This window comes from Ensifer sp. Root954, from assembly GCF_001429005.1.
In the GTDB taxonomy this organism is placed as follows: domain Bacteria; phylum Pseudomonadota; class Alphaproteobacteria; order Rhizobiales; family Rhizobiaceae; genus Ensifer; species Ensifer adhaerens.
Genome location: NZ_LMJM01000027.1, coordinates 158015 through 204447 on the forward strand (window position 1 = coordinate 158015; position 46433 = coordinate 204447).

The window sequence follows — 46433 nt, forward strand, 5'->3', positions numbered from 1 at the left end:
GAAGACGCAAAAAGCGCTTGTCGCTCAAAAAAGGCTTGTGCCAACCGCGGCAGCGACCGTGGCCGCCAGCGCCAGCAGCAGAAATGCGGCGCCGATGACGGTCGCTATTGTCCGTCGGCGCCGTGCGCCGCTCCAATCGTAGCTCATGTTTCGCTCCGATGACGATCCAGTCGAGGCGGCAAGATGTGCGATTCTTCTTAACAAAGTGGAAACCATGCCCGGCGCGGAGCCGCCGTCGGCAGGAGGCTATCGGCGGCGGCCGTGTTGCCGGCACCTTGCTGGTGGCCCCGTCAGTGCCGTATCGCGAGGAGCTCAGGGGAGTTGTCGCAACGCAGGCGCTTGTCGCTGCAGCGCTGATCGTTGTGACGCCGTGCGATCCGTGGTAGCTCGTCGCGCAGTTGTACGAATCCCGACGATGGGTTCGGTTACCCTGCCGTTGATTTCGGAGCGTTTTTTCGCAGTTCCGAGGATCGGGCGCGATCGGCTGACCAAGCGGCGTGCGCCTTCGGCCCACACACGTCAAGATGGAAGGAAGCGGGGGGTATCCATGCGCTGCCTGGTGATCAATCTCGACCGTTCCCCTGAGCGACTGATCCACATCGGTAGCCAGTTTTCCACCTTCGGCCTGAATTTTGAGCGCGTGGCTGCCGTTGACGGGCGAGAGCTCGATGACGCCGTGTTCGCGATGCAGCCGGTGTCGAAGCAGTGGAAGAGGATGAACAAGGCTGAAATCGCCTGCTTCATGAGCCATCGGAAGTGCTGGGCCATTATCGCGGAAGGGAGCGATGCCTATGGCGCGGTGATCGAGGACGATGTCTTCTTTTCCCCGAGCGCAACCCAGGCGCTGTCGTCATCGGATTGGATCCCGGCCGAGGTGGGCCTGCTGAAGATCGAAACTTTCCGGCAGAAGGTGTTTCTCAGCCGTGCCCGTGTGCTCGCCGATGCCGGGCGCACGATCCATGCATTGCGGGGATGCCATGTCGGCACGGGCGGCTATGTCATCTCTCGGGACTATGCAAAAAGACTGCTTGAGCTTTCGGAAGGGGCGTTTCCATGCCCTGTCGATCATTTCATGTTCGACGATGAGGTGCCGCGGCCGGACGACTGCCGCATTCATCAGCTCTATCCGGCCGTCTGCATCCAGGGCATGCTTCTCGACAGCGCCGACCCGGCGCACGGAAGCACGATCCGCAAGCCGGCCGGAGCAGCGGCTCGCGTGAAGCTGAAGCTCAAGATACATCAGAAGCTCTGGCGCGAGTGCAAGCGACTGTCACTGCAGGTGGCGGCGTTGCCGCCGTTCCTCGTGCGCAGCATTCGCTACCGCTGGACGACCGTTCCCTTTGGGTGACGGGTCGCGTTGCTGAGGCCTCCTCGTTGCCTCTCATTGCCGTAGGTGTCTAAAGCTCGCTTTCTTCGGCGTCGCGTTATATAAGCCCGGCAACACTAGATAATACCTGCTGGCGGCATGCGCGAATTTTCGGCGCTGCCCTTGCCGCGGCCATTGAACAAGAGACACACGAAAGATGACTGAGACCGCAGGAAAAGCTGCGCGCACTAAGGCGTATTTCAACGCACCGGTCTTCGCCGTTGCGCCCATGATCGACTGGACGGACAGGCACTATCGGTTTTTCGCGCGGCAGCTATCGAAGCACGCGCTGCTCTATACGGAAATGATCGTCGCCGAGGCGATCCTGCGGGGGGACAGGCAGAGGCTGCTCGGCTTTGACGTATCCGAGCATCCGGTGGCGCTGCAGCTCGGCGGTAACGATCCGGCGAAGATGGCGGAGGCGGCACGGATTGCCGAAGGCTTCGGCTGTGACGAGATCAACATGAATGTCGGCTGCCCGTCGGACCGGGTGCAATCCGGCACGTTTGGCGCCTGTCTGATGCAGGAGCCGCAAACGGTTGCCGCCTGCGTTGCGGCGATGAAGGCGGCGGTAAAAATCCCGGTTACGGTCAAGTGCCGTATCGGTGTGGACGACCAGGATCCGGAAGTGGCGTTGCGCACGCTCGTCGCGCAGGTGATCGATGCCGGCGCTGACGCCGTCTGGGTGCATGCCCGCAAAGCCTGGCTACAGGGCCTGAGCCCCAAGGAGAACCGCGAGGTCCCGCCGCTCGACTATGGCCTCGTGTATCGGCTGAAGCAGGAAAATCCCAATCTTTTCATCGGTATCAACGGCGGTCTTCAGACCCTGAATCAGGCGCTTGAGCAGCTTCCGCATCTGGACGGCGTCATGCTCGGCCGTGCTGCCTATCACGACAGCGCCATGCTGACAGCGGCCGATCGCCATTTCCCGCATCCGCTGACTGGCGCCAAGCCAATCGTCGAAGACGGAGCCACCTTCTCAGAGCGCGGCCATCGTCTCGATCTTGATTTCTGGGCGGAGGTCCGTGACGCCATGGCCGATTACGCCGCCGCGCATATCGCCAATGGCGGCCGGCTGATCCACGTGACCCGCCACATGGTCGGCCTGTTCCAGGGCTGGGCGGGTGCGCGACGCTATCGCCAGATCCTGTCCTCCGATGCGACCCGCCAGGGCGCGGGGCCGGACGTAATCCACGCGGCCTTCGACGCGGTCTTCGAGGCGACGGCGGCCAAGCAGGCGGCGGAGTAGGCGGTCATCGAGTGTGCGGGCGCCCGCGGGGCGTTCGAGGGTAAGTGCCGCAGACCTCTCCGTTTGTCGTCCTCGAGTTCGCCTGAGCGCTCATTGGGCCGCGCGTCCGGCGCAGGCTTTGCTGCGTCGAGAGAAGATGGCGCCTCTGGTTCTGGATGCTCGGGTCGAGCCCGAGCATGGGGGCTGGAGCTGCTTCTGGAGACCCGCTGCCTATAAGGCCGGGTTAGGAGCTGATCCGTGGGGGCTGAGGCGCCCCCCAAACGAAAACGGCGCCCCTTGCGGAGCGCCGTTTCCAAATGAATGTCCGACTGGACGATCCGGCTTAGGCAGCCTGGATGTTGACGGCCTTCGGGCCCTTGCCCATGCGATCCGGCTCGGTGTCGAAGGTGACCTGCTGGCCGTCCTTGAGCGTAGCGAGGCCAGCGGCCTGAACGGCGGAGATGTGTACGAACACGTCCTTCGCGCCGCCATCCGGCGTGATGAAGCCGAAGCCCTTGTCCTGGTTGAAGAATTTTACGATGCCCTTGGTGGCCATGGAAGAAGTCCTTTTCCTTCAGTCAATTTGCGTTGCCCGCGCCCCCTGGGGGATGTGGGCATCTCGTCTTCCGCTTGCAAGCGGAAAGGCGTCGAGTGGTCACGATATCGGGGAAAAGACGTCTACGGTGCCGCTGCCGGCGGTCCCGACACAAGGCCGGGCGCAGTTGAAAGTCCAGTCTCCGGGATAGAAATCGCCCGAACGGGGCAAGAAGTGACAGGATTTGCAGAAAAAGGCAAGCGCCTTGTGCGCCGCGGGAAGCCGTCCAGCCTCTGTCTTTGCAGGGCTTTGGCCCGTTCTCGACCGTCGCTTTCCGGGCAGGGAGAAAAATCGGGGACGGCCGGTTTCCGGACACAATTTCGTCCCGACCGCGACCGAACGTGCGCGCCACCAACGGGCGTTTGCGTTTTGGGGGCGGACTGCCGGGGGGAAGGCTTGCGCCTCTCCATAACACTTGCGCATCCCCGGGATAACGCGCAGGTTTTACCGAAGGTTGGTTCCGTCTTGGCCGCCGATGGCGTAGCCAGTGGCGCAGACGGGCGGCCGCGAGGACGGACGAAGTATCGCCGTGCGGACGAGGTGTCGCCGTGCGGACGAAGTATCGCCGGGGCTGAATTGGTGAGAGTGCGCCGGCCAGGTCTTGCTGGTGGCGAGAGTGACATACGGAGAGGGACAGCGTGATCGACCCTTACGAACTGCTTGGACTGGAACGCGACGCCGACAATCAGGCGATCCGCAACGCCTATCGCAAGGCGGCGAAATCCGCGCATCCGGATTCCGGCGGCGATCCCGAACAGTTCGCGCGACTGCAGGTGGCCTATGAGCTGCTCAAGGATCCGGTGCGCCGCAAGGTCTATGACGACACCGGTTACGATCCGCAGTTGGCCGACGCGCGCGATCTCAAGGGCCTGATGATGCTCGAAACGCTGGTCAACGAGTTCATCCTCGACGAGCGCGAGCCCGGCAGCTTCGATCCCGTCGCCGCCATGCGCCGCAAGCTTTCGGACGATATCGTCAAGAGCCGGTTCCACATCCTTGAGCTCGAGCGCCACCGGGCCCGCGTGCGCAAGCACCTCGACCGCCTCGGCCGCCGGCCGGAGACCGACGTGCTCGGCTCGATGCTGCGCGCCCGCTCGCGCTCGATCGCCGAGGCGATCAAGAGCACCGACGAGCAGATCAAGACGATCGAGCAGGCCTATGAAATGCTGGAGGGGTATTCCTACGAGCTTGAGGCGCTGGAGGTGAAGGCGCACGCGGCGGAGTAGGCGGCGCCGTCTCGACTTTGCCTGTGGTAAGTACGCCGGGACGACGACGACACCCGTGATCCGGACACCTGGCTGTCGGCCGGCGCGATCGCCGGCGTTGATATCACCGGCGTTCGCCTTTGTGGCACCGCTGTCCAGTCGCCTCCATCGGTGCCATAGTCTTCGTCTGTGTCCTATAGCCGGGACCTCTGCCATCGTCTGGAGCGAAGGAGAGTGGCATGAGCCGCTCACACATGCGTGCAGCCGTTCTCCTGCTGGCGACCATGCTCGCCGCCTATCTCGCGGTCAGCTATTTTCTCGTCCCGGAACTCTGGGTCTTCCATGATTCCAGGCGCAGGGCTCCGCTCAATCCCATGGTAACGTCCACGGAGCAGGGCATTCCCGGCGACCCGATCAATGTCGGGCTGGTCGGCTCCAAGGAGCAGATCATCCGCGCCTTCGCCGCGGCCGGATGGGACGCCGCCGACAAGGTGACGCTCAGGTCCTCGGTCGATATCGGCCTCAGCGTCGTGCTCGACCGGCCAGATCTCGACGCGCCCGTCAGTCCGCTGTTCTATGAGGGGCGCAAGCAGGACCTGGCCTTCGAGAAGCCGGTCGGCCACAGCGCCGACCAGCGCAACCATGTGCGCTTTTGGCAGACGACCAAGCCTGTGGAGGGCAGCGGCCCGCTCTGGCTCGGTTCGGCCAGCTTCGACCGCGGCGTCGGCCTCAGCCACGATACCGGCCAGATCACCCACCACATCGGCCCCGATCTCGATGCCGAACGCAATCTGGTCATCGACGACCTCGACAAGGCCGGGCAGGTGGCATCGACCTATGAGATCCCCGGCATCGGCGCCACCACATCGGGCCGCAACGGCGGCGGCGATCCTTACTTCACCGACGGCAAGACCTTGGTCGGAGTTCTCAAGCCGGCAGGCGAAGGGGGCGGTGCGGAGGCCGCGAAATGAGTGCCTACCGCCGCCCGCGGAGCAAGGACGCGGCAGGCGCAGAACGCGGCGATGGATCAAAGGCTTAAAGCGCAAATCTGAAAGATTGTGGCGCGGGGCGGCACAGCGGACGGCGCGCGCCCCGTCACCTACGCGTTACGGACGCCCCATGAACAGCGACAACGATGCAAAATCGTTGTGCAGGTGGCCGGCGTCGATGGCACGGCGGAAGATCGCCTCGTAGCCGTCGGTGATCGTCCGGTCGATGCCGCGGGCGGCCATCAGCTCGACCAGATGGTGGAAGGCGCCATAGTGCGGCGAGACCGAGGAAAGCGTCTCGTCGTCGGCCGCATAGCGCCCGGCGGCGCTGCGCTTGATCAGGTCGGCGACGAGGCCATCGATGACAGGCGCCGTCGCCGACCATTGTTTGCCAAGCGTTTCGAGATCGATCGCCTCGGCGCGGCAGACGGCGATCGATTGCAGCGCGCCGAACAGCGCCCCCCACATCAGGGCGAGCACCGCGCTGTCGAGCGCGTTGGCAAGGCCCGGATCAGCGCCGATATGCTGCACATTGCCGCCGAGCGCGCCGAGCACTGCGCGGCTTTCCTCAAACGCCGCGGCCGGGCCGGAGATGAGCAGCGTGCCCGCTTCGGTGCCGATGAAATCGGGCGTCGCCAGGATTGCGCCGTCGAGGTAGCGGATGCCATGCCGCCCGGCCCAAGCCTGCACCTCGCGGGCGCCGTCGGGCGTGCCGGAGCTCAGCTCGATGATCAGCTTGCCCTTGAGGGTGCCCGTGACGTCAGGGTCGCGCAGCAGGCTCTGCGTCGCCTGGTAGTCGCTGACATTGACGATGACGATGTCGGAGGCTGCGACGGCGTTGCGTACGCTGGCCGCCATTTCGGCTCCGGCTGCGGCGAGCGGTGCGGCCTTTGCCGGCGTACGGTTCCACACCGTCGTCGGGTGCCCGGCCTTGAGCAGCGCATGCGCCAATGCCGACCCCATCCGCCCCATTCCCAAAACGCTGATTGCAGGTTGCATATCCAGTCTCCATATCCTTGGTGCGGGATCGGCGCTCGCTACGCGCATCCCGCTTCGATTGTTCGAGGCGACGCATTTGTCGTCGCGGCTGAGACGTAAGACGGGACCATCGGGTCGCAATACGCACCCGCGGGTAAGTGGTTACCCCGGCGTAAGGGAGGATGACGTGACGGATGCGATGGAAAACTGCGGTTTCATGACCGCGCTGCGGGCGATCGAGGGCAAGTGGAAGGTCGATATCCTCTGCGAACTCGGCAAGGCGGCGCGCCGCTTCGGCCGCCTGCGTCAGGCGATGCCCGCCATCAGCGAGAAGATGCTGGCGCAGCAACTGCGCGAACTGGAAGCCGATGGCCTCGTCAGCCGCACCACCTATCCGGAAACGCCGCCAAAGGTGGTCTATTCGCTGACCAAACGCGGTGCCGCGCTGAACGTGGCGGCGGATGCGCTCTGCAAGTGGGGCGAGGAGTTTGGCGACGACGCAGGGCAGGTCGAGGCGAGGGCGGTTGCGGTGGGCTGACCGCCGCGACGTCGGCGTGGCCGTGGGCGGGCTCACTTTCGAGCGGCATTGGCGCCACGATGCCGCCCGCCACAGCCCCGATGTGTTGTCCGGGCCGTTGGAGCCGCGATCTTGGCGGCTGCAGCCCCGTCCATCTCTGCTCGTCACAGGGATCCCGTACCAATGCGGCCGCACGGCGGAAAACTGCGGCGGCTCGTTCCGGCAAACTTTTTGGCAGTAGGCCTTTCTCGCCGCAGATGCGGCGCTGCTGGACTCCTGTGACGGGCACAGGAATGAGGGCGGTCGGGTAATCCCGGCACTTCTTTGGCCAAGGTGGTTCGCTGCGAGCCGATTTCATGAGAGCGTCGCCGGTGACCGTCGTTACGCCCATGCAGCCACGATCTCTGCGGCTGCATCATCTCCACCCTCATCTCTGTGCCTGTCACAGAGATCCAGCCGCCGCGCGTCGGCGCGGCAGGAGATACCGACCCAGCGCACACAGGCGCTTTGGCTTGCCGACGCATCCCTCGCGCCGCAGATGTGGCGCGAGGAGGGTCCAAAACAAGCGCCGGGTTGAGGGCGGTGAGGCTGTGGTCGTCGCGGAGAACCGCTACTTCACCACCACATGGCGCTTCTTGCCGAGCGAGAGCCGCAGCGGGCGCCCGTCGACGGTCAGCAGTCCGTCGCCATCCTCGACGACCTCGCCGTCGATGCGGACGCCGCGGCCTGAGATCGCCCGCCGCGCTTCGCTCTTCGATGCCGCCAGCCCGGCCCGGACGAGAAGGTCGATCAGCATCACGCCGGCAGTGCGCTCGGCGTCGTCGAGTTCGACTGTGGGCAAGCCCGCGGCGGCTTCGCCTTGCCCGAAAGCCTGCCGCGCCGTCCGCTGCGCATGATCGGCCGCTTGCCGCCCATGCACCAGTGCCGTCGCCTCGTTGGCAAGCCGCTCCTTCACCGCATTCAGTTCCGCCCCTTGGGCGCGACCGAGCCTTTCGATCTCGTCGAGCGGCAGCTCGGTGAAGAGCTTGAGGAAGCGCACGACATCGGCATCCTCGGCGTTGCGCCAGAACTGCCAGTAGTCGTAGGGCGACAGGCGGTCCGCGTTGACCCAGACGGCGCCGGCTGCCGTCTTGCCCATCTTGACGCCCGAGGCGGTGGTCAGAAGCGGCGTCGTCATGCCGAAGACCTCGGCGCCCTCGATCCGGCGCAACAGATCGACGCCGCTGACGATGTTGCCCCACTGGTCGCCGCCGCCAAGCTGCAGCCGGCAACCGGTGCGGCGGAACAGTTCGAGGAAATCGACGGCCTGCAGGATCATGTAGTTGAATTCGAGGAAGCTCAGGTTCTCCTGCTGCTCCAGCCGCGACCTGACGCTGTCGAAGGAGAGCATGCGGTTGACGGAGAAATGTTTGCCGACGTCCCGGAGCATGTCGATCCAGGCCATCCGGTCCAGCCAGTCGGCATTGTTGACCATGACCGCATCGGTCGGCCCGTCGCCGAAGGTCAGCAGCCGCTCGAACACTTTCCTGATGCCGGCGACATTGGCCGCGATTTCCTCCTCCGACAGCATCGGCCGCGCCGCCGAGCGAAAACTCGGATCGCCGATGCGCGTGGTGCCGCCGCCGATCAGCACGATCGGCTTGTGGCCGGCCTGCTGCAGCCGCCGCAGCGCCATGATCGGCATGAGATGGCCGACATGCAGACTGTCCGCCGTCGCATCGAAGCCGGCATAAACCGGCACGATCCCGGCCGCAAAGGCGCCATCGACACCCGCAAGGTCGGTTACCTGGTTGACATAACCGCGCTCGACCAGCGTCCGGGTGATCGCGGAGCGCGGCTCAAAGGCATCGGTGGGGTTGTCGGAAATTGTCATCGGTACTCTCCGTGGCATTGCCGCCAGGGAGCACTGAACAAAACAAAGCCGCCTGACGGCGGCTTGTTTCAAGACATGATCGAAACGCGCCGCTCCCTATGGAGACGTCACATAATAGGTGGCAGCGATGAGCGCGGTGTTGATCATCGTGTGGTTGTAGCGGGGAATGGGGGAGGCGGCAAGGCCAAGGTTCCCTGCGCCACCGTGAGTACGTCGGAGTTGGCCGGGGCGCTCTCCGAGAGTCTTGACGATCGCAGAGTATTGTGCCAGGCCGACCGTCATCTCAATCAACTTTTTCTAAAGCTTCCACCAGCCGCCGAAGTGAGCGACAACGAACAACAGGCTGAGCTGCATCGTCTTGAAGGCGCCATAACCTAGCGCCGAGATTATCAAATAAAACAGGATTTGGTGTTCGGCGACGGTAAGCGTGTGGTGGCCGGGCAGTTCACCTGCGATGAAACGCGATATCACAAAGCCGGCGAAGACAGGCCCGATTAACAACATGCCGACAACGGCAGCGGCGCTTCCCCATCGATCAGTTCGCGGAGATTGTTCTCAGCGTTCGTCATGCAAACCACTCCATCGAAGTTCTACCTCACCGCCCCGGGCGCCCGGTCTTGCCCTTCGTCCGACCCTTCTGCCGCTTTTGGTCTGCCGGGTCCTCATACGACCCGACACCCGGTTTCGCCCGCGTGACGATCGGTTTTTCCGGGACGTGGCCGATGACTGGCTTTTCGGTGCGGCCGACGGTCATTTCGTCGAGGGTGTTCCGGCGGAACAGCGATTTGTCCGCGCCGGCGGGTGTCGCGACGTCGCGGCCCATTTCGTCGAGGTCGGGCTTGCGGAACAGTGGGGTCTCCGTGTCCGTGCCTGGGCCCATGTCGTCGAGGGACGGCTTCTGAAATAGGGATTTGTCGTCGGTGGATTTGGATCCTCGGGTCGAGCCCGAAGATGACGTCGAGGAGCCGGACCGCTTGCCACCCTCCTGCGACCGTGCCTCTTCCCGCGCCATCGGGTCGTCCATCGCGGCGAGTTCGGCGGCCTTGAGGCGTTTGATCTCGTCGCGCAGGCGCGCGGCCTTTTCGAAGTCGAGGTCGGCGGCGGCGTCGCGCATCTGTTTTTCCAGCGCATTGAGGTGCGCCTGCAGGTTGTTGCCGACGAGATGGCCGCCGTCGGCAAAGCCCTTGCCGGCGACGCCGGAGATGTCGGCGCGGACGTGGTCCTTCTCGTAGACCGAGTCGAGAATGTCGGAGATCTTGGCCTTCACCGATTCCGGGGTGATGCCGTTGGCCTCGTTATAGGCCATCTGCTTTTCGCGGCGGCGGCTGGTTTCGTCCATGGCGCGCTGCATGGAGCCGGTGATCTGGTCGGCATAGAGGATGACCTTGCCGTCGACGTTGCGGGCGGCGCGGCCGATGGTCTGCACCAGCGAGGTCTCGGAGCGCAGGAAGCCTTCCTTGTCGGCGTCGAGAATGGCGACGAAGCCGCATTCGGGGATGTCGAGGCCTTCGCGCAGAAGGTTGATGCCGACGAGCACGTCGAATGCGCCGAGACGCAGGTCGCGGATGATCTCGATGCGCTCCAGCGTGTCGATGTCGGAGTGCATGTAGCGCACGCGAATGCCCTGTTCGTGCAGGTATTCGGTGAGGTCTTCTGCCATGCGCTTGGTGAGCACGGTGACGAGCGTGCGGTAGCCGGCGGCCGCCGTCTCGCGGATTTCGCCGAGCACGTCGTCGACCTGGGTTTTCGCCGAGCGCACTTCCACCGGCGGATCGATCAGGCCGGTCGGGCGGATGACCTGTTCGGCAAAGACGCCGCCGGACTGTTCCAGTTCCCAGGAGCCGGGGGTCGCCGAAACGGCGATCGTGTCTGGGCGCATTGCGTCCCATTCCTCGAAGCGCAAGGGGCGGTTGTCCATGCAGGAGGGCAGGCGGAAGCCGTATTCGGCCAGCGTCGCCTTGCGGCGGAAGTCGCCGCGATACATGCCGCCGATCTGGCTGACGGAGACGTGGCTCTCGTCGATGAACAGCAGCGCGTTGTCGGGGATATATTCGAACAGCGTCGGCGGCGGCTCGCCGGGATTGCGGCCGGTCAAATAGCGCGAATAGTTCTCGATGCCGGCGCAGGAGCCGGTCGCCTCCAGCATCTCGATGTCGTAGCGGGTGCGCTGCTCCAGCCGCTGGGCTTCGAGCAGGCGGCCGCCCTTTTCCAGCTCGGCAAGGCGGTGGACCAGCTCTTCCTTGATCGCCTTGATGGCGCCGTTCAGCGTCGGGCGTGGCGTGACATAGTGCGAGTTGGCGTAGATTTTTACCGATTTCAGGTCGCCGGTCTTCTGGCCGGTCAGCGGGTCGAACTCGGTGATGGCGTCGATCTCGTCGCCGAACATGGAGATGCGCCAGGCGGCATCCTCCAGGTGGGCCGGGAAGATTTCGATGGTATCGCCGCGCACGCGGAACGAACCGCGCTGGAAATCCATGTCGCGGCGCTTGTACTGCTGCGCCACCAGGTCGGCGAGCAGCTGCCGCTGGTCGAGCCGGTCGCCGACGCTCATCTGGAAGGTCATGGCAGTATAGGTCTCGACCGAGCCGATACCGTAGATACAGGAGACCGAGGCAACGATGATGCAGTCGTCGCGCTCGAGCAGCGAGCGGGTGGCCGAGTGGCGCATGCGGTCGATCTGCTCGTTGATCGAGGATTCCTTCTCGATGAAGGTATCCGAGCGCGGCACATAGGCTTCCGGCTGGTAGTAGTCGTAGTAGGAGACGAAGTACTCGACCGCGTTGTCCGGGAAGAAGTTCTTGAACTCGGAATAGAGCTGGGCGGCGAGCGTCTTGTTCGGCGCGAGGATGACGGCGGGGCGCTGCGTCGCCTCGATCACCTTGGCCATGGTGAAGGTCTTGCCCGAGCCGGTGACGCCGAGCAGCACCTGGCTGCGCTCGCCGGAGTTCAGGCCCTCGACGAGATCGGCGATTGCCGTCGGCTGGTCGCCGGCCGGCTGGTAGTCCGACGCCATGCGGATTTCGACGCCGCCTTCGGATTTCGGCGGCCGGGCCGGGCGATGCGGCGTCCAGAGCTTGCCGTCCTTGAACAACGGGTTGCCGCTCTCGATCAGCGCCGAAAGCGCCTCGACGGTGGCGGTGACGCCCGAGGTGGAGGTCAGCTTGGCGGCGTCTTCCAGCGAGACGTCGAGGCCGGCCACCGGATTGAGGCCGGCGGCGGCGCGGGTCTTCGGGTCGGTCGAACCGCCCATGGAGGTGCCGCGCGCCGACTTGCTGCCAACGATCTCGACCTTGCCTTTCTTGCCCGCCTTCTTCGGCCCCGCCTCGTCATCGGCGCCCGCTGCCTTGCGCGCCGCCTTGGAGGCGGCGATCTCCACCGTCTTGCGGTGCTTGCCGGCCTTGGAGGCGATCTGGCGCTGGGTTTCGAAGGCCGAGGCTTCCGCGTCCGCCTCAAGCTGCTTCACCCAGTCGGAAACATTGCCGGATAGAGGCGTGCCTGACAAAGGCGCCTGCGGCGCTTCTTCGAAACCGGACGGGGTGGAGGGCTTCGGCGGGGCATTCTTCGGAGCTTTGGTCATGGCGGGGAATATGGAGAGAGTCCGGCGGAAAGTGAAGAGGCGAGGGAGTACAAAAGGGCAACATTTCGCCCCGGGTTGCCGAAGTCGATTCCGGCGCCGTTTGCGCCTTGAATCGCGGGCTTCAACCGAGGCGGGTCGGATTCCTGTCGCATTGTAACCCTTACGGTTGCGGGCCTGACGCAGCGTTACCCCGATTGGGCGAGAAGACAGCCAAGCCTGCCGCGTGATAACAATAGTTCTTTGGAGGGTGCCATGTTCTGCTTGCGTGGTGCCGCACTTGGGCTTTGTGCCGTGGTCCTTGGTCCGATGTCCCTGTTTGCCGCCGAACCGGTCGGCAAGGCAGTGGAGATCCGGACAGCGGTCAACGGTGCGCGGGGTGCGATTGCGGTCAGAGACCCTGTCTACAAGAACGAACGGATATCGACATCGAAGTCCGGGCTCGGGCAGTTTGTCTTCGAGGACGGCACCAAGCTTGCCGTCGGCTGGGGGTCTTCCGTCGTCATCGACAAGTTCGTCTATGACGACAAGAAGTCGGTGAAGAAGCTGACCATCATGGCCGCCAAGGGCACGTTCCGCTGGATCAGCGGCAAATCCGGCCATTCCGCCTATGAAATCGTTACGCCGGCCGGCACCATCGGGGTGCGCGGCACCGCCTTCGACTTCTTTGTCGGCCCGGATGGCACCACCGCTGTGGTGCTGCTCAGCGGCGCGGCGGATTTCTGCGGTCCAGGCGGCTGCCGGCAGCTGACGCAGCGCTGCGATTGCGTTGTCGCCAAGCCTGGCCGGAGGGCCACCGAACCGAAACGGGTCAGCCGCACGACGTTGAAATCCCTGGGCAATGCCCAGGCGCTGCCGTTCCTCTCCGGAGGTCAACGCCTGTCCGGAGCGATCGGCTGGGTGGGCGGCGGTTGCGGGCTGCGCGCGGCGCAGTTCGAGGGCACCACCCGTACCATCCCAGAGCAACCGGCTCGCGTTGAAGAAAAGCCGCGTGAAGAGAAGCCGCCGCCGGAAGAAAAGCCCCGGGATCCGGGCCCGCAGCCGGAGAACCCCGGCGATCCCGGACCGCAGCCCCAGAACCCGGGCGATCCCGGCCCGCAGCCGCAAAACCCGGGTGATCCCGGACCGCAGCCCCAGAACCCGGGCGATCCCGGCCCGCAGCCGAACAACCCCGGCGACCCAGGACCGCAAGACGGCGGTGGCGGCGATCAACCGAGCCAGGATCAGGGGACGCAGGATCAGGCCCCAAGCCACGATTGAAGGGGCGGCGAAGGCTTTGCTGACGCGCGCCTGATCTCAAAGCCGAACCGGTGCGCCTCGCCGCCTTCCTCTGGCGAGCCGTGTTTCTTGAAAACTGCTCTGAATCAGAAGGCTGCGGTCGTTTCCGCATGTGCTCTGTGAGGTGGCTTTCGGCTGCCGTGGGCAAGATCATTCGGCAGGACGCTTGGTGTTCTCGTCGGTGGTCTGGGCGAAATGGTCGGCGCGGCGGCCGATCCGGGCGTAGAAACCGGCGAGTGCCGGCGTCAGCGCCGCTGCCTTCAGCTTGGCGGCGTTGACGATGCTGCGGCTGGTCTGCGTCCGAGCGCCGAGTGCGGCGACCAGCCGATCGTGCAGACTACGCAGATCCGCGAAGGCGGGTGAGGCAGCGAGGTTTTCGTCGCCGGCGACGGCGTAGACCCGCGTTCGCGTCGTCTTGCCCTTGAGCCCGAGGGAGCCGGCGTCGAGCATGGCATGGTCCGGCAGAGCCTGGGCGGTCGCCTCGGACACCAGAATGTCGATGTTGACGTCCTTGCAGGCCGCTTCGATGCGCGCGGCGATGTTCACGGTGTCGCCGACGGCGGAATAGTTGAACCGCGTCTCGGCGCCCATGTTGCCGACGCAGGCAAGCCCGGTGTGGATGCCGATGCCGATGCGCACTTCCTGATCGGCACCGAAGCCGAAGGCATTGTCGGCGTTCAGCCGTGCCAGCGTCTCGCGCATGCCAAGCGCTGCACGCACTGCCTTTTGCGGATGGTTGGCGACGTCGACCGGCGCATTCCAGAAGGCCATGATCGAATCGCCGATGAACTTGTCGAGCGTGCCCTCGTTGGCCAGCACATGCCGGCTCAGCGCATCGAGCAGCGTGTTGAGAAAGGCGACGACCTCGGTCGGCGTCATGCGCTCGCTCATTTCGGTGAAGCTGCGCACGTCGACGAACATCACGGTGAGCTCGCGATCGTCGCCGCCGAGGCTGAGGGCATTGCGCGTATGCTCGATGCGGTAGAGCAGCGACGGCGAGAGATAGCGGCCGAAGGCCTGCCGCACCTCGCGGCGTTCGCGATCGGTCACCAGGAAGCGGTAGGCAGTGGCCGCGAAATGGGTGATCGAGGCGGCGAGGATCGGCGCCAGCGGATCGAAAAGCCGTCCGCCATAGTAGAAGGCGATCCAGGAGGCGACGAGCGCCAGCGCCGTCACTGCCATGCCGCAGACGAGTGCGACCACGGGGCTGACGAAGGTGGTGAGCAGCACCAGCAGCGTTCCGGCGAGCGCGATCGAGAGGATTTCGAGCCCGTTCGCCCAATCCGGGCGCGAAAGATAGTGACCCGACAGGATCTGCTCGACGATCTGCGCGTGGATCGAAACACCGGGCACGTTCTGGCCGAGCGCGGTGGTGCGCACATCCTGCAGTCCGGCCGCCGAAGTGCCGATAAAGACGATGCTGCCTTCGATGCCGGCGCGGATATCCGGCGAAGGCTCGCCGTCGGCGAGAATGCGGCGCGCCGAGATATAGCGTTCCGTCGTGTCCGGCGTGACATAGAGCCAGACCTCGCCGGTCGACATCAGCGGTACGACGAAGTCGCCGATCTTGACGGCGGTCAGCGTGTTGGCGACGTCTGGTGCGGCCGCCAGGACATAAGTCGAAGCACCCTGGGCCACCCGCAGGGCCTCCATGGCCAGGCTCGGATAGAACTGCTGGCCGTCGCTCAGGAATAGCGGGGCGGTGCGCACCACCGCCGAAGACGAGCCGGGATTGAGGCTGATGTGGCCGAGGCCGGCGGCATTGGCCTCGAGCTGCGGCCTGAGCGGCGTCGCGGCCCGCAGGCGCGGCGGCGCTTCGTTGGCGCTTTCGCCGGTCAGGGCAAAGCCGGCCTTGACCGGCGGCAGGTAGCTGCCCTCGTTGGTCAGGCCGAAGCCGAGAACCACGGGCTTGTCGCGGATCGCCTCGGCGAAGATCTCGTCATTGTCCGGCAGGGCGGCAAGGAAGGATGGATCGACGCCGCCGACATCGCGCACCACCGTGCGCGGCGACAATCTGTCCGGCTCGGCAAAGAGCACGTCGAAGGCGATCGCGGCCGCACCCATCTCGCTCAAGCGGTCGGTCAGCTTCGCCAGCCGATCGCGCGGCCAGGGCCATTGGCCGAGCTCGCGCAGCGACGCCTCGTCGATGTCGATAATCTTGACCGGCATGGGCTCGAAGCGGCGCGGCGCAATGCGCTGGTATTCGTCGAAGGTGACGTCGCGCGCCTGGCGCAGCAACTGCGGATCCTGGGCGCGCAGAATGGTGAAGAACGCCACCACCGTCATGCCGATCAGAACCCCGAACAGTTGCGATCGTGTCATGGCGGCCTACGGAACCATGGGCAGGCCCGCCTTGACGAGCCCGTCGTTGAAATGCGCGTGGTCGGCAGGATCGACATAGGCGGTAAAGAAGCGCCAGTAGCGCGGCACGTCGCTCGGTGCGTTGGCGATCGCTTCCGGAAGAAGCTTGCGCGCCTCATCGATGCGGTCGAGCTGGCCGAGACAGGTGATCAGCATCACCAGGTTGAAATAGGTGCGGCGCAAGAGCAGCGCCCGTTCGGCGCAGCGCAGGGCTTCGTCGTAGTTGCCGAGATGGTAGTGGGCGAGCGCCATGCGGTTGAGGAAGAGATAGGTGAGCGGATCGTGCGGGCTCAGCCGCAGCGCCTTGTGCAGCGGGTCCAGCGCCTCGGCGAAGCGGCCGATATAGATGCGCGCCCAGCCGAGCGCCATGTGGGCGAGCGCGAAGTTGGAGTTGATGTCGATCGCCTGTTGCGCTTCCTCGACCGCGGCGTGCGGCCGCTGGGCCGCGAAGTTGGCGAGACACATGACATAGTGACAATAGGGGTCGTGATCGTCGATCACCACCGCGCGCGCGGCCTCCGCCTGCAGCTCGGCGCTGTCGCGGTCGATGTCCTTGCTGAAGCCGAAGAAGCAGCGGGCAAAGAGCGAGCGGGCGAGCATCATGTGCGCGCGGCCGAATTCCGGATCGAGGGCGATGGCGCGGCGCTGCCATTCGATCGCCTCGTCGAAATGCACGGCGGAATCCTGCGCGTTGTGCAGCAGGGTGCCGCGCATGTGGCATTCATAGGCGCCGAGATTGTCGGTGCCCCGCAATTGCGCGCGCCGGTTTTCGCCGATCAGGATCTCCGGCTCGATTGCCGCGACCACATGCTGGGTGATTTCGTCCTGAATGGCGAAGAGGTCGGCGAATTCACGCTCGTAGCGCTGTGCCCAGAGGTGGTTGCCGGTCTCGGCCTCGATCAGCTGGCCGGTAACGCGCACGCGGGAGCCGGACCGGCGCACGCTGCCTTCGACGATGTAGCGCACGCCGAGATCCCGGCCGATCTGTTTGACGTCGACGGCGCGGCCTTTGTAGGCGAAGGAGGAGTTGCGCGCGATGACGAAGAACCATCGGTAAAGCGACAGTGCGGTGATGATGTCCTCAGTCAGTCCGTCGGCGAAGAAATCCTGCTCGGGATCGCCGGACATGTTGACGAAGGGCAGCACCGCAATCGATGGCTTGTCGGGCAGGGAAAGCGGCATGCCGGGCAAGTCGCCGCCCGCCGGGTTCTCGCGCCACTCGACGCGGTGGACCAGGACCGGACGCGGTATGTTCTTCAGCGCGCGCTCGCCGAGGCGCTGCATCGGAAACTCGAGCTTGCCTTCGATCTGGTCGTGGAGCGCGCCGGAAATGCAGATGTCGTTCGGCTGCGCCACCTGCTGGAGCCGGGCGGCGACATTGACCCCGTCGCCGAGCAGATTGCCGCCGTCGACAACCACGTCGCCAAGATTGAGGCCGATGCGGAACTCCATGCGCCTTTCTGGCGGTAGGTCGGCATTGCGGCGCTGAAGGGTTCGCTGGATGGCGACCGCCGCCCGCACGGCCTGCACGGCGCTCTGGAATTCCGCGACCAGGCTGTCGCCGGCCGCGCCGAAGACGCGGCCCCCGTGCTCCGCAGCAAGGCCGGAAATCGTCTCGCAGTAGGTGGCCAGGGTCGCAAGCGTGCCTTCCTCGTCGGTCGCGACAAGGCGACTGTAACCAGCGACATCGGCAGCAAGGATCACGGCGAGCTTCCGTTCCAAGGCGGCGGGCCCCTCCTGCGGCATCTGGTCAGAAGGAAATTAAGCGTAACTTAAATTAGAAACTCCGAGAAGCGTAAATCGCCCTGATCGGGCCTGAAGACGCTGCACAATGCGTAAAAATGCTCCGCGCGGCTTCTACGCGAGATTGTACTCGCCGGTGCTTCCGCGGAGCGGCCGATTGTGCAAGGTTCGCGGCCTTCATGCCGCCGCGCTTGGTTCAGGCCGGCAACCTCTATCGCGCATGGGATCAACAGTGATGGCGCCTTTTTCCATTCGCCGGCTCACCTCCAGTGATGCCGAGGCCTATCGGGCAGCTCGGCTAGACGGCCTGCTGAAGCATCCCGAAGCCTTCGGTTCATCTTACGAGGATGAGGCCAGCCGGCCGATCGAGGTCACAGCGGAACGTCTTGATAGCGGCTTCGTCCTCGGCGCCTTCGATAGCGATGAAAAGCTCATGGGTGTTGCTGGCCTCGCGATCCAGACGGCGACAAAGGCAAAGCACAAGGGGACCCTCTGGGGCATGTATGTCTTGCCAGAGGCACGAGGAACCGGGCTATCGCGTTTGCTAGTCGACGGGATTATCGCCGAAGCGCGGGGCAAGGTGGAGCGGCTGTTGCTGACTGTCGTCTCGTCGAACGCTGCTGCCCTCAACCTCTACCGGAAGGCGGGATTTGTCGAATACGGCCTGGAACAGCGCGCGCTGCGGGTTGACGATGCCTATTTCGACGAGATGTTGATGGCGTTGCCGCTTTAAGCGGCGTGGTGGTCAGCCAGGGAACACGCAGCGGGGTCGACGCGGCGCAGTGCGGCGGTAGGATGGCGCCATCATGCCGCTGATTCGACCCACACGCGAAAGCGACCTTTCTCTTCTGCCCGCCATCGAGCGCTCCTCCGGCGAGGTGTTCCGCACCGTCCCCGAGCTTGCCTGGATTGCCGACGACGACGTGCAATCGGCAGAAGCTCATCGCGAATTCCTGCGCACCGGACTATCGGTGGTAATGGTCGACGCCTCCGATCGGCCGATCGCTTTTCTTTGCGCTACGGTTGCCGACGATGCCATGCACATCTGGCAGCTTGCCGTCGAGGCGGAACGTCAGGGGCAGGGGCTTGGGCGCACGCTGATGCTGGCGGCAATCGCGCATGCGCGCGTGACGTCACGCGCCGCCGTCACGCTGACGACGTTCCGCGATCTTGCCTGGAACGAGCACTTCTATCGCAAGCTCGGCTTTGTGACGCTCGATGCGGGCGAACTCGATCCGCGTCTTGCCGAAATACTTGCCAACGAGGCGGCGCACGGGCTGCCGGCAGAGCGGCGCTGTGCCATGCGGCTGAAGCTCGCTTGAGGGCGCAAGCCAGCATTCCGGAAAGCCGGCGCTGAAAGAAGCTCGCTCGGGCGCGGTTGTGGCCGCGCTACCGTCTGATGGCGACCACCTGGCCGCGTGCGAACTGCGAGACCCTGACGCCGCCGGACTGGTTGCCGCCGATCAGCTGGGCCGTCGATTTCGACAGCATGGACAGGATGCCGACGTGATAGCCGCGGCCGGTGCGCACGACGACGACGTCGCCGGGACGGGCATAGGAGAGCTTCACGGGCGCGCCAAAACGCAGCCAGGAACGGGCGATGCCGAAGCTCTGCGGCGGACTGCGCCCGGCCTTGCGGGCGACCATGCCCATGAAGTGGCCGCACCAGGGGGTGCGGGCCGGGTTGATGCCGAGCGCTGCACGAAGGGTCTTGTTGTTCTTGACCTCGTGCAGGCCCTTGTATTGCTGCGCCTGGGCAAGCATGCCCGCATTGGCGAAATCAGGTGTCAGTAGCGCGACATAGGCAGCCGCAAGAAACGCCAGGACCTTCATGGTCAGGTCTCCTTGACAAGTTGCTTGGTGCGAACGGTCGGGGCGGCCTGGCAATCGCCGGCATGGCACCCGGTTGCTCAACGGTTTCCAATGTTGGGCGGGGAGATATCAGCGGACGCGCGCGTGCAGGCGTTGAAAACGCCGCATCAGGCACGCCGGCGAACCGCGGCAAAACGCGGAGCCAGCTTCACGGCAACTGCCGTTTCGAAGTGTGGTATTCCCCTGTCTGCCCCGTCGGGCAGCAAAGCTTCATTCACCATGCGCCGGTGCAAAATTGTGGCAAAACCCGTAAAATATTAGGGCAGGGATTGCTAATCGCCGAAATAGCTGATGCGAAACGGCGATTCGCCGCGTCAGACATCAAAAAAATAGTGGGTCGGTGCCTTCCAAGGCAGGTCTTTACGCCGGAGAAGCGGCGGCACTTGCGCGCCTACGGGGCGGCGGCGCATCGTCACAGCGTGATTCGCACGCCGAGGTTCTTCATGTCGTTCACCCTTTCTCCGGCCTATCTCTGGCCCGTTCTTCTGCTCCTGATCTCCAACGTCTTCATGACCTTTGCCTGGTACGGGCACCTGAAGTACACGTCGTCGCCGCTTTACATGGCGATCGTCGCCAGCTGGGGCATTGCCTTCTTCGAATATTGCCTGGCGGTGCCGGCAAACCGCATCGGCCACCAGGTCTATTCGGCGGCCCAGTTGAAGACGATGCAGGAGGTGATCACGCTGATCGTCTTTGCAGCCTTCTCCGTCTTCTGGCTGAAGGAGTCGATCGGCTGGAACCATCTGGTCGGCTTCGCGCTGATCGCGGCCGGTGCTTCCTTCATCTTCAAGGGCTGACGCACCCCCAACGGACACGAAGAAAAAGGCAGGGCGTAAACCCTGCCTTTTCAGCGAAAAGCGGTTTGTCGTCGGCGTTGCGGTAACTACATCACCGCCGCCACGGCCGGGGCCAGATGCGGCCAGACCTCGACTGCGCCGCGATAGATCATGTCGAGCGCGACATAGAGGATGATCACGAGACCGATATAGGCGATCCAGTGATAGCGGTTGAGCAGCCGGGCGATAAAGCCGGCGGCGATGCCCATCATGGCGATCGAAAGCGCAAGGCCGATTACCAGGATCGTCGGATGTTCGCGGGCAGCGCCGGCAACAGCGAGCACGTTGTCGAGCGACATCGAGACGTCGGCGACGACGATCTGGATGGCCGCCTGCATGAAGGTTTTCCTGGGCGCCTCGGAGCCTTGTCCGCTTTCGCCCGCCGCGTTTGCTGCCTGCTGTTCGCGAATTTCTCGCCACATCTTCCAGCAGACCCAAAGCAGCAGGATGCCGCCGGCGAGCAGCAGGCCGATGATTTCGAGCAGTTGCACCGTGACGCTGGCGAGCGCGATGCGCAGCACCGTGGCGGCGATGATGCCGACGAGAATGACCTTCTTGCGTTGGTCCGTCGGCAGGCCAGCGGCGGCAAGACCAATCACGACGGCGTTGTCGCCGGCGAGAACGAGGTCAATGACGATGACTTGAAGAAGCGCCGCCAGGCCGGCAGCGGTAAAGATTTCCATGATGCAACAGTCCCCCGACCTGCATATGCGAGATATAGATATGACTAACGGATAAAGCACTGCCGTGCCGCTGGATCAAGACCACTGGACGGAAATCCTCAACGACGGCCCTGCCGCGTCTCAATCGAGAAGATCGAAAGCCCGGTACATCCAGACGAGCTGGTAGGCGACGGCTGCGACGACGAAGACCGCGTGAAAGCGGCGGTTCGGGGTCCAGGCGGCGGCAATGCAGAGCAGGATGTAGGCGGTGTTGCGCGCCGGGTACTCAAAGCCGTAGGACGCGAAATAGGCCTTTCCCTTCAACGCGGTGTCGACGAGATCGACCGCAAAGGCAAGCGCCAGGGCACCAAAGAACCAGGCCCGGCGCGACATGAAATAGTGTTCGTAGTCGCTGTAGTCGTCGAGCGTCGTTGGAAACAGCATGACGCAGAGAAAGAAGAAGACGCAGCAATAGAGGACGACGAAGAGGTAGACGCTGACATCGATCACCGCCAGCGAATGCAGGTGGAACTCCCACCACCAGAAGTGCACGAGGAAGACGAACATGAACAGGACCCAGCCAAGGTGGATCCAGTAGACGCGCGTCTTGCCGGGATGCTGGACGAAGAGTGCAATGCCGCTCAAGAGCCGAGCGAGGCTCAGGCTGACGATCATGCCCATGACGACGCGGATATGCGAGAAGATCTCCGGGTCGGTATGGGCAGGCTCCATACGCCGCGCTCCTATTCTTCCGCCGGCACCGGCTTCGGTTTGCCGTTCTCGTCGAGCGCGACCATCACGAAGATCGCGTCCGTCACCTTTTCCATCAGATGCGAGAGATAACGCTGCGCCCAGGCTTCGACCTTGAGCGTCATCGAGGTGCGGCCAACCTTGACCACGTCCGTATAGATGCAGAGCGTGTCGCCGATCTTGACGGGCAGCGCGAAGGCCATTTCCTTGACAGCCGCCGTCACGACGCGGCCGCGGGCGCGTTCTGCCGCGCGGATGCCGCAGGACAGGTCCATCTGCGCCATCACCCAGCCGCCGAAGATGTCGCCCGCCGCATTGGCATCGCCCGGCATGGCGAGCGTGCGCAAGGTGAGTTCGCCGGTCGGTCTCGTCTGTTCGGTCATGCAGCCTGTCTCCCTGTTGGAGACAAGATGTAACCCGAGCGCACTTGTGGAGGGAAGACCCCGCTGCCGCACAAATGCCGGCAACGTCCTTGAGGTGCCGGCTCGTTATACTTTCGCAGGGGGTGAATGAGGAATGCCAAATTTAGGGGTTCCTCGTTAGGAGCTTTGCAAAGACCTCATCCTAACCTGCAGGCTCTGGGAGTGCCTGCCGGCTATGCCGCGGCGCCAGGATTTGGGGCGGCGCGGGGAGCGCCGAGGGGCAGGGGATTGGCAATGAAGAAATTCAGGATTTCGGCGCGTCTCTACGCGCTGGTGGCATTTGCGCTTTTGACCATGGCGGCGGCGCTGACGTTCGGTCTGTTCCAGGCGCAGGAAAAGCTCGTCGGCGAACGGAAGGCGATGCTTGCGGCGATGGACGAGAACGCGATCGCCGTGTTCGACGCCTATCACAAGCTGGAAGTGGCCGGCACGCTGCCGCGCGAGGAGGCGCAGAAGCGCGCGCTCGAAGCGATCAAGGCGATGCGCTACCAGGGCAGCGGCTATTTCTGGGTCAACGACATGCATCCGACCATGATCATGCATCCGATCAAGCCGGAGCTCGACGGCAAGGACCTCACCGAAAACAAGGATCCCAACGGCAAGCAGCTCTTCGTAGAGTTCGTAAAGACCGTCGAAAAGAGCGGCCAGGGTTTCGTCGACTATTACTGGCCGAAGCCCGGTGCCGACGCGCCGGTGCTGAAGTATTCGCACGTTGCCGGCTTCAAGCCCTGGGGCTGGGTGGTCGGGACCGGCGTCTATGCCGACGACCTGGCGGCGATGTTCCGCGACCGCGCCTGGCAGGTTGCCGGCATTCTTGCCGCCGCCGCTCTTGCCATCCTGATGGCGGCACTGGCGATCGTGCGCAGCGTCGTCAAGCCGGTCGAAAAGCTGAAGGCCTCGATGCGGGCGATCGCCGACGAAGATCTGTCTTCGGAGGTGCCGGAAACCGACCGTGGCGACGAGATCGGCCAGATGGCCAAGGTCCTCGTTGTCCTGCGTGACTCGGTGCGCGAACGGCTGGAGTTGCGCTCGCGTGAGGCAGAACAGCAGGAGCGACTGAGTTCCGAGCGGCGCGGCAACGAGCAGCGCCAGCGGGCGACGGCTGAGGCGCAGGCCGAGACGATGGAAACCGTTGGTGCGGCGCTCGAACTCCTGGCGAGTGGCGACCTCACCGCCGAGATCAGCCATATCGCGCCGGAATACGGCAAGCTGCGGGACGACTTCAACACCGCCGTCGCAGCCCTTCGCGATGTCATCGGCTCGATCTCGCATTCGACCGAGATCGTCACCGCCAGCGCCGGCGATATTTCCGAAGCGGCAAACAATCTCTCCCGCCGGACGGAGCAGCAGGCAGCCGCCCTTGAAGAGACGGCCGCGGCACTGGACGAAATCACCTCGACGGTTCGCCATGCCTCCGAACGGGCAAACGAAGCGCGTGAGATGGTCGACCGGACCAGGACCAGCGCCGCAAAGTCCGGCGGCATCGTGCGCAATGCCATCGACGCCATGGGGCGGATCGAAAGCTCGTCCGGCCGCATCGGCCAGATCATCGGCGTCATCGACGAGATCGCCTTCCAGACGAATCTGCTGGCGCTCAACGCCGGGGTCGAGGCAGCGCGCGCCGGCGAGGCGGGCCGCGGCTTTGCCGTCGTCGCACAGGAAGTGCGCGAGTTGGCGCAGCGTTCGGCCGGAGCCGCCAAGGAGATCAAGGAACTGATCGGCGCCTCGGTGCGCGAGGTCGGCGCCGGCGTCGATCTGGTTCGCTCCACAGGCGAGGCGCTCTCGGAGATCGAGGCGCAGGTCAACCGGGTCAACGAGCAGGTGGCCTCGATCGCCACGGCCGCGCGCGAGCAGGCGACCGGGCTGCAGGAGGTCAATGTTGCCGTCAACAGCATGGACCAGATGACCCAGCAGAACGCGGCGATGGTGGAGGAAACCACGGCGGCGAGCCAGACGCTGGCGGCCGAAAGCCGCGAGCTGAAGTCGCTGCTGACGAAGTTCCGGCTGCAGCCTTCAGGCTCGCACGCGGGTTACGGCCGCGCCGCCTGACGCCTCAGGTTTGTCGATTGCGACCCGCGCGCTACGCCACGCGGGTTTTTCATTCGGGGTCGGCCGCAATGCTGTCGCAAGGATACGCGTTTAGGTGCCGCCGTCGTCACACCGGTTGTCGTGCACGGAGACATTCTCCGTCTTGACCTCAGCACCGCCGGGGATAGATACGCGAGAAGCGGGAGGTGTTCGACGGGGCGTCGCTCCGGTTGCCGGCCGCTGCACCAGAGGGGACACCATGGCACTTCTCAAACTACTTCTGACCCGGCCGATCGCGCTCATGATGCTGGCGCTCGGGTTTCTTTCCGCCTGTACCGTCGTCGTCGACGAGCCGCGGCCGGGGCCGAGGCCCACGCGCCCGCAGGCCTGCACGATGGAATATGCGCCGGTTTGTGGCGAGCGCGGCAATCGTATGCGCAGCTTCCCGAACTCCTGCCAGGCGCGCGCCGACGGCTTCAACGTCATCCACCGCGGCGAGTGCCGTCCGGACTATCGCCCGCCGGATCGCGAGCCGCAGGCCTGCACGATGGAATACAATCCGGTGTGTGGCCAGCGCGGCCGCCGCACGCAGACCTTCTCGAACGCCTGCCAGGCGCGTTCCGAGGGCTTCCAGGTGATCGGCCGCGGCGAATGCCGCAGGGAGGACGACCGTCCATCCGAGGGCCAGTTCTGTACCCGCGAATATGCCCCGGTCTGCGGCCAGCGTGGCAGCCGCATCGAAACCTTCTCCAACGCCTGCGAGGCGGGTGGCGCCGGTTTCCAGATCGTCCATCGCGGCGAGTGCCGCTAAGGCCCAAGCGATCAAGCCTTCAGCATGCGAGCCCGCGTCCGACGAGGACGCGGGCTCTTTTTTGTCGGTATGGATGGACCATTCGCAGCGCGGACACCCCATTTCCAGCGGTTGGCGCGCAAGCCTTCGTTTACCGTATTTGAATAAAATGCTAGGCAAATCAGGCTTTTTGTCCGCTGTGCCCGGTTTGCGACACAGGCAAAAGGCAGCAATTGCAGGTGCTGTAGCAACCATTGCGTGCCAATTGAACGCGGTGGCGGCGGCAGGGGCAGCGGGGCGATGACGGTGGTCTTTTTCGGGCCGCCTGGAGGAAGGCGCAGTTCGGTATGGCCTATGTTACTCGTCTCCATCGCCCGCTGACGGCGCTCGTTCTTTCGTTTTCGCTCGTCACCTGCTCGACCGATGACGCGCTTTCGCCGCCCGGCCGCATCGATGGCGGGGCGCGGGTCGGGTCGATCGGGCCGGTTCCTGTCGATGCCGTGCCGGCACAGGAGGTGGCCGCCTATCCGGCCGCCACGCAGCGTTCGACCTTCCAGACCAATCCGCAGCACGCGGCGCCTCAGCAGACGCGCCGCGCGCTTCCGATGCTCGATAGCGACGAGGCGGTGGCGACGGGCGCGCAGCCGGCAAGCGCCGGCTCGAGGGCTATTCCCCAAGAGGGCGTCAACATGGATGCGATGCTCGGCGTGGAGCAGCCGGTGGTGGGGCTTGCGGAGGAGCAGAGCAACGACATTGCCGAGGGCAATGCCAGCCAGCCGGTGGTCGGCGGCATTGGTGACGAGAATGTGCGCCAACTCGGCGGCGCAAACAGCGCCGCGCCGGCCGAAGCGAACCTTGGCTATGACCCGGATCTGCCGCCGCTGTCGCCGGACAAGATGGCCGCCGAACAGGCGCAGCGCGCCCGCGCCATGGAACAGCAGCGCCTTCAGCGCACGCAGGAGCCGCAGCAGGTCGCCTTCCTGCCGCGCGCCAACAATCCGATGTCGACGCCCGAATATACCGGCGCGATGCCCGGTTCCGAGATTGCTTGCCGCCAGCGCCTGAAAAAGCTCGGCGTCACCTTCCGCGACATTCCGCGCATCAGCAACGGTCCGTCCTGCGGTATCGACTATCCGATCGAACTCAGCGGGCTGTCCGGCGGCATCGGTGTGAAGCCGGCGGTCAAGCTCAATTGCGAGGTGACCGAGGCTTTTGCGAAGTGGGTGAAGTACGAACTCGCCCCGTCGTCACGCTACCGCTACTGGTCCGGCATCAAGACGATCAAGCCGCTTGGCGGCTACTCCTGCCGCACGATGAATTCGCGTCGCGGCAATCCGATGTCGGAACATGCGCGCGGCAACGCCATCGATGTCGGCAAGTTCGTGCTGAAGAACGGCAAGGAAATCGACGTGCGCAAGAAGGGCTTCTTCGCCTTCCGCGAGAAGGCGTTGCTGAAGGCCGTGCGTTCCGACAGCTGCAAGTACTTCAACACCGTGCTCGGCCCGGGCAGCGACCCGTTCCACAAGGACCATTTCCACTTCGACCTGAGGACGCGCAAGACCGGTTATCGGCACTGCGATTAGGTGTTCAGCCGGTTGGCACCAGTGGTTTCCAGATGCCGGCTATCGAAGCTCGGAAGCTTGCAAAAAAAAGAGGCCGGCGGGGAGGCCGGCCCAACGACCGGAGCAAAAGGGGGAGGCTCCGGCCTGCAAATCACGAGCGCAAATCAAAGGGCGATGTTGCGGCCCGCGCGTTGCAAACTGATCGAAGAGCGTCACGGTTTCGTGACAACTGGGCGTAATTGCTGTGGTCGGCCGAGCAAATCCTGCGCCGGCTTTCGTTCGAGTGCGTTCCTGGCCGGCTGTCGGCGAAGATCTGCGAATCGACCTGATTCCCTAAATAAGTAGTATTATACTTTAGGTTTCACTCGTCCGGGTCGCGTTCCGATCGGTTGCCCCAAATATGGCGATTTCCGGCATTTTCGGATCCAATTGTAACAGACTGAATTTTCTATATGTTTTTCTGCATATGAGAAAACCTCGGGTTAGCGAGGCCGTGCCGATCTCTCCGTTTCGTCTGGTTTTGTAATAAGTAATACGATATTATATTATTTCGTATAACAATCTTGGATCGTGTCTGGTTGGCCGCTACAAGCATTGGGGGCCCTACTCACTCCTTGACGCCACAGGAGGACGAAATGGGAACGGTCATGCAATTTCCGGGAATGCGCAGCGATATGGCGGTGCATGCCGCCGAAGTTTCTAAAATCCTCAGGACACTTGCCAACCGCAACAGGTTGCTGATCGTGAGCGCGCTGCTCGAAGGCGAGCATTCTGTCGCAGCGCTCGAGGAAATGCTGGGCATTCGCCAGCCCACGCTTTCACAGCAATTGACGGTGTTGCGGGATGCCGGCATTGTCGCGACCCGTCGGCAGGCCAAGCAGGTTTTCTATCGGCTCAGCCACGACAAGGTGGCGCGCCTCGTCGGCTCGCTCTATCAGATCTTCTGTCGGGATGGTTCAAAAGCATGAATGAATACGGGAATGCGCTGGTAGGCGGGCTGTTGATTGGCCTGTCGGCGGCGATCCTGATGGTGGCCAATGGCCGGGTGGCCGGCATCAGTGGCATCGCAGGGCGGCTGCTGCAGGGCGTACAGGCTTCGTCGGGCGCATTGTTCGTACTGGGGCTGATTGCCGGACCGGCGTTGTACCGCCTCATTTTCGATGCCTGGCCGTCGGTGACTGTGACGGCCTCCTGGCCGCTTCTCGTGGTTGGGGGCCTGCTGGTGGGCTTCGGCTCGCGCATGGGCTCGGGCTGCACCAGCGGTCATGGCGTTGTCGGGCTTGCAAGGCTGTCGCGCCGCTCGATCGCCGCGGTCGCCACCTTCATGGGAGCGGCGATCGTCACGGTCTTCGTTGCGGGTTTCTTCGCATGAACAGCGCCTTGCTCCGCCTTACAGCGACGCTCGTCTCCGGCGTCGTATTCGGGTTCGGCCTTTCGCTGTCGGGAATGCTCGATCCGGCCCGCGTGCGGGCTTTTCTTGACATAACCGGCAACTGGAACCCAAGCCTTGCCTTCGTGCTCGGCGGCGCTGTCTTCGTTTCGGCGCTCGGAGTTCTGGTGACGCGCCGGTTGGAACATCCGCTGTTCGACGGGAGCTTTCATCTGCCCAACAATCAGGTCATCGACCGGCGACTGATCGTCGGCTCGGCGATCTTCGGCGTCGGCTGGGGGCTGGTCGGGCTTTGCCCGGGCCCGGCGCTCGCCTCGCTGTCGCTTGGCTTGCCGGCAACGGTCCTCTTCGTGGTGGCAATGCTGGCCGGGATGCTTGCCCATGACCGGCTGGTTGACCGCAAGCTCCCGAGGCAGACATCGGCCGGAGCGGGCGCCGATACGGGACTGTCTCAGCCGCGTTGACGCACAGTCATCTTGTTTTTTCATTCCAGCCGGCTGCAAATCGGAATGAATTGTCCCATATAGGGCGGGACCTCAAGACTCTGCCCCTCCTTCCGGATCAGTTTTCATGGCGCCAATCGTTTCCGTTTCCAATCTGTCGAAGACTTATGCCTCCGGCTTCAAGGCGCTGAAGGGCGTCAGCCTCGATATCGAGGAAGGCGAGATCCTGGCGTTGCTCGGGCCGAACGGCGCCGGCAAGACGACGCTGATCTCGATCATCTGCGGTATCGTCAATCCGAGCGGCGGAACGGTGATGGTCGGGGGGCACGACGTGGTGCGCGATTTCCGCGAGACCCGCGCGATGATCGGGCTCGTGCCGCAGGAGTTGACCACCGACGCTTTCGAAACCGTCTGGAACACGGTCACCTTCTCCCGCGGGCTGCACGGCAAGAAACCGAACCCCGCCCATATCGAAAGGGTGCTGAAGGACCTGTCGCTCTGGGACAAGAAGGACAACATGCTGCGCGAGCTTTCGGGCGGCATGAAGCGGCGCGTGCTGATCGCCAAGGCGCTGTCGCATGAGCCGCGGGTCCTCTTCCTCGACGAGCCGACGGCCGGCGTCGACGTCAACCTGCGCAAGAGCATGTGGGACGTGGTCGAGCGGCTGCGCGCCTCGGGCGTGACGATCATCCTGACGACACACTACATCGAAGAGGCGGAAGAAATCGCCGACCGCATCGGCGTCATCAACGGCGGCGAGATCCTGCTGGTCGAGGACAAGGCGGCGCTGATGTCGAAGCTCGGGCGCAAGCAGTTGCGCGTCGATCTCGCCCATCCGCTGGATGGCGTGCCTGACGTGCTCTCGGGTTACAACCTGACGCTCGAAGGCGACGGCCATTGTCTGATCTACGATTATGACACCAGCGCCGAGCGGACCGGGATCACCACCTTGCTCGCCGCCTTGGCGGAGGCCGGCATCAGGCTCAAGGACATTTCCACGCGACAGAGCTCGCTGGAAGACATTTTCGTCGAAATCGTGGGGGCAGGGCGATGAACATCGAAGCGATCAAATCGATCTATTTCTTCGAGATGGCCCGCACACGCCGCACACTTCTGCAGAGCGTGGTGTCGCCCGTTATCTCCACGTCGCTCTATTTCATCGTCTTCGGCGCGGCGATCGGCGGCCGCATCCAGGAGATCGACGGCGTTTCCTATGGCGCCTTCATCACGCCCGGCCTGATGATGCTGACGCTTCTGACCCAGTGCATCGGTAACGGGTCCTTCGGCATCTATTTCCCGAAATTCACCGGCACGATCTACGAGGTGCTTTCCTCGCCGGTCTCGATGGTGGAGATCGTGCTCGGCTATGTCGGCGCCGCGGCGACCAAGGGGATGATGATCGGCACGATCATTCTCCTGACGGCATCGCTCTTCGTCGACCTGACGATCGCTCATCCCTTCGTCATGGTCTTCTTCTTCGTGCTGACGGCGATTTCCTTCAGCCTGTTCGGCTTCATCATCGGCATCTGGGCCAAGGATTTCGAGCAACTGAACCTGATCCCCATGCTGGTGATCCCGCCGCTCGTCTTCCTCGGCGGCAGCTTCTATTCGGTGAAGATGCTGCCGCCCTTCTGGCAGGCCGTCAGCCATTTCAACCCGGTGCTGTACCTCATCAGCGGTTTCCGCTGGAGCTTCTTCGAGGTGTCGGACGTCAACCCGATCTTCAGCGCGGTGATCATCATTGCCTTCCTGACTGTCTGCATGTCGGTGCTCGCCTGGATCTTCCGCACCGGCTACCGCCTGCGTAACTGACTTCCATCGGTCGTCAGGGTGCTAGCGCCGGCACGGCTCCACTGGCATAGGCGATGATCGTGCTGGCGATGGCCATCGCGAGCAGCGCCTGAAGAATCGTGACCACGACGTGGAGGAGCGACCGCACGGCGGAGAGCCCGAGGTCGGCCATGAACCAGCGCGTTTCGGCAACGATGTACCAGACGATCGAAGCAACCACGAAGGCGGCGCCGACAGTGGTGAAGGCGTTGTGCCCGGCCAAGAGCAATTGGCCACCGAGGCTGATGGCAAAAGCGAAGGGTGCCGTGACGTAGCACTGGCTGAAGAAGGGCGGACGCAGCGTCTCGCGTGTCAGCTTGGCACCCTTGTTGCGCAAGAGCTTCACGGCCATCAGCAGAGGCAGAATGCTGAAGGCGACAGCCCGAAACATCAGCAGGTTGGAGTCGGAGGCAAGCAGCGACGTCGGCGCCCAGGGAACTGCGCGGCTGACGAGGCCGAGCTCCAGCCCATGCGCCAAGAGCAGCGTGATCAGCAGAAAAAGCGGCGGGCTCAGCGCATCCGAGTACTGCTCCGGCAGGTCGTCGCCGAGCTCGACGTCGGCATAGCGCATCATCGCCTGCGGGTGGCGCAGCGTGCGCCACAGGGTGAGCGGATAAAACAGCAGCCAGCAGACGAGCTCATAGAGCAGTTCCTCGATCGACTTCAGCAGTCGCATGAAATCCATGCCGTGCTCCCCTTGCTTCTATGCGTGACACGACCGCGCGCCGGGGCCGATGCCGGTCAGTCGCGCAGACGCAGCTCGTCGGTACGCATCTGCAGCATCTCCAGCGTCGACAGGAAGCTCATGCCGAGCAGGCTCTGATCGAGCTTGCCCTTGGCTGCGACCGTTGCGCCGATGTTGCGGCGGGTGATCGGGCCGATCGAGATCTCCTGAAGCATCACGGGGGCTGCCTGGGCCCGGCCATTGGCTGTCATGACCGTGACGATATAGTTGAGGTTGGCCGGGTCGAGGCCGATCTTTTCCGCATCTTCATAGGTGAGCGCGATGTTGCTGGCACCGGTATCGACCAGCATGCTGATGTCCTTGCCGTCGACCGTCGCAGTGGTCTCGAAATGACCGTTCAGCATCTTCTGCAGCACCACTTCCTGCTGTCCCTCGCTGTCGGTGATGATGGTGGCGCGGCCAGGGATGAGGCCGGCGAGCAGGCGGTTGCCGAAGCCCTCCAACTCGAAGCGGTAGACATAGGCCGAGACCAGCGCCAGAACGACGAAGAGCCAGATGGCGATCTGACGCAGGCCTTCGCCGAAGCGGTGGCGGCTCTGCAGGATGCCGGCGCCGATCAGCGTGGCGATGGCGCCGAGCGAGACCAGTTGCCCGAACTGGTCATTGGCAAGCCCCATGGTGCGGCCGGTGTCGTGGTTGATGATCAGCAGGATGAGGCCGATGGCCAGGATCGAGAGCAGGATGGCAAGACGGGTCATGCTTCGCCGCGTTCCCTCGCCATGCGCGTGCGCCGGGTTTCGCGCCGCGGCTTGCGTTCGACGGTCTCAAGCCGCGCAGGCAACGCGCTCATGATCGCGCGGCGTTCGGCATCGGTATAGAGCGTCCAGCGTACGACTTCGTCGCGGGTACGGCCGCAGCCGAAACAGTAGCCGGTCTTGTCATCGATCGAACAGACGAGAATGCAGGGAGATTCCATGGGCGTGCTCAGTTTTCCCTTGATATATCGATGTTTCAAACCGTCAGCGCAAGGGCACCGAGCACGGCGATTTCGGTCAGTTGCTGCGTCGCCCCGATCGTGTCGCCCGTTTGTCCGCCGATCTTGCGCATCGCCAGCCGAGCGAAGCCCTTGACCGTGGCAAGGAATGCGACGAGCGCCGCGATGACGCCGAGCGCCGGGACCTGCGCGAGATAGAAGAGCAGCATTGCGACAAGAAGTCCGAAGGCAAGCGCGAAGCGCGTGGCCGCCGGTTCCGGCTCGCCAGCCGAGGCCGCGACGCCGCCGCTGCGCGCCGGCGGAAGCGACGACCAGTGCCAGACCATGGCGGCGCGGCTGAGGCACGCTGCGCCAAGGATCGCCATGGCGGCGCCCAGCGGCGAAAAGAGCGGCAGGATCGAGGCGAGCGCCGAGACGCGCAGGCCGAAGGAGAGGATGAGGGCGACGGCCGCATAGGTGCCGATGCGGCTGTCCTTCATGATCGCGAGCGCCGCTTCGCGGTCGCGACCGCCGCCAAAGCCATCGGCCGTGTCGCCAAGCCCGTCTTCGTGCAGTGCGCCGGTGACAAGCGCCTGGATGGCGACGACGACAAAGGCGGCAAAGAGCGAGCTCACCTGCAGCGCCATGAGGGCCATGGCGACGGCCGCCGATGGCAGTGCGATCGCCAGGCCGGCGAACGGGAAGGCGCGCACGGCACGGCTCAAGCGCCCGTCATAACCTTCGAAATGGCGCGCAGGCATCGGGATGCGGCTGAGAAAGCCGATCGACCGCGCCACATCGTCACAGAAATCGCCAACGAAGCCCATGGCTCCTCCAAGGTTGCGGCCATTGACCCGGCCGCTGCCAAACTCGCCGACTGCGGCGAGTCTCGCAAGCCGGGCGGGCGCACCCGCGAGGGCCGCGCACACTTTTCCCAGACCTTTCATAGGCCGTCTGCGACCGCTCGCGGATCGAGACGGCGACGCCGATTGGCGCAAATGTCGTTGCCCGAATTTTCGGCGCCCTCTATGAGGGGCGTAGATAGAGCTTCACGATGATGCAAGGATTCCTCCCATGAGTGCCAGCGGCCTGCCGTTTGATGATTTTCGCGAATTGTTGCGCAACCTGCCGGGCCCGGATGCGGCAGCCCTCGTTGCCGCGCGGGAGCGGGACGCCCAGCTGACGAAGCCGCCGGGTGCGCTCGGCCGCCTCGAGGAAATCGCCTTCTGGCTCGCCGCCTGGACGGGCAAGGCGCCGGTGGTCAACCGGCCGCTGGTGGCGATCTTTGCCGGCAACCACGGCGTCACCCGCCAGGGCGTGACCCCGTTCCCGTCATCCGTCACCGCACAGATGGTCGAGAATTTTGCCGCCGGTGGCGCTGCGATCAACCAGATCTGCGTCAGCCACGACCTCGGGCTGAAGGTCTTCGACCTCGCACTCGAATACCCGACCGGTGATATCACCGAGGAAGCCGCGCTGTCCGAGCGCGATTGCGCCGCGACCATGGCCTTTGGCATGGAGGCGATTGCTGGCGGCACGGATCTTCTGTGCATCGGCGAAATGGGCATCGGCAACACCACGATCGCGGCCGCGATCAATCTCGGCCTTTATGGTGGCACGGCCGAAGAATGGGTCGGTCCGGGTACCGGCTCCGAAGGCGAGGTGCTGAAGCGCAAGATCGCCGCGGTCGAAAAGGCCGTGGCGTTGCATCGCGATCACCTGTCCGATCCGCTCGAACTGATGCGTCGCCTCGGCGGTCGTGAGATCGCGGCCATGGCTGGCGCCATCCTGGCCGCCCGCGTCCAGAAGGTACCTGTCATCATTGACGGCTACGTGGCGACCGCTGCGGCTTCGATCCTGAAGGCGGCCAACCCGTCGGCCCTCGACCATTGCCTGATCGGCCATGTTTCGGGCGAACCGGGGCATCTGCGCGCGATCGAGAAGCTCGGCAAGACGCCGCTGCTGGCACTCGGCATGCGGCTTGGCGAAGGCACGGGCGCGGCCCTTGCCGCCGGTATCGTCAAGGCGGCGGCCGCTTGCCACAGCGGCATGGCGACCTTTGCCCAGGCCGGCGTCAGCAACAAGGAATAGTGAAGTTCCGGCCGGGCTTTGCAGGAAGGCCGGCCGGTTTCTGTCCAAGGCCTGTCACGGGCGCGAAGCTGTCGCGTGCCGGGCCTTGATGGATGCGTCCTTCTCGCCTATCCAAAGCGCAAATGCGCGCCCTAGCTATAGTCTTGGGTGCCTGCAACCGAGACTGCCTTGCATTCGCCTCAATCACGATGTCGAAGCAAGCACAGTTTCAAGCCCTGTCGAGACGAAATGGACGCCAAGAACACCACGCACCGCATTGGACAGACGGGTCCTGTTGAGAAGCAGACCGGCATTCGGCATCTCTTTGCCGCTGCGAGCTATTCGCTCGGCGGCGCCAAGCGGCTGATCGGCGAGGCTGCCTTTCGCCACGAGCTGATCGCCTTTGCGGCCGCGATGATCGCTTTCATCATCGTCGGCGCAACCTTCTTCCAATATGTCGCGATGGCGATCCTGTTCCTGCTGATGATGGCCTTCGAGGCGATCAACACGGCAATCGAGGAAATTGTCGATCGCGTTTCTCCCGAAATCTCGGAAATGGGTAAGAACGCCAAGGATCTTGGCTCCTTCGCCTGCCTCTGCCTGATTGTCGCCAACGGTGTCTATGCCGCCTATGTCGTGATCTTCGACGGCTTCATGAACTGACCGGCTAACGGGCCAGCGCCTCCACCCGATAAAGCACATGCGGACGCAGCGGGTTGCCCCCGGGCACCGTGACGTCGTCGAAATCTTCGGCCGGATCCGAGCGCATGCCCAATCTTTCCATCAGTGCCCGCGAAGGCTGGTTGATGCGCGAGGTGTAGCCGATAACCTCGGCAAGGCCGAGTGCGCGCCATGCATGGTCCAGGCAGGCGCTCGCCGCTTCCAGCGCGTATCCTTGCCGCCAGTACGGGCGGGCAAGGATCCAGCCGATTTCGACATGCGGTCCGCCGGGGATTTCGTCTCCAGCCTCAGAAAGGCCGAGACCGCCGATCAGCGCACCATCGGATTTGCGTTCAACGGCGAGGAAGCCGAAGCCGCGGTCGGCGAGATGGCGGGCGCAGTCGGCAATCATCGTTGCCGTTTCGTCGCGCGTCAGAATGGCCGGATAGTAGTAGCGCCGGACTTCAGGATCGGCATTGGCAAGCGCGAAAGGCGCGATATCGCGTTCTTCCCAGGGCCGAAGCCTGAGGCGCTGCGTTTCGATGTGCATGGATCAGGCGAAGCTCTTGCGGCGGCGAACCGGGGCTGCGACATCCTCGATCGCCGGCAGGCTTTCGAGCACGCGGCGCGCCGGCAGGATGGCGATCGCCTCTGTACCTTCGCGCAGCTTCGAGCGCAGGATGAATTCGCCATTGTGCTTGGCGAGGATGGCCTGGACGATCGGCAGGCCGAGACCCGTGCCCTGTTCGGCGCTCTTGATGGCAATCGAGCCCTGGCCGAAGGCCGAGAGCACGATCGGGATTTCTTCCTCGGGAATGCCGGGGCCGTTGTCCTTGATCGAGAGATACTGGCCGCCGCCCGCGGTCCAGCCGACCTTGAAGGTGACTTCGCCGCCGGTATTGGTGAACTTCACGGCATTCGACAGCAGATTGAGAATGACCTGGCGCATCGACTTTTCGTCGATCCAGACCGAGGGCATGCCGTGTTCGAACTGCTGGTGGATGGTGATGTTCTTGGCGCGGGCCTTCAGTTGCACCATGCCGATGCAATCCTCGGCGATATCGACCAGGCTGACCGAATCCTCGTTGAGGTCGTAGCGGCCGGCCTCGATGCGCGACAGGTCGAGGATCTCGTTGATGAGGTTCAGCAGGTGCTCGCCAGAGCGGTGGATGTCGTTGGTGTATTCCTTGTAGGTCGGGTTGCTGAGCGGGCCCAGAACCTCTGTCGACATCACCTCGGAGAAGCCGAGAATGGCGTTCAGCGGCGTGCGCAGCTCGTGCGACATGGATGCGAGGAAGCGCGACTTGGCGAGGTTTGCCTCTTCGGCACGCCGGCGGGCTTCGTCGGACATCGACTTTGCAACTTCGAGTTCCGCGATCAGGTCGTCCTTTTCCGATTGAACGGAGAGGATGTGCACGCTTGCGCGGTTCATGCGATCCGTCATCAGCACCAGAAAGAGCAGCGACAGCGAGATGACGCCGGTGAGCCCCATATAGATCACGTCGCCGGTCGTGAGCGATGCAAAGGCGAGGGCTGCCACGACCGGGGCGAAAGTGTAAAGGAGCGCATTGCGCAGCAGGAACGTGCCCATGGCGGTCGCAGCAAGCGCGACCAGCAGCACCGTGCCCTCGAAGAAGCCGAAGCGCACGTTGCCGCAGCTCGCGCAATCCTGTGTGACGAAGGTCGCCCAGCAGAGGCCCATCAGCACCTGGCCGAGCAGGAAGCGGCGGCGCCAGACCGGAACCTTCTCGGCGCTGATGTCTTCCCGGCGTGCCTTGCGCGCAAAGAAGAGCGTGACGGCATGGGCCGAGAGCGTCATGACCGCCCAGAGGACGAAACCGAGATTGCCGGAGAGATAGATGCCGACCGCCGCAATCAGCGTAACAAGCACCGGAATGGCGATCGCGCCATGCAGAGCACTGTCGATGTAGAGATTGAGCATCTCGCGCTCGAAGCCCGAGGGCACCGACGAGCCTGTCTGCAGCCGCTCACGCGTCGCGCGGACCGTCCTCGAAACGGCCTTGTTTCGATGGCTACGCGATTTGTCGACGATAATCTTATCGGTCGATGTGCTGGCAGCGATACTCATGCTCATATGCGACGGTTGCGATTGCGTTGCAGTCTAGTGAGCAATCCTTAAGAAGTTGCTGCGGTGCGTGAAGGATTCGACAACCATTGTGGCGCAGCCGTGTTCAGGTCGTGATGGATCGCGCTGCGTGTGAGGTTCCTTCTCTAATCTTTTGGAATCGACCATGTTTATGACGCGCTGGTCTGCGAGGCAGTCCCGCGGCAATCGAGGTTAGGGCAGGCGTGAAATTCGGACGGACGACATATCGGTTTCCCAAGGGCCGCGGCAGGTCCCGCGGTCATGCGCCGTCCGGCGGACGTGGCGGCATGGCCGGCGGATGGATCATTCTCATCCTCTTGGCGATCGGCGCCTTTGTCGCCGACAGGCTGCCCGTCGGAGAGCGATCTGCGACCGGTTCGGCACGGGGCGCGGCGATCGCGAGCGACGGCGACAGCCTGCGGATCGACGGTAAACGCGTCCGCATCGAGGGTATCGACGCGCCGGAGCTCGACCAGACCTGCAGGCGCGACGGCGTCGCCTGGGACTGCGGCCGCGAGGCGCGCGACAGATTGCGGGCGCTCGTCTCGGCAGGTGATGTGCGCTGTCGGTTTCACGGCCGGGACAAATACGGCCGCGAGCTCGGCGTTTGCGATGCTGCCCACCGCGATGTCGGGCGCGAGATGGTGCTTTCGGGCTATGCGGTGAGCTACGGGCGCTATGAGGCTGAGGAGGCAAAGGCAGAACGGGAGCAGCGCGGGCTCTGGGCCGGCGAATTCGTGAAACCGCAGGAGTGGCGCCGGACGAACGGTCATCCCGACGAGGGGCCGCACCTCATCGATGGCTGGCTTGCGGCGATCCGCAGCTGGTTGCTCGAGCGCCTGACCGCACTTTTTTCCGGTATCGCCGATGCCTGACGACCGCATTGCTCAACTCGATCGGTTGCGGGCGGAAATTTCGGCCTGTCGCATCTGTCGCGACAGCCCGCTGCGCGGCGAGGCCGACCGGCTGCCGCACGAGCCGCGGCCGGTGGCGGTGATCTCCACTGCGGCGCGCATCCTGATCGCCGGGCAGGCGCCCGGACTGCGCGTGCATGACAGCGGTCTGCCGTTCAACGATGCGTCCGGCGATCGGCTGCGGCAATGGCTGGCTGTCGATCGCGAGAGCTTCTACGATCCGGAGAAATTCGCGATCGTGCCGATGGGTTTTTGCTTTCCGGGCTATGACGCCCATGGCAGCGACTTGCCTCCGCGGCGCGAATGCGCGCCGCTTTGGCGCCACCGGGTGATGGAGCAGATGCCGCAGGTGGAGCTGGTGCTGGCGATCGGCCACTACGCACAACGCTGGCATATCGGCCCGGACTGTCCGAAATCGATGACCGAGACGGTGAGGAACTGGCGGCGCTACGCGATGCGCAACGCCGTGCCGGCGATCCTGCCGTTGCCGCATCCGAGCTGGCGCAACACCGGCTGGCTGAAGCGAAATCCCTGGTTCGAAGCGGACGTGCTGCCCTTCTTGCGCGAACGTGTTTTCGTTCTCACGAACTGAAACAATTTTCTTTATCTTCATCAATTTCGCGCTATAGAGGAAAAAATAATTCGAGAGGGACTTTTATGGATCGCCTAGACCGCAAAATCCTGCGCCTGCTGCAGGAGGATTCCACGCTGGCCGTTGCCGACCTTGCCAAGAAGGTCGGGCTTTCGACCACGCCGTGCTGGCGGCGTATCCAGAAGATGGAAGAGGACGGCGTCATCCGCCGCCGCGTCGCGCTGCTCGATCCGGTGAAGATCAACACCAAGGTCACGGTCTTCGTGTCGATCCGTACGAACTCCCATTCGATGGAGTGGTTGCGCCGCTTCTCCGAGGTCGTGTCCGAATTTCCGGAAGTCGTCGAGTTCTACCGCATGAGTGGCGACGTGGACTATCTGCTGCGTGTCGTCGTGCCTGACATCGCCGCTTATGACGCCTTCTACAAGCGCATGATCGCCAAGATCGAGATCCGCGACGTTTCCTCCGTCTTCGCCATGGAGCAGATCAAGTATACGACCGAGCTGCCGCTCGACTACATGATGATCGACCAGGCGAAGTCCAGCGAGGACTGACCTCAGCTAGCAGACTCAGGCGAGGCCAAGCCTTGCCAGGATCTTGTCGTTCGACAGTTCGCGAACCGCGTCCTTGCCCGTCCAGCGGGCGGCGCGGTTCGAGCTTTCCGCCAGTCGCTTCGCAAGCGCAAGGGCCGGGCCGTGGCAGGCGGCGTTGCGCTTGCCGATCTGCCGGAGCGCCCAGTTGACCGCTTTCTTCACGAAGTTGCGCTCGTCGCCGGAATGCTGCTCGATCAACGGCAGCCAGCCGAGAAGCGCTGCGTCCGGTTCTTTCTTCAGGTGAACCGCAGCCGTCGCGATCATCGCAAAGGCGATGCGGCGGACGAATTCCCGTTCGTCGGCTGAAAATTCCGGAATCAGTTCGCGCTCGAAGCGCGCGGCAATAAAAAGGTCGGCGACGGTATCGACCACTTCCCAGGAATTGCAATCTTCCGCCCAAAGGCGCGCCTCGTCGAGCGTCAGTACTTTCGGATCGGCGGTGAAGGCGGCCAGGATGCGCGCCTCGCGAATGCCGGTTTGCCAGAGCGCCAGCGCCCGGCGGTGATCGGTCTTCACCAGCCGGGTGATCTTGTGAAGCTCGACGTTGGAAAGCCCGATGGCGGCGTCGGTGACGATACCGAAACGCGCCATGCCGGCGAGATTTTCTTCAGAGCCGAGAGACCGCAGGTGAGCGATGATCTCGCCCGCGGTCGAGGACGGGCTAAGGCTCACTTTTCGAGGCGGGCGAGCAGCGAGGACGTATCCCAACGGTTGCCGCCCATTTCCTGCACATCGCCGTAGAACTGGTCGACCAGCGCGGTCACCGGCAGCTTGGCGCCGTTGCGGCGGGCTTCGGCGAGCACGATGTCGAGGTCCTTGCGCATCCAGTCGACGGCGAAGCCGAAGTCGTACTTGCCGGCATTCATCGTCTTGTGACGGTTTTCCATCTGCCAGGAGCCGGCTGCCCCCTTGGAGATGACGTCGACGACCTTCTCGATGTCGAGACCCGCCTTCTTGCCGAAGTGGATGCCTTCGGCGAGCCCCTGGACGAGGCCGGCAATGCAGATCTGGTTGATCATCTTGGTGATCTGGCCGGCACCGGCCGGACCCATCAGGCCGACCATGCGGGCAAAGGCTTCAATGACCGGCTTGGCGCGATCGAAGGCGGCTTCGTCGCCGCCGCACATCACCGTCAGAACGCCGTTTTCGGCGCCTGCCTGGCCGCCGGAGACCGGGGCATCGACGAAGTGGGCATTGCGGGCCTTGGCCGCTTCGTAGAGTTCGCGGGCGACCTCAGCGGAGGCCGTGGTGTTGTCGATGAAGACGGCGTTGGCCTCCAGCTTTTCGAAGGCGCCGTCCTTGGCCGTCGTTACAGAGCGCAGGTCGTCGTCGTTGCCGACGCAGCAGAAGACGAAATCGGCGCCATCGGCGGCCTCTGCCGGGGTACGCGCCGCGCGACCACCGAACTCGGCCGCCCACTTTTCGGCCTTGGCGAAGGTGCGGTTATAGACCGTCAGCTCGTGACCGCCGCGGACCTTGAGGTGACCGGCCATGGGGTAGCCCATGACGCCGAGACCGATGAATGCAACCTTTGCCATTTTCCGAATACTCCCATTGCTTTCGCCTTGGTGTAGCCGATGGCGCGGGTGCGGAAAAGAGAGAAGGGAGCATCGTGCGATGCTCCCTTCTCATGATGCTGTCATGGCCCGATCAGGGCTTGAAGCGCGCGACCACCAGATGTCCGGCGATCGGCTCACCTTCTTCCAGGCGCACCGTGATGTCGCCGACTTCGACGATCTCGAAGCCGGTGGCGGCGAGACGGTCGCGCAGGTAGCTCTCGGCATGGGCAAAGCGCTGGTGCGGGCCGACCATGAAATTGCGGCCGGCGAAGGTCTCTGCGGGCAGGGTTTCGCTGGAGAAGATTAGAAGGCCGCCCGGGACGAGGTTGTCGACCGCGCCGAAAAACAGCGCTTCGAGCGCGCCCATATAGGGAAGCACGTCGGTGGCGACGATCAGGTCGAAGGGCTCGTCGTCGTTGTCGTCGAGAAAGTCGACCGCCTCTGCAACGTAAAGCGTCTCGTAGAGGTCTTTTTCGTGGGCGATCTCGACCATGTTTTCGGAGAGGTCGACGCCGGTGATGTCTTCGGCCATGTCGCGGAGCGCGCCGCCGGTCAGGCCCGTGCCACAGCCGAGATCCAGCACGCGGTCGAAGGGCCCGAGTTCAAGCGCCTGCAGGCGCTGGCGGACGAGGAGCGGCACGCAGTAGCCGAGCTGGTCGACGAGCACGTTGTCGAAGACTTCGGCATGCTGGTCGAAGAGCGTGGCGACATAGGCATCGGGCGCCTTCACCGGCGTTTCGCCGCGTCCCATCGAAGCCAGTCGCACGGCAGCGCCGCCGTGGTCTTCCGGATCGAGCGCCAGCACTTCGGCATAGGCTTGCGCCGCGGCATCGAACTTGCCGGACTTTTCCAGGGAGAGGGCGCGGTTATAGGCCTCGGCCAGCGCTTCCTCGTCGATTTTCGTGCTTTTCTGGGTCATGGGCGCTTCTTACGTCCGCAGCCGGTTTTTGGCAATCGCCGTCGGCGAAAGGTTTGCGGGCGTGGATCTGGCGTTTTGGCGGTCAGTGGCAGGATTTCCTTGGCCTTCCGGACGAAAAACGTCGCCATGCGGCGCCATCGGGATTTATCGGCGACAGGAAAGGAGTCATCATCGCAAGCATAAGAAAAGACGGGAGGAATGCCGATGTCCGCCGAGCTTGGGCCGCTGATCTTGAGCGCCGAAACGAAGGAGCCGAAAGGCCCGCCCTTGCCGCAGACGTCGCAGGAGCAGATCAACGCGGTGGTACACTATTATCGCGGCGAAATGGGGCGCATGGCCGGCTGGCGCGACCGCATCGACCGGACCTCCAACTGGGCAATCACCGTCGTTGCGGCGCTGCTCTCGGTCTCGCTGTCCACACCGTCGTCGCATCATGGCGTGCTGCTCTTCGCCATGCTGCTGATTACGCTCTTGCTCCTGATCGAAGCCCGGCGCTATCGCTTCTTCGACGTCTATCGCGCCCGGGTACGGCAATTGGAGCGCGGCTACTTCGCCCAGATCCTGGCGCCCGATGGCACGCCGAACCTCAATTGGGCGGCGTCGATCGCCAAGAGTCTGCGCAAGCCCGCTTTCCTGATGAGCTACCGCGAGGCGCTTTGCCGCCGGCTGCAGCGCAATTACTGCTGGATGTATCTGATCCTGCTGCTCGCGTGGGCGCTGAAGATTTCCTCGCCGAAGATCTCCACCAATGGCGAGCCCTTCGGCCACGTGCGCTCCTGGATGGACGTCGCCCAGAATGCGGCCCTCGGTCCCTTGCCCGGCTGGCCGGTGATTGTTGGTGTCATCGTGTTTTACGGGCTGGTGCTCTACGGCTCGCTGCACAAGGAGCCGCGCGAAGGCGAACTCGCGCATGGGGAGGTGCATGTCTGAGGGCGCCGGGCGTCACGCCTCGCCGATCCAGGGTTCCTGGTGACAGAGAGCGGTCGCCGTCGGCGGCTCTCAGTGCAGAATGAGCTCGCCCTTCAGTGCGCGCCATTCGGTGGCCGAGATCAGCTTGCGGTGCACGTAGCGCACCGAATGCAGCGGCCCGTCCAGTTTCTCTTCCCAGAATTTCAGGAAGCTGCGCATTTCGGGGAAGTCCGGCGCAATGTCGTAGTGCTGCCAGATATAGGTTTGCAGGAAGGCCGGATGGTCGGGCAGGTGGTAGAGGATCTGCGCCGTCGTCAGTCCGTAGCCCTTGAGCTGAAGTTCCATCTCGTTCGTCATGTGGACCTCACTTCTCGCAAAGGTTGGTCCCTATGATGAAACGCCTGATTTGTTAATCAAGGGCTAATATTTGTCCCGAAGTGAAACTTTCTCGTGAAATAACAAAAGCTTGGCAGCCTCTCTTAGGGAGTGCTGCCAAGCTTTGTTCGAAACCGACGTAGAAAGCCTATCGCTTCAGATGGCGGGTCAGCCGCGCTTCCAGCAGGCTCCAGATGTTGCGCAGGATCTCGACCATGATGAGGTAGAGAATGGCTGCCCAGATATACATCTGGAAGTCGAAGGTACGCGAGAAGGCATAGCGGGTTTCGCCCATGAGATCGAAGACGGTGACGATCGCGACGATCGCCGAGCCCTTGATCATCAGGATGATCTCGTTGCCGTAGGGGCGCAGCGCCACGATCATTGCCTGCGGCAGGATGATCTTCCAGAAGGCGACGCGCTGGGGAAGGCCAAGCGCGTCAGCGCCTTCGCGCTGGCCGCGCGGCACGCTCTCGATCGCGCCGCGCAGGATTTCCGCCTGGTAGGCCGCAGTGTTGAGCGTGAAAGCGAAGATCGCGCAGTTCCACGCGTCGCGGAAGAACCACCACAGGCCGACCGCTTCCAGTTGCGGGCGAAAGCTGCCGAGGCCGTAGTAGATGAGGAAGAGCTGTGCCAGCAGCGGCGTGCCGCGGAAGAAGTAGACGTATCCGTAGGCGAACCACGACAGGACCTTGTTCTTCGACATGCGGGCAAAGGCGATCGGCAGCGACAGGATGGCGCCCATGACGATCGAAAGGCCGACCAGCATCAACGTGACGCCGAGGCCGTTGATGAAGCGCGGGCCGTATTTGGCAAACTTGTCCGGATCCCAGCCGCCGACCACGGTCAGGAAGATACCGACGCCGAGTGCCAGCCAGATGCCGAGCGCAACGCTGCCGACGAAGCGGGTGAGCGTGTAGGGCTTCGGCGGAACCGGCGGCGGCGCCTGCGGCGGGATCATCGTTGCAACGACACTCATCGGCCCATCTCCGCACGTTTGGTTCGCCGTTCAATGTAGGAGAAGACGATCGAGGAAATCATCGCGAGGATCAGGAAGAGCACGCAGGCAACACCGTAGAATTCGAAGGCCTGCTTGGTCACGCGGGCGGCAATGCCGGTCTGGCGCAGGATGTCGGTCAGGCCGACGACCGAGACGAGGGCGGTGTCCTTGAGCAGCGCCATCCAGAGATTGCCGAGACCGGGCAGGGCGATGCGCACGAGTTGCGGCAGGATGATGAGGCGCATGGTGCGGCCGCGATGCAAGCCAAGGGCGTCACCGGCTTCGTATTGTCCATGCGGGATGGCCTTGAAAGCCGACAGCAGCACCTCCGAGCAATAGGCGGAGAAGACGACGCCGAGTGCGATCATGCCGGCGAAGAAGGCATTGATCTCGACCGGACCGTCGTAGCCGAGCGATGCCAGCAGTTGTTGAACGAGGATCTGCAAGCCGTAATAGACGATGAAGAGCGTCAGCAGTTCGGGCAGGCCGCGGAAGATCGTCGTGTAAATGTTCGACGCGAGCCGAACCGTGCGCTCTTCGGACTGCTTGCCCAGCGCGATGAAGAAGCCGATCAACAGGCCGACGGGCAGCGTTGCGATGGCAAGGCTCGCGGTAATGACGAAGCCGTGGGCGATATCGTCGCCCCATCCGGTGTCACCGCAGGCGAGAAGCGTGCCAGGTGCGAGCCAGGTAAAGACCCCGACCGGGCCGCAGAATGGATCGACGATCGATCCGATCCAGGAGAGGATGGAATAGAAGCCGGCAAACAACCCGCTCATGTCAGAGATTTCCCCTTTTGCGCTGTTTTTATGCGTATCGATCGCGCTTTGTTTTAGGCACTTGTCAAACAAAAACGGCGGAAGGGCAAGCCATCCGCCGTTGCAATTTTCGCATCAACCGACGTTTTTCCGGCATGATTCACTAGGAAATCGCACCGGAAACCGTCAATCAGCTGCCATAAACGTCGAATGGGAAGTACTTTTCGTTGATTTCCTTGTACTTGCCGTTGGCGCGGATCGCCTCGATCGCCTTGTTGAACTTTTCGCGCAGCGCATCGTCGCCCTTGCGGACCGCGATACCGGCGCCGTCGCCGTTGATAACGGGGTCGATCGGCAGGGTGCCGAGCAGCTTGCAGCAGGCGCCGTCAGCGGTCTTCAGCCATTCCGAGAGCACGACGACGTCGTCGATGACTGCGTCGATACGGCCGTTGGCGATGTCGAGCTTGTACTCATCAGCCGTCGGATAGAGCTTGATTTCGGCACCCTTCATATGTGCTTCGGCATAGTTGGAATGGGTGGTCGAGCCTTGCGCGCCGAGCGCCTTGCCCTGAAGGGCGGCTGCGGTTGCCTCGGTGATCGGCGAATCCTTCGGCACGACGATTGCCGGCGGGGTGTTGTAGTACTTGTTGGTGAAGTCGACCTTTTCCTTGCGCTCGGCGGTGATCGACATGGACGCGATGATGGCGTCGAACTTCTTGGCGATGAGCGCCGGAATGATGCCGTCCCAGTCCTGCGTCACGAAAGTGCAGTCGGCCTTCATTTCCACGCACAGCGCCTTGGCGATGTCGATGTCGAAGCCCGTCAGCGTGCCGTCCGCTTCCAGGTTGTTGAAGGGCGGGTAGGCGCCTTCCGTGCCGATCACGACCTTTTCGCCGTCGGCCATGGCCGAGCCTGCCATGAGCACGAAAACGGCAGCCGATGCGGCGGCTGCCAGCCGCTTGGAAATACGCATGATAGTCCTCTCTGTTGGTCGACATCCGGCATTGTTGTTTTTCGCGGATGCCAATTTCAGCCGGGGCGTCTGCCGCCGGTTGTGGCGATATTCGTACTCTTTTCCACTAAAAATCAACAGGAAAGCGAAGGCGCTCAACGGGAATCAAGTTTCGACCGATGATTGTGGTTTTCCGCGCGGGAGAAACATGAACGGGGCGTTCAGCGGCGGTTAATCTTGCCTCCGCTAGCCCTTGTCAAGGAACCGGTTCGCGGTTTGGGCGTTGCGTTGGACCGCGCGTCTCGTGGCCAACACAAAAAAGCCGAAACCTTGGGTCAAGGCCCCGTAAGTATTCGTGTTCGCATTCTCTTCTTCAGCGTGTCACAGGTTGACGAGAGGATGCGGGCCAGGACCTCCCAGGAAGAGGAAGGAAGACAAAATGTCGATTCGATCCAAGCTGTTCGCGACCGTCGCGCTGCCGGTGCTGTCGGTGTCCGTGGCGGTTCCGCCCGCGGTGGCCGACAGCCTGATGAAGCCATTCGAGGTTGCACAGGAGGGCGGTGGCCAATCCGACGAGGAACTGCTGCTGCAGAAGCAGCGCCAGGCGGAAGAAGAAGCCGCGCGCCAGGCTGCCGAACAGCAGCGCGCCGCTGAAGAAGAAGCCGCACGCCAGGCCGCCGAGCAGCAGCGTGCTGCTGAGGAAGAGGCTGCCCGTCAGGCCGCCGAGCAGCAGCGTGCCGCTGAAGAAGAGGCAGCGCGCCAGGCCGCCGAGCAGCAGAAGGCCGCTGAGGAAGAAGCTGCGCGCCAGGCTGCCGAACAGCAGAAGGCTGCTGAAGAAGAAGCCGCACGTCAGGCTGCCGAGCAGCAGAAGGCTGCTGAGGAAGAGGCTGCCCGCAAGGCTGCTGAAGAGCAGAAGGCAGCCGAAGAGCAGAAGGCTGCTGAGGAACAGAAGGCCGCCGACGAGCAGAAGGCCGCTGACGAACAGAAGGCTGCTGACGAACAGAAGGCCGCCGAAGAGCAGAAGGCCGCCGAAGAGCAGAAGGCCGCTGAAGAGCAGAAGGCCGCCGAAGAGCAG

48 protein-coding genes and 1 pseudogene are annotated in these 46433 nt (G+C 63.7%); 24 read left to right on the forward strand and 25 right to left on the reverse strand.

Features of this window, described 5'->3' with window-relative positions:
* Nucleotides 1-24 precede the first annotated feature (24 nt).
* A complete protein-coding gene (locus ASE71_RS37420; RefSeq protein ID WP_255380892.1) occupies nucleotides 25-147 on the reverse strand; it encodes a hypothetical protein in 123 nt (40 codons plus the stop codon).
* 400 nt (nucleotides 148-547) lie between these two features.
* Between ASE71_RS37420 and ASE71_RS22680 the strand changes: the two genes are divergently transcribed.
* Nucleotides 548-1348, forward strand: a complete 801-nt coding sequence (locus ASE71_RS22680; RefSeq protein WP_060520647.1) for a glycosyltransferase family 25 protein — start codon at nucleotides 548-550, stop codon at nucleotides 1346-1348.
* 175 nt (nucleotides 1349-1523) lie between these two features.
* Nucleotides 1524-2615, forward strand: coding sequence for a tRNA dihydrouridine(20/20a) synthase DusA (dusA, locus tag ASE71_RS22685; RefSeq protein ID WP_060520648.1), 1092 nt, complete (start codon nucleotides 1524-1526; stop codon nucleotides 2613-2615).
* 322 nt (nucleotides 2616-2937) lie between these two features.
* Here dusA and ASE71_RS22690 read toward each other — a convergent pair whose 3' ends face one another.
* Nucleotides 2938-3150 (reverse strand): cold-shock protein, encoded by a 213-nt coding sequence (locus tag ASE71_RS22690; RefSeq protein WP_034788487.1) that lies wholly within the window; start codon nucleotides 3148-3150, stop codon nucleotides 2938-2940.
* 677 nt (nucleotides 3151-3827) lie between these two features.
* On the opposite strand from ASE71_RS22690, the gene ASE71_RS22695 reads away from it, so the two are divergent.
* Entirely contained in the window at nucleotides 3828-4415 is a 588-nt protein-coding gene (locus ASE71_RS22695; RefSeq protein ID WP_034788490.1) for a J domain-containing protein, read from the forward strand.
* Between the two features lie 218 nt (nucleotides 4416-4633).
* Nucleotides 4634-5365 (forward strand): LssY C-terminal domain-containing protein, encoded by a 732-nt coding sequence (locus ASE71_RS22700; protein ID WP_060520649.1) that lies wholly within the window; start codon nucleotides 4634-4636, stop codon nucleotides 5363-5365.
* A 135-nt stretch (nucleotides 5366-5500) separates the two neighbouring features.
* On the opposite strand, the gene ASE71_RS22705 is transcribed toward ASE71_RS22700, so the two are convergent.
* Nucleotides 5501-6382, reverse strand: coding sequence for an NAD(P)-dependent oxidoreductase (locus ASE71_RS22705; protein ID WP_060520650.1), 882 nt, complete (start codon nucleotides 6380-6382; stop codon nucleotides 5501-5503).
* A 166-nt stretch (nucleotides 6383-6548) separates the two neighbouring features.
* Between ASE71_RS22705 and ASE71_RS22710 the strand changes: the two genes are divergently transcribed.
* Nucleotides 6549-6899: a winged helix-turn-helix transcriptional regulator gene (locus ASE71_RS22710; RefSeq protein ID WP_226020687.1), complete on the forward strand. Its 351-nt coding sequence runs from the start codon at nucleotides 6549-6551 to the stop codon at nucleotides 6897-6899.
* Nucleotides 6900-7488: 589 nt separating this feature from the next.
* Here the strand turns inward: ASE71_RS22710 and tyrS are convergent.
* The 3 genes from tyrS to uvrB form a co-directional block, all read right to left on the reverse strand.
* Nucleotides 7489-8751 carry a tyrosine--tRNA ligase gene (gene tyrS / locus ASE71_RS22715; protein WP_060520652.1) on the reverse strand — a complete coding sequence of 421 codons (1263 nt, stop codon included), beginning with the start codon at nucleotides 8749-8751 and terminating at the stop codon, nucleotides 7489-7491.
* A 297-nt stretch (nucleotides 8752-9048) separates the two neighbouring features.
* Nucleotides 9049-9255 (reverse strand): hypothetical protein, encoded by a 207-nt coding sequence (locus tag ASE71_RS22720; RefSeq protein WP_060520653.1) that lies wholly within the window; start codon nucleotides 9253-9255, stop codon nucleotides 9049-9051.
* A 91-nt stretch (nucleotides 9256-9346) separates the two neighbouring features.
* Nucleotides 9347-12328: an excinuclease ABC subunit UvrB gene (uvrB, locus tag ASE71_RS22725; RefSeq protein ID WP_060520654.1), complete on the reverse strand. Its 2982-nt coding sequence runs from the start codon at nucleotides 12326-12328 to the stop codon at nucleotides 9347-9349.
* Between the two features lie 252 nt (nucleotides 12329-12580).
* Here uvrB and ASE71_RS35180 point away from each other — a divergent pair, with 252 nt between their 5' ends.
* Nucleotides 12581-13585, forward strand: a complete 1005-nt coding sequence (locus ASE71_RS35180; RefSeq protein WP_082566463.1) for a FecR domain-containing protein — start codon at nucleotides 12581-12583, stop codon at nucleotides 13583-13585.
* A gap of 168 nt (nucleotides 13586-13753) precedes the next feature.
* On the opposite strand, the gene ASE71_RS22735 is transcribed toward ASE71_RS35180, so the two are convergent.
* Nucleotides 13754-15925 (reverse strand): CHASE2 domain-containing protein, encoded by a 2172-nt coding sequence (locus ASE71_RS22735; RefSeq protein ID WP_060520655.1) that lies wholly within the window; start codon nucleotides 15923-15925, stop codon nucleotides 13754-13756.
* A 6-nt stretch (nucleotides 15926-15931) separates the two neighbouring features.
* Complete coding sequence (locus ASE71_RS22740) at nucleotides 15932-17686, reverse strand: adenylate/guanylate cyclase domain-containing protein (protein ID WP_060520656.1); 1755 nt, start codon at nucleotides 17684-17686, stop codon at nucleotides 15932-15934.
* A 256-nt stretch (nucleotides 17687-17942) separates the two neighbouring features.
* Here ASE71_RS22740 and ASE71_RS22745 point away from each other — a divergent pair, with 256 nt between their 5' ends.
* Together ASE71_RS22745 and ASE71_RS22750 are read left to right on the forward strand one after the other, a co-directional pair.
* A complete protein-coding gene (locus tag ASE71_RS22745; RefSeq protein WP_060520657.1) occupies nucleotides 17943-18440 on the forward strand; it encodes a GNAT family N-acetyltransferase in 498 nt (165 codons plus the stop codon).
* 73 nt (nucleotides 18441-18513) lie between these two features.
* Entirely contained in the window at nucleotides 18514-19029 is a 516-nt protein-coding gene (locus ASE71_RS22750) for a GNAT family N-acetyltransferase (RefSeq protein WP_060520658.1), read from the forward strand.
* Nucleotides 19030-19096: 67 nt separating this feature from the next.
* Here ASE71_RS22750 and ASE71_RS22755 read toward each other — a convergent pair whose 3' ends face one another.
* Entirely contained in the window at nucleotides 19097-19540 is a 444-nt protein-coding gene (locus ASE71_RS22755) for a TIGR02594 family protein (protein WP_034795245.1), read from the reverse strand.
* Between the two features lie 482 nt (nucleotides 19541-20022).
* Here ASE71_RS22755 and ASE71_RS22760 point away from each other — a divergent pair, with 482 nt between their 5' ends.
* Nucleotides 20023-20376, forward strand: coding sequence for a DMT family protein (locus ASE71_RS22760; RefSeq protein WP_034795307.1), 354 nt, complete (start codon nucleotides 20023-20025; stop codon nucleotides 20374-20376).
* An 86-nt stretch (nucleotides 20377-20462) separates the two neighbouring features.
* Here ASE71_RS22760 and ASE71_RS22765 read toward each other — a convergent pair whose 3' ends face one another.
* From ASE71_RS22765 to ASE71_RS22775, 3 genes are all read right to left on the reverse strand, one after another.
* A complete protein-coding gene (locus ASE71_RS22765) occupies nucleotides 20463-21098 on the reverse strand; it encodes a TerC family protein (RefSeq protein ID WP_034795244.1) in 636 nt (211 codons plus the stop codon).
* 120 nt (nucleotides 21099-21218) lie between these two features.
* Nucleotides 21219-21809, reverse strand: a complete 591-nt coding sequence (locus tag ASE71_RS22770; protein ID WP_034795242.1) for a hypothetical protein — start codon at nucleotides 21807-21809, stop codon at nucleotides 21219-21221.
* Between the two features lie 11 nt (nucleotides 21810-21820).
* Entirely contained in the window at nucleotides 21821-22210 is a 390-nt protein-coding gene (locus ASE71_RS22775; protein WP_043626011.1) for an acyl-CoA thioesterase, read from the reverse strand.
* 273 nt (nucleotides 22211-22483) lie between these two features.
* On the opposite strand from ASE71_RS22775, the gene ASE71_RS22780 reads away from it, so the two are divergent.
* The 8 genes from ASE71_RS22780 (at nucleotide 22484) to ASE71_RS22815 (ending at nucleotide 30274) form a co-directional block, all read left to right on the forward strand.
* Nucleotides 22484-24298, forward strand: a complete 1815-nt coding sequence (locus ASE71_RS22780) for a methyl-accepting chemotaxis protein (protein ID WP_060520659.1) — start codon at nucleotides 22484-22486, stop codon at nucleotides 24296-24298.
* A 238-nt stretch (nucleotides 24299-24536) separates the two neighbouring features.
* Complete coding sequence (locus ASE71_RS22785; RefSeq protein WP_034795236.1) at nucleotides 24537-25088, forward strand: Kazal-type serine protease inhibitor family protein; 552 nt, start codon at nucleotides 24537-24539, stop codon at nucleotides 25086-25088.
* 326 nt (nucleotides 25089-25414) lie between these two features.
* Nucleotides 25415-26650: an extensin family protein gene (locus ASE71_RS22790; RefSeq protein ID WP_060520660.1), complete on the forward strand. Its 1236-nt coding sequence runs from the start codon at nucleotides 25415-25417 to the stop codon at nucleotides 26648-26650.
* Nucleotides 26651-27264: 614 nt separating this feature from the next.
* A complete protein-coding gene (locus ASE71_RS22795) occupies nucleotides 27265-27597 on the forward strand; it encodes an ArsR/SmtB family transcription factor (RefSeq protein WP_034795232.1) in 333 nt (110 codons plus the stop codon).
* Nucleotides 27594-28001 carry a YeeE/YedE family protein gene (locus ASE71_RS22800; protein WP_060520661.1) on the forward strand — a complete coding sequence of 136 codons (408 nt, stop codon included), beginning with the start codon at nucleotides 27594-27596 and terminating at the stop codon, nucleotides 27999-28001. Before ASE71_RS22795 ends, ASE71_RS22800 begins: the two co-directional genes overlap by 4 nt.
* Nucleotides 27998-28483: a YeeE/YedE family protein gene (locus ASE71_RS22805; protein WP_060520662.1), complete on the forward strand. Its 486-nt coding sequence runs from the start codon at nucleotides 27998-28000 to the stop codon at nucleotides 28481-28483. Before ASE71_RS22800 ends, ASE71_RS22805 begins: the two co-directional genes overlap by 4 nt.
* Before the next feature lie 106 nt (nucleotides 28484-28589).
* Nucleotides 28590-29516 (forward strand): ABC transporter ATP-binding protein, encoded by a 927-nt coding sequence (locus tag ASE71_RS22810; protein ID WP_060520663.1) that lies wholly within the window; start codon nucleotides 28590-28592, stop codon nucleotides 29514-29516.
* A complete protein-coding gene (locus ASE71_RS22815) occupies nucleotides 29513-30274 on the forward strand; it encodes an ABC transporter permease (protein WP_034795209.1) in 762 nt (253 codons plus the stop codon). Before ASE71_RS22810 ends, ASE71_RS22815 begins: the two co-directional genes overlap by 4 nt.
* A gap of 13 nt (nucleotides 30275-30287) precedes the next feature.
* Here the strand turns inward: ASE71_RS22815 and ASE71_RS22820 are convergent, their stop codons facing one another.
* From ASE71_RS22820 to ASE71_RS22835, 4 genes are read right to left on the reverse strand one after another with little or no spacing between them, the layout of a single operon-like run.
* A complete protein-coding gene (locus ASE71_RS22820; RefSeq protein WP_060520664.1) occupies nucleotides 30288-30977 on the reverse strand; it encodes a hypothetical protein in 690 nt (229 codons plus the stop codon).
* 56 nt (nucleotides 30978-31033) lie between these two features.
* Nucleotides 31034-31735, reverse strand: coding sequence for a TIGR02281 family clan AA aspartic protease (locus ASE71_RS22825; protein WP_060520665.1), 702 nt, complete (start codon nucleotides 31733-31735; stop codon nucleotides 31034-31036).
* Nucleotides 31732-31953 (reverse strand): DUF1289 domain-containing protein, encoded by a 222-nt coding sequence (locus ASE71_RS22830; protein ID WP_060520666.1) that lies wholly within the window; start codon nucleotides 31951-31953, stop codon nucleotides 31732-31734. Before ASE71_RS22830 ends, ASE71_RS22825 begins: the two co-directional genes overlap by 4 nt.
* Before the next feature lie 35 nt (nucleotides 31954-31988).
* Complete coding sequence (locus ASE71_RS22835) at nucleotides 31989-32777, reverse strand: adenosylcobinamide-GDP ribazoletransferase (protein ID WP_060520667.1); 789 nt, start codon at nucleotides 32775-32777, stop codon at nucleotides 31989-31991.
* A gap of 247 nt (nucleotides 32778-33024) precedes the next feature.
* Between ASE71_RS22835 and cobT the strand changes: the two genes are divergently transcribed.
* Complete coding sequence (gene cobT, locus ASE71_RS22840) at nucleotides 33025-34041, forward strand: nicotinate-nucleotide--dimethylbenzimidazole phosphoribosyltransferase (RefSeq protein WP_034795180.1); 1017 nt, start codon at nucleotides 33025-33027, stop codon at nucleotides 34039-34041.
* 228 nt (nucleotides 34042-34269) lie between these two features.
* Entirely contained in the window at nucleotides 34270-34683 is a 414-nt protein-coding gene (locus ASE71_RS22845) for a diacylglycerol kinase (protein WP_034795175.1), read from the forward strand.
* A 4-nt stretch (nucleotides 34684-34687) separates the two neighbouring features.
* Here ASE71_RS22845 and ASE71_RS22850 read toward each other — a convergent pair whose 3' ends face one another.
* Together ASE71_RS22850 and ASE71_RS22855 are read right to left on the reverse strand one after the other, a co-directional pair.
* On the reverse strand, nucleotides 34688-35230 hold the full coding sequence (locus ASE71_RS22850; RefSeq protein ID WP_060520668.1) for a GNAT family N-acetyltransferase: 543 nt from the start codon (nucleotides 35228-35230) through the stop codon (nucleotides 34688-34690).
* A 3-nt stretch (nucleotides 35231-35233) separates the two neighbouring features.
* The gene (locus ASE71_RS22855; protein ID WP_034795304.1) at nucleotides 35234-36769 is read right to left on the reverse strand and encodes a sensor histidine kinase; all 1536 of its coding nucleotides are present in this window, start codon (nucleotides 36767-36769) and stop codon (nucleotides 35234-35236) included.
* Nucleotides 36770-37074: 305 nt separating this feature from the next.
* Here ASE71_RS22855 and ASE71_RS22860 point away from each other — a divergent pair, with 305 nt between their 5' ends.
* From ASE71_RS22860 to ASE71_RS22870, 3 genes are all read left to right on the forward strand, one after another.
* Entirely contained in the window at nucleotides 37075-37662 is a 588-nt protein-coding gene (locus ASE71_RS22860) for a thermonuclease family protein (RefSeq protein ID WP_060520669.1), read from the forward strand.
* Nucleotides 37655-38293, forward strand: coding sequence for a uracil-DNA glycosylase family protein (locus ASE71_RS22865; protein WP_060520670.1), 639 nt, complete (start codon nucleotides 37655-37657; stop codon nucleotides 38291-38293). The genes ASE71_RS22860 and ASE71_RS22865 overlap by 8 nt, the downstream gene beginning before the upstream one ends.
* A gap of 65 nt (nucleotides 38294-38358) precedes the next feature.
* On the forward strand, nucleotides 38359-38847 hold the full coding sequence (locus ASE71_RS22870) for an Lrp/AsnC family transcriptional regulator (protein ID WP_034795162.1): 489 nt from the start codon (nucleotides 38359-38361) through the stop codon (nucleotides 38845-38847).
* A 15-nt stretch (nucleotides 38848-38862) separates the two neighbouring features.
* Here the strand turns inward: ASE71_RS22870 and ASE71_RS22875 are convergent, their stop codons facing one another.
* From ASE71_RS22875 to ASE71_RS22885, 3 genes are all read right to left on the reverse strand, one after another.
* Nucleotides 38863-39558 carry a DNA alkylation repair protein gene (locus tag ASE71_RS22875; RefSeq protein ID WP_060520671.1) on the reverse strand — a complete coding sequence of 232 codons (696 nt, stop codon included), beginning with the start codon at nucleotides 39556-39558 and terminating at the stop codon, nucleotides 38863-38865.
* Nucleotides 39555-40424: an NAD(P)-dependent oxidoreductase gene (locus tag ASE71_RS22880; protein ID WP_034795156.1), complete on the reverse strand. Its 870-nt coding sequence runs from the start codon at nucleotides 40422-40424 to the stop codon at nucleotides 39555-39557. The genes ASE71_RS22875 and ASE71_RS22880 overlap by 4 nt, the downstream gene beginning before the upstream one ends.
* A 112-nt stretch (nucleotides 40425-40536) precedes the next feature.
* The gene (locus ASE71_RS22885; RefSeq protein ID WP_034795154.1) at nucleotides 40537-41364 is read right to left on the reverse strand and encodes a class I SAM-dependent DNA methyltransferase; all 828 of its coding nucleotides are present in this window, start codon (nucleotides 41362-41364) and stop codon (nucleotides 40537-40539) included.
* A 204-nt stretch (nucleotides 41365-41568) separates the two neighbouring features.
* On the opposite strand from ASE71_RS22885, the gene ASE71_RS22890 reads away from it, so the two are divergent.
* Entirely contained in the window at nucleotides 41569-42294 is a 726-nt protein-coding gene (locus ASE71_RS22890; RefSeq protein ID WP_034795151.1) for a DUF2270 domain-containing protein, read from the forward strand.
* Between the two features lie 69 nt (nucleotides 42295-42363).
* Here ASE71_RS22890 and ASE71_RS22895 read toward each other — a convergent pair whose 3' ends face one another.
* From ASE71_RS22895 to ASE71_RS22910, 4 genes are all read right to left on the reverse strand, one after another.
* On the reverse strand, nucleotides 42364-42630 hold the full coding sequence (locus tag ASE71_RS22895; RefSeq protein WP_034795148.1) for an usg protein: 267 nt from the start codon (nucleotides 42628-42630) through the stop codon (nucleotides 42364-42366).
* Between the two features lie 166 nt (nucleotides 42631-42796).
* Complete coding sequence (locus tag ASE71_RS22900) at nucleotides 42797-43627, reverse strand: ABC transporter permease (protein ID WP_060520672.1); 831 nt, start codon at nucleotides 43625-43627, stop codon at nucleotides 42797-42799.
* Nucleotides 43624-44427 carry an ABC transporter permease gene (locus ASE71_RS22905; protein ID WP_034795142.1) on the reverse strand — a complete coding sequence of 268 codons (804 nt, stop codon included), beginning with the start codon at nucleotides 44425-44427 and terminating at the stop codon, nucleotides 43624-43626. Before ASE71_RS22905 ends, ASE71_RS22900 begins: the two co-directional genes overlap by 4 nt.
* Before the next feature lie 169 nt (nucleotides 44428-44596).
* Nucleotides 44597-45379, reverse strand: a complete 783-nt coding sequence (locus ASE71_RS22910) for an ABC transporter substrate-binding protein (RefSeq protein WP_060520673.1) — start codon at nucleotides 45377-45379, stop codon at nucleotides 44597-44599.
* A 418-nt stretch (nucleotides 45380-45797) separates the two neighbouring features.
* Between ASE71_RS22910 and ASE71_RS37060 the strand changes: the two are divergent.
* A pseudogene (locus tag ASE71_RS37060) lies at nucleotides 45798-46433 on the forward strand (hypothetical protein); the annotation flags it as partial.

Bases quoted from the DNA above. Each gene is read 5' to 3' on its own strand.
- ASE71_RS37420 (WP_255380892.1), bottom strand. From the start codon at position 147: ATGAGCTACGATTGGAGCGGCGCACGGCGCCGACGGACAATAGCGACC.
- ASE71_RS22680 (WP_060520647.1), top strand. From the start codon at position 548: ATGCGCTGCCTGGTGATCAATCTCGACCGTTCCCCTGAGCGACTGATC.
- dusA (WP_060520648.1), top strand. From the start codon at position 1,524: ATGACTGAGACCGCAGGAAAAGCTGCGCGCACTAAGGCGTATTTCAAC.
- ASE71_RS22690 (WP_034788487.1), bottom strand. From the start codon at position 3,150: ATGGCCACCAAGGGCATCGTAAAATTCTTCAACCAGGACAAGGGCTTC.
- ASE71_RS22700 (WP_060520649.1), top strand. From the start codon at position 4,634: ATGAGCCGCTCACACATGCGTGCAGCCGTTCTCCTGCTGGCGACCATG.
- ASE71_RS22705 (WP_060520650.1), bottom strand. From the start codon at position 6,382: ATGCAACCTGCAATCAGCGTTTTGGGAATGGGGCGGATGGGGTCGGCA.
- tyrS (WP_060520652.1), bottom strand. From the start codon at position 8,751: ATGACAATTTCCGACAACCCCACCGATGCCTTTGAGCCGCGCTCCGCG.
- ASE71_RS22720 (WP_060520653.1), bottom strand. From the start codon at position 9,255: ATGTTGTTAATCGGGCCTGTCTTCGCCGGCTTTGTGATATCGCGTTTC.
- uvrB (WP_060520654.1), bottom strand. From the start codon at position 12,328: ATGACCAAAGCTCCGAAGAATGCCCCGCCGAAGCCCTCCACCCCGTCC.
- ASE71_RS35180 (WP_082566463.1), top strand. From the start codon at position 12,581: ATGTTCTGCTTGCGTGGTGCCGCACTTGGGCTTTGTGCCGTGGTCCTT.
- ASE71_RS22735 (WP_060520655.1), bottom strand. From the start codon at position 15,925: ATGACACGATCGCAACTGTTCGGGGTTCTGATCGGCATGACGGTGGTG.
- ASE71_RS22745 (WP_060520657.1), top strand. From the start codon at position 17,943: ATGGCGCCTTTTTCCATTCGCCGGCTCACCTCCAGTGATGCCGAGGCC.
- ASE71_RS22750 (WP_060520658.1), top strand. From the start codon at position 18,514: ATGCCGCTGATTCGACCCACACGCGAAAGCGACCTTTCTCTTCTGCCC.
- ASE71_RS22755 (WP_034795245.1), bottom strand. From the start codon at position 19,540: ATGAAGGTCCTGGCGTTTCTTGCGGCTGCCTATGTCGCGCTACTGACA.
- ASE71_RS22760 (WP_034795307.1), top strand. From the start codon at position 20,023: ATGTCGTTCACCCTTTCTCCGGCCTATCTCTGGCCCGTTCTTCTGCTC.
- ASE71_RS22765 (WP_034795244.1), bottom strand. From the start codon at position 21,098: ATGGAAATCTTTACCGCTGCCGGCCTGGCGGCGCTTCTTCAAGTCATC.
- ASE71_RS22770 (WP_034795242.1), bottom strand. From the start codon at position 21,809: ATGGAGCCTGCCCATACCGACCCGGAGATCTTCTCGCATATCCGCGTC.
- ASE71_RS22775 (WP_043626011.1), bottom strand. From the start codon at position 22,210: ATGACCGAACAGACGAGACCGACCGGCGAACTCACCTTGCGCACGCTC.
- ASE71_RS22780 (WP_060520659.1), top strand. From the start codon at position 22,484: ATGAAGAAATTCAGGATTTCGGCGCGTCTCTACGCGCTGGTGGCATTT.
- ASE71_RS22785 (WP_034795236.1), top strand. From the start codon at position 24,537: ATGGCACTTCTCAAACTACTTCTGACCCGGCCGATCGCGCTCATGATG.
- ASE71_RS22790 (WP_060520660.1), top strand. From the start codon at position 25,415: ATGGCCTATGTTACTCGTCTCCATCGCCCGCTGACGGCGCTCGTTCTT.
- ASE71_RS22795 (WP_034795232.1), top strand. From the start codon at position 27,265: ATGGGAACGGTCATGCAATTTCCGGGAATGCGCAGCGATATGGCGGTG.
- ASE71_RS22800 (WP_060520661.1), top strand. From the start codon at position 27,594: ATGAATGAATACGGGAATGCGCTGGTAGGCGGGCTGTTGATTGGCCTG.
- ASE71_RS22805 (WP_060520662.1), top strand. From the start codon at position 27,998: ATGAACAGCGCCTTGCTCCGCCTTACAGCGACGCTCGTCTCCGGCGTC.
- ASE71_RS22810 (WP_060520663.1), top strand. From the start codon at position 28,590: ATGGCGCCAATCGTTTCCGTTTCCAATCTGTCGAAGACTTATGCCTCC.
- ASE71_RS22815 (WP_034795209.1), top strand. From the start codon at position 29,513: ATGAACATCGAAGCGATCAAATCGATCTATTTCTTCGAGATGGCCCGC.
- ASE71_RS22820 (WP_060520664.1), bottom strand. From the start codon at position 30,977: ATGGATTTCATGCGACTGCTGAAGTCGATCGAGGAACTGCTCTATGAG.
- ASE71_RS22825 (WP_060520665.1), bottom strand. From the start codon at position 31,735: ATGACCCGTCTTGCCATCCTGCTCTCGATCCTGGCCATCGGCCTCATC.
- ASE71_RS22830 (WP_060520666.1), bottom strand. From the start codon at position 31,953: ATGGAATCTCCCTGCATTCTCGTCTGTTCGATCGATGACAAGACCGGC.
- ASE71_RS22835 (WP_060520667.1), bottom strand. From the start codon at position 32,777: ATGGGCTTCGTTGGCGATTTCTGTGACGATGTGGCGCGGTCGATCGGC.
- cobT (WP_034795180.1), top strand. From the start codon at position 33,025: ATGAGTGCCAGCGGCCTGCCGTTTGATGATTTTCGCGAATTGTTGCGC.
- ASE71_RS22845 (WP_034795175.1), top strand. From the start codon at position 34,270: ATGGACGCCAAGAACACCACGCACCGCATTGGACAGACGGGTCCTGTT.
- ASE71_RS22850 (WP_060520668.1), bottom strand. From the start codon at position 35,230: ATGCACATCGAAACGCAGCGCCTCAGGCTTCGGCCCTGGGAAGAACGC.
- ASE71_RS22855 (WP_034795304.1), bottom strand. From the start codon at position 36,769: ATGAGTATCGCTGCCAGCACATCGACCGATAAGATTATCGTCGACAAA.
- ASE71_RS22860 (WP_060520669.1), top strand. From the start codon at position 37,075: ATGGCCGGCGGATGGATCATTCTCATCCTCTTGGCGATCGGCGCCTTT.
- ASE71_RS22865 (WP_060520670.1), top strand. From the start codon at position 37,655: ATGCCTGACGACCGCATTGCTCAACTCGATCGGTTGCGGGCGGAAATT.
- ASE71_RS22870 (WP_034795162.1), top strand. From the start codon at position 38,359: ATGGATCGCCTAGACCGCAAAATCCTGCGCCTGCTGCAGGAGGATTCC.
- ASE71_RS22880 (WP_034795156.1), bottom strand. From the start codon at position 40,424: ATGGCAAAGGTTGCATTCATCGGTCTCGGCGTCATGGGCTACCCCATG.
- ASE71_RS22885 (WP_034795154.1), bottom strand. From the start codon at position 41,364: ATGACCCAGAAAAGCACGAAAATCGACGAGGAAGCGCTGGCCGAGGCC.
- ASE71_RS22890 (WP_034795151.1), top strand. From the start codon at position 41,569: ATGTCCGCCGAGCTTGGGCCGCTGATCTTGAGCGCCGAAACGAAGGAG.
- ASE71_RS22895 (WP_034795148.1), bottom strand. From the start codon at position 42,630: ATGACGAACGAGATGGAACTTCAGCTCAAGGGCTACGGACTGACGACG.
- ASE71_RS22900 (WP_060520672.1), bottom strand. From the start codon at position 43,627: ATGAGTGTCGTTGCAACGATGATCCCGCCGCAGGCGCCGCCGCCGGTT.
- ASE71_RS22905 (WP_034795142.1), bottom strand. From the start codon at position 44,427: ATGAGCGGGTTGTTTGCCGGCTTCTATTCCATCCTCTCCTGGATCGGA.
- ASE71_RS22910 (WP_060520673.1), bottom strand. From the start codon at position 45,379: ATGCGTATTTCCAAGCGGCTGGCAGCCGCCGCATCGGCTGCCGTTTTC.